Source organism: Kitasatospora brasiliensis (genome assembly GCF_032654805.1).
Classification (GTDB): Bacteria; Actinomycetota; Actinomycetes; order Streptomycetales; family Streptomycetaceae; genus Kitasatospora; species Kitasatospora brasiliensis.
This window is the reverse complement of record NZ_JAUOOW010000004.1, coordinates 619960-674276: the sequence shown is the minus strand read 5'-3', so window position 1 is coordinate 674276 and position 54317 is coordinate 619960. Positions and strand designations below refer to the sequence as shown.

Genomic DNA, 54317 nt, shown 5'->3' with positions numbered 1-54317 from the left:
TGCTGCGACTGGACGCCGAGGACGGCTCCGGCCGGCGCTACGTTCCGCTCACCGTCCGCTCCGCGAACACCGCCGGGAAGACCGTGGTGATGAGCGCCCCGGCGACCTGGCAGGCCTACAACGAGTGGGGCGGCTACAGCCTGTACAACGGCCCGACCGGCGGCCTGGCCACCCGCTCGCTGGAGGTCGTCTTCGACCGGCCGTACGACTACGACAACGGCGCCGGCCTGTTCCTGGTCTACGAGGCACCGCTGGTGGCGCTCGCCGAGCGGCTCGGCCTGCCGCTCGCCTACACCACCGGCATCGACGTGGCCCGCGAGCCCGGCCTGCTGGCCGGGGCGAGCGCCGTCCTGTCGCTCGGACACGACGAGTACTGGTCGCCCGAGCAGCGCGCCCACGTGGTGGCGGCCCGGGACGCCGGGACCAATCTGGCGTTCCTGGGCGCGAACTGCTGCTACCGCCGGGTCCGGTTCGAGCCCACCGACCTGGGGCCGGACCGCACGGTGGTCTGCTACAAGGACGCCTGGGCGCAGGACCCGGGCCACCGGGCGGGCGCCCCGGCGACCACCGACTTCCGGGCCGAGCCGGGCGCCGACCCGGAGAGCTGGATGCTCGGCGTCATCTACGACGGCTATCCGGTGGACGCCCCGTACGTGGTCACCTCGCCCGGCCACTGGGCCTTCGAGGGGACGGGCGTCGCGGCGGGAGCGTCCTTCCCGCACCTGGTCGGGGTGGAGTACGACCGGGTGAACACCGGCTTCCCCACCCCGCACCCGATCGAGGTGATCGCCCACTCCCCCGTGGTGTGCGACGGCCGGCACTCCCACTCCGACACCGCCTACCACACCGTGCCGAGCGGTGCCGGGGTGTTCGCCACCGGGACGATGCGCTGGGTCGAGGCGCTGGAGGCCCGCGGGCCCGGCGGCGGCAGGGCCGACCACGGCATCGACTCGCACGCCGGGGACCTGGTCCGCCAGGTCACCGAGAACGTCCTGCGCGCCTTCGCGGCCGGCCCGGCCGGCCGCGCCCACCCGGCCCAGGACAACCTGGCCACGGTCTACGGCACGGCGTAGCGAGCCGGCTGGAGGTCTCCGCCGGGCCGAAGCCGGATGGTGCGACGGGGCGTCACAAGCGTTTTCCGGGGCCGCCGTTCCGGGTGTCCGCGGCCGGTCGCCGTACCGCATCGTGGTCGAACGGACGTCCGTCTCCCGGCCGGGGGAGGAAGCCGTCCGAGCCCCGGATACACTCACACGGTCCAACCAGCGCAGGTCATCAGGAAATCCGACCGGTACGGCAGCGTGCCGCCGGCGAGGGCACGAGGGAAACAGAACATGGTCGAGGCCTCCCCCAAGGTCGTTGTGGTCGTCCCCACGTACAACGAGCGGGAGAACCTCCCGGTGCTCGCGGGCCTGCTCGCGGAGCTCGCGGTGCCCAACCTGCACCTGCTGGTGGTCGACGACAACTCCCCCGACGGCACCGGCGAGATCGCCGACAAGCTCGCCGCGGAGTCCGACGGCACCGTGAGCGTGCTGCACCGCACCGAGAAGGACGGCCTCGGCCGCGCCTACCTGGCCGGCATGGCCAAGGCCCTGGACGACGGCGCCGACATCGTGGTCCAGATGGACGCCGACCTCTCCCACCCGGCCTCGGCGATACCCGCGATGGTCGACACCCTGCTCACCGAAGGCACCGCCGTGGTGCTCGGCTCCCGCTACGTCCCCGGCGGCTCGACCGCCGCGGAGTGGCCCTGGCACCGCAAGGCGCTCTCCGCCTGGGCGAACTTCTACGTAAACACGATCCTCAGCCTCGGGGTGAGGGACGCCACCGCCGGGTTCAAGGCCTGGCGCGCGAGCACCCTGCGCGCCATCGACCTGCCGACCGTCCAGAGCAACGGCTACTCGTTCCAGGTCGAGATGAACTACCGGGTCGTCAAGCAGGGCATGACGATCCGCGAGGTGCCGATCCGCTTCGAGGAGCGGATCGAGGGCGCCTCCAAGATGAGCATGGGCGTCCAGGTCGAGTCCGCGCTGGCCCCCTGGAAGCTGCGCTTCAACCGCGACAACTGACGGACCCGCCCGGCCCCGGCCGGCCGGGCGCGATGCGGTCGTACGGGTGCCGCGCGGCCCCGGGACCGGTGTGAAGCACCGCTTCGGGGAAAGAAGGGCGTCATGGCCCTTCTCCCGGAGACACTCGCGGACCTGGTCCGACGCGGCGCCCGAGACCCCTTCGTGGTCCAGACCGTAAGGGCCACCGTCGCGGCCACCATCGCCTACGCGGTGGCGACCCGGCTCAGTAGCGAGCCCGCCCCGCTGACGGCGCCGCTGACCGCGCTGCTGGTCGTCCAGGTCACCGTCTACTCGACGCTCAAGACCAGCGTCCGCCGGGTCAACTCGGTGGTGGTCGGAGTGCTGATCGCGATCGGGTTCAGCGCCGTGGTCGGGCTGTCCTGGTGGAGCCTCGGGCTGATCATCCTGGCCTCGCTGGTCGTCGGCCGGTTCGTCCGGGTCGAGGAGTTCGTCCAGGAGGTCGCGATCAGCGCGATGCTGATCCTGGGCGTCACCAAGCTGGCCTCGCAGGCCTGGGACCGGGTGTTGGAGACGCTCATCGGAGCCGCCGTCGGCCTGCTGTTCAACCTGGTGTTCGCGGCGCCGGTCTGGGTGGACACCGCCGGGGAGTCCATCGAGGACCTCGCCCGGCGGGGCCGCCAGCTGCTGCTCGACCTCTCCGAGCAGCTGGGCCGCCCCACCCCGGTGGCCCGGGCCGCCGAGCGGCTGCACGAAGCCCGCCGGCTGGACCAGGCCATCGCCGACGTGGACGCGGCGCTGCGCCAGGCCGAGGACAGCCTGCGGTTCAACCCGCGGATCAGCGAGGGGCTGCTGTCCCGGCTGGTGCTGCGCACCGGGCTGGACACCCTGGAGATCTGCGTCGTGGTGATCCGGGTGCTGGCCCGCTCGCTGACCGACCTGGCCAAGCGGCGCGGGCCGGACGAGGAGCTCTTCCCACCGGACGTCGCGGTGGCGCTGGAGGAGCTGCTGGCGCACGTGGGCGGCGCGATGGTGAGCTACGCGGTGCTGGTGACCACCCAGGTGAGCCGCAACGCCGAGGAGGCGGAGGAACGGCTGACCGCCGAGCTGGCGGCGGCCTGGACCTGCCGGGAGAACGTCGCCCAGGTGCTGCTGCGCAGGGTCCAGGAGCACCCGGAAGCCTGGCAGCTGCACGGATCGATACTGGCCGAGGTGGACCGCATCCTGGACGAGATGGACCTGGAGCACCGCAGCCGGCGGCTGATGGAGGAGCTGGACCGGGCCTCGGTGGCGAACCGGGAGCGGTTCTCCCGCTACGCCTGGTTGCGCCGTCTGGTGCGCGGCGAGCGGGCCCGCGACGGCCGGGCGGCCGGTACGGCGGAGCGCCGCCCGGCGGCGTAGGCCGGGCGGCGATCCGCCGTACCGGGGCCGCGGTCAGGGCGCCGGCGCGTCACGACATCGGCGCATCAGGGCGTCGGGACGTCAGAGCGTCGGGACGTCAGGGCATCAGCCATGGCTGCTGGGGCAGCGGATGGCCGGTCTCCAGGTAGGTCTTGAGGTTGGCGAGCACCGCCGACCAGCCCTGTTCGGCGTCCGCCCGCGCGGCCTCGTCGCCGAGGTTCTCGTGGATGACGGTCAGCCGGGTGAGGTCCTGCCAGCCCTGGATCTCGAAGGTGACCCGGGAGGGCCAGCCGGAGCGCTGCTCCTGCGGCCCGGTCCAGGTGGTGACCAGCCGGTGCGGGCGGTCGGCCGCCTCGACGCTGCCGATGACGTCGGCGATGCCGGAGCCGTCGGCCCGCTGGTGCTCCCAGGGCGCGCCGGGCAGCCAGGTGGAGACGTTGCGGTGGCCCCAGTAGATGCCGGACTCGTCGGCGTTGGTGAGCGCGTGCCAGACCCGCTCGGGGGTGGCCCGCAGGTAGGTGATGCCGCGGTGGGTGAGGGCGGTCACGGCCTCACCCCGCGGCCGCGTCGAGCAGCGGCTGGATCTCGATCTTGTGCATCCGCAGCATGGCCGCGAAGACCCGCTCCGCCTTGGCCCGGTCCTCGCCGGAGACCAGGTCCAGCAGCACCTTCGGGGTGATCTGCCAGGAGAGGCCGAAGCGGTCCTTGAGCCAGCCGCACGGGGCTTCCTGCCCGCCGTCGGCGGTGAGCTTGGCCCAGAGCTCGTCGACCTCCCGCTGGTCGTCGCACTCCACCTGGAGCGAGACCGCCTCGGTGAAGTGGAACGCGGGGCCGCCGTTGAGGGCCACGTACTCCCGGCCCGCGAGCTCGAAGTCGACGGTCATCACCGAGCCGGCCGGGCCGGGGCCGGTGTCGCCGTAGCGGGTGATCCTGGTGATCCGGGAGTCCGGGAACAGCGTGGTGTAGAAGGCCGCGGCCTCTTCGGCCCGGTCGTCGAACCAGAGGAAGGTGCTGATTTTCTGCATGCGCCCGACGGTAACGGCGGGGTTCGGCACGGCGGCCGAGCCACGGCCGGGGGTCACCGGATCGGCGCCCCCGACCCCTTGACCACAAGCTCAGTGGCCCGCGTAGCGCTGGGTGAAGCGCCGGCCGGTGTGGGCGGTCACGATGACGTCGTAGCGGCCCTCCCGGTCCAGCGGCCAGGCCAGGTCGGCCTGTTTGCCGGGCCTGACCCAGACGGTCCGCGCGGTGCCCGCGAAGTCGTTGGGCGCGGCGGTGTCGGGCGCCCCACCGGCGCCCCGGCGGACGCGCGAGGAGGGCCGCGGCGGACGGACCACCGCGGCCCTCCTCGGACCTTGACCCCGAGGGGAGTTCCGCCGATCAGGCCAGGGCGAGGAAGAGCTTCTCCAGCTCGGCCTCGCTCATCGGCGCGGCACCCTCCTCGGCGCCGGCCATGCACTGGCGCATGCCGCTCGCGACGATCTTGAACCCCGCCCGGTCGAGGGCGCGCGAGACGGCCGCGAGCTGGGTGACCACGTCCTTGCAGTCCCGGCCCGCCTCGATCATCGCGATCACTCCGGCCAACTGGCCCTGAGCGCGACGCAGTCGGTTCAGGACCGCGCCGACCGCTTCCTCGTCCACCTGCATGTCGGGCCGCCTTTCACATCGACTGTCGATGGACAAGTGTACCCGGCGGGGTATTCATTCCCGGGTGGCGAAAGCCGTGCTCTTCGCCACCTGCCCGGTGCGGCTCAGCGGCGGGCCAGCCGGCGCTCCCCGCCCGCCCCGGTCGTGTACGGGAGTTCGTAGTACGCGAACACGGCGGGTTCGTCCTCGGCGGGCAGCACGTCGTCGGTGCCGATCGCCGGGGCCTGCTTCACCTGGCTGCGCGGGTACGCCACCCGGAGGTAGTCCGGCCCGGCCAGCGCTCCGTCCAGCGGGACGAACGCCAGGCGGCGCCGACCGGCGAAACCGACCGTGACGGTGGCGAAAAACGGCTCGTCGCTGGCCGTCTCCACGTAGACGGACTCCAGCGAGCCGATGCGGTGGCCCTTCTCGTCGACCACGGGGTGTCCGCGCCACTCGCGGATGTCTGCCATTGCGATTCCCACCGCCCGACCTCCCGTCCCCGGCTGTTCCGCTGCCCCGGTCTCCCATCCTGCGCCGCGGGCGGCGGGGCCGCGCGGCGAGCCTGCGGGGGCGTTCCTCGCCCGAGGACAGGGACGTCCCGGAGGGCCGGGACCGGACAGCTCGGACCGGGCCGCTCAGACTGGGCCGCTCAGACCGGGCGGCCGGGTGGGACCAGGCCGGTCTGGTAGGCGATGGCGACGAGTTGGGCGCGGTCGCGGGCGTCCAGCTTGGACATCGCCCGATGCACGTGGGTGCGGACGGTGAAGGGGCTGACGAACATCCGCTCGGCGATCTCCTCGTTGGTGAGGCCGGTCGCGGCCATCGACATCACCTCCCGCTCACGGGCGGTGAGGACCGACAGCCGTTCGTTCGTGGGGGCGGCGGACGCCGGCTCGGGATGGGCCAGCAGCTGGTCGATCACGGCGCGGGTGGCGGCGGGCGAGAGCAGCGGCTCGCCCGCCGCGACGGTGCGGACGGCGGCGAGCAGTTCGTTCGGGTCGGCGCCCTTGCCGAGGAAGCCGCCGGCGCCCGCGCGCAGCGCCTGGGCCACGTACTCGTCGATCTCGAAGGTGGTGAGGATGAGCACCCGGGTGCCGGAGAGCTCCTCGTCCCCGCAGATCTCGGCGGTGGCGCCGAGGCCGTCGGTGCCGGGCATCCGGATGTCCATCAGCACGACGTCGGGCTTGGTGGCCCGGGCGAGCTCGACGGCCTCCCGGCCGTCGGCGGCCTCGCCGACCACCTCCATGTCGTCCTCGGCCTCGATCAGCATGCGGAAGGCGCCGCGCAGCAGGGCCTGGTCGTCGGCGAGCAGTACCCGGATGGTCATGCGTGGTCCCTGTCTTCTCGAACGCCGCGGTCCGGTCGGGCGGCGCGGTCGTCCTGTCCTTCGGCTGGTGTCGGGTGGGCGGTGCGGGCGGTGCGGGCGGCCCGGGCCACTTCGGCGGCGGTGAGGGCCGCGGCGGCCGAGGGGCCGTCGTCGCGGGCGCCGGTGCGCAGCGGCAGTTCGGCGGTGACCAGGAAGCCGCCGCCGGGGCGCCGGTCGGCGTTGAGCCGGCCGCCGACCGCCCCGGCCCGCTCGCGCATGCCGATCAGGCCGAAGCCGCTCTCGCTCGGGGGGTGCGGGGGGCGGAGGACGGCGCGGGGGCGGCCGGGCACGGTCGGTCGGCCGTTGGCGACGCTGACGACGACCCGGCTGCCGGTGAAGGCGAGGGTGACGTCGGCGTCGGCGCCGTGGGCGTGCTTGGCCACGTTGGTCAGCGACTCCTGGACGATCCGGAAGGCGGTGAGGTCCACGCCGGGCGACAGCGGGCGGGCCTCGCCCTCGACGGTGAGCCGGATCGGCAGGCCTGCCCGCTCGAAGGTGTTGATCAGCTCGGGCAGCCGGTCGAGGCCGGGGGCGGGTTCGAGCGGGGCGGGCTCCTCGGCCCGGCGCAGCAGACCGACGGTGGCGCGCAGTTCCTGGAGGGCCGAGCCGGTGGCGTCGGTGATGTGGCTGAGCACCTCGCGGGCCTTGTCGGGGTGGCGGTCCATGAGGTGGACGGCGATGCCGGCCTGGGCGTTGGCGAGGGCTATGTGGTGGGCCACCACGTCGTGCAGGTCGCGGGCGATCCGGATCCGCTCGTCGGCGACCCGGCGGCGGGCCTCCTCCTCGCGGGTGCGCTCGGCGCGTTCGGCGCGTTCCTCGATGGACGCGAGGTGTGCGCGGCGGTTGCGGATGGAGTCGCCGAGGGCGCCGGGCAGCAGGGCCCAGGCCAGGACGCTGATCCGTTCGCCGAGCGGGCCGCTGGGGCCGAGCAGCAGGGAGATCCCGGTGAGCAGCATGGCGGTGGCGACCGAGGCGCGGAAGGCGGTGGCGCGGTCGGTGCGGACGGCGAGGAAGTAGAGCGAGAGCAGCAGCGGGGCGGCCAGCATCGGGGTGAGCCGGGGGCTGGTCCAGGCGAGCAGCATGGTGCAGAGCAGCGTGAAGGCGACCACGGCGCGCGGCCAGCGGCGGTGGAAGAACACGGCGAGGGCCGCGACGAGCGCGAGGACGCAGGTCGTCGGGTCGGCCTTGACGAACTTCCCGGCGGTCTGGTCGGTGGTGGCGCCGAGGGCGGTGATCGTGATCAGGGCCACGCCTCCGGCGGCGTCGAGCATCCGCGGATGGTCGCGGCGCAGGCGCTGCCAGGTGTCGCTCATGCTGGTGCTCTCCGGGTCGGGGGGCCTGGTCGCGCGCCCTCCTCGGGCGGCGCCGGTTCGTACCGGGCCGGCCTCGTGGGGGCGGTGGGGGTGTGCTCGGGGGCCGCCGCACGTGCGGCGGCCCCCGAAGCAACGGTAACGGTTGGGGCTCGAACCGGTGTCCGAGTCAGCCGGTGCCGTACCTGGCCCAGCGTGGTGCCGGGCCGGGCGGGGTGGGGTGGTACCGGCGGCCTAGACGGTGACCGACTCCTTGGCCGGGGCCGGCTCGGGGGCGGAAACCTCCAGCTTGCTGCCCTCGACGTCCACGTCCGGTATCAGCCGGTCGAGCCAGCCCGGCAGCCACCAGGCGCGGCGGCCCAGCAGGGCGAGGACGGCCGGGACGACGGTCATCCGGACGATGAAGGCGTCGAAGGCGACGGCGGCGGCGAGGCCCAGGCCCATCATCTTGATCATCGGCTCGCTCATCCCGATGAAGCCGGCGAAGACGGCGATCATGATGAAGGCCGCGGCGGTGACCACACGGGCGTTGTGCCGGAAGCCGGTGACGATCGCCTCGTCGGGGGACTCACCGTGGACGAAGCCCTCGCGGATCCGGGTGACCAGGAACACCTCGTAGTCCATGGCGAGGCCGAAGACCACACCGATCATGAAGATCGGCATCATGCTCATCACCGGGCCGGTCTGCTCCACACCGATCAGATCGGCCAGCCAGCCCCACTGGAAGACGGCGACCACGGCGCCGAGCGCGGCGACCACCGAGAGCAGGAAGCCGAGCGCCGCCTTCAGCGGGACGAGGACGGAGCGGAAGACCACCATCAGCAGGATGACGGCGAGGCCGACGACCACGGCGAGGTAGGGCAGCAGCGCGTCCGACATCTTCTGCGAGACGTCGATGTTCATCGCGGTGGTGCCGCTGACCAGGACCGTCGCCCCGGTGGCCGTCTTCAGGCCGGCCGCGTCGCCGCGGATGGCCTGCACGATCTTCTTGGTCTCGGCGTCGCTCGGACCGGAGGCCGGGACGGCGTTGAGGATGGCGGTGTCGCCCTCCTTGTTGAACATCGGCGGCGTCACCGCGACGACCCCGGGCACCCCGGAGACCTTCTTCTCGACCTCGGCGGCGGCGGCCTTCGGGTCGGCGACGCCCTTGACGTCGACCATGACCATCAGCGGGCCGTTGAAGCCCGGACCGAAGCCCTCGGAGAGCAGGTCGTAGGCGCGGCGCTGGGTGGTCGAGGTGGGCTTGGACTCGTCACCCGGCAGGCCGAGCCGCAGGTCGAGCGCCGGGGCGGCGAGCGCGCCGAGGGCGATCACGCCGCCGAGCAGCACCGCGAGCGGGCGGCGCAGGATGAAGCGGGCCCAGCGGGCGCCGCCGTTCTCCTTCTCGGCCGGGGCCGCCGTGCCGCGGGCCTTGCGGACCTTGCGCGGCAGCACCTTGCGGCCCAGGAAGCCGAGCAGCGCGGGGACCAGGGTGAGCGCGACCAGTACGGCGATGACGACCGTCCCGGCGGCGGCCATGCCCATCTTGGCCAGGATCGGGATGCCGACCACGGACAGGCCGGCGAGCGCGATCACCACGGTGAGGCCGGCGAAGACCACCGCGGACCCGGCGGTGCCGACCGCCCGGCCGGCCGCCTCCTGGGGCGTGCGGCCCTCGGCGAGCTCGGCGCGGTAGCGGGAGACGATGAACACCGCGTAGTCGATGCCGACCGCGAGGCCGAGCATCATCGCGAGCGTGCCGGTGGTGGCGGAGAGCCCGAGCGTGCTGCCGAGCGCCGTGATCAGCGCCATGCCGAGGCCGACGCCGACGACCGCGGTGAGCAGCGGCAGACCGGCCGCGAGCAGCGAGCCGAAGGTGATCACCAGGACGACGGCGGACAGCGCCATGCCGATCGCCTCGCTGCTGCCGCCCGCCTCGGGCTTGGCCATCAGCGCGGTGCCGCCGATCTCGACCTTGAGCCCGGCGTCCCGGCCGTGCTGGACGGCCTGCTCCAGGGCGTCGGTGGCGCCCTTGGAGACCTCGCCCGGCTTGGCGGAGTAGTTGACCGTCGCGTACGCGGTGGTGCCGTCCTGGGAGACGGCGCCCTGCATCTTGAACGGGTTCACCGCGCCGGTGACCTGCTCGGAGTGGGCGACCTCGTCGACCGTCCGCTCGACCGCCTGCTGGTTGGCCGTGGCGGTGATCTTCTGGCCGGAGGGGGCGACGAACACGATGCGCGCCGCGGCCCCGTCGGCGTGGCCGCCGGGGAAGCGCTCGTTCATCAGGTCGAAGGCCTTCTGCGCTTCCGTGCCGGGCATCGCGAAGCCGTCGTCGGGAGCGGCGGGCGCCTTGGCCGCGAGGGCCCCGACCGCGGCCAGCACGGCGACCCAGAGGAAGGTCACCAGCCGGCGCCGGACGAAGGCCCATCGGCCCAGACGGTAGAGGAACGTGGCCACGGGAGAGCGGACTCCTTCGGATGCGGTTCTCGGAACGGGACAGCGCCACGGCGGGCCGGACGTCCGGATGGACGCGGTCCGCCGCAGCATGGCCAATCCTTGATCGCCGACCCCTCATCCGTCGTCGTCTCTGCGCAGGCCGTTGGCGTACTACGGACGCAGTAGGGCCCTCCCCCGTACGGAGGAGCGCACGCCCCACACCGGCAGCAGCGCTCCGACCTGCGGCGGAAGCAGATTCGAGCACTCGTGCCCGCTTCGACGGCGGGCCGCGGCCCGGTGGGCGAAGTAGCGTGATCCTCCTGACCCGTCCGCTTACCGTGCGGTTCGGGAGGATCCGACCCGATCGGTGCTGTTTGCGCAGCCCGCCGCCGGAGGTGCCCCATGGGCGTTCCAGCCGCCCGCATCGTGTTCGACGAGAGCGACCGCGCGGAGGTCGCCGAAGCGGTGACCGAGATGCTCGCCACCGGCTCGCTCACCCTCGGTCCGTGGACCGAACGCTTCGAGCAGGCCTTCGCCGCCGAGCACGGCGCCTCGCACGCCGTCGCGGTGAGCAGCGGCACGGCGGCGCTGGAGGTGATCCTGCGGAGCATCGACGTCCGGGGCCGCGACGTGGTCGTCCCCGCCGTCACCTTCTACGCGACCGCCGGCGCGGTGCTGCACGCGGGCGGGCGCCCGGTGTTCGCCGATGTCGACCCGGCCACCCTCGCGCTCTCCCCCGAGACCGTGGCGGCCGCACTCACCCCGGACACCGCCGCCGTCGTCCTGGTGCACATCGGCGGGCTGGTCGGCCCGCAGGCCGGCGCCCTGCGCGACCTGTGCGACCGACGCGGCATCCCGCTGGTCGAGGACGCCGCGCACGCCCACGGCAGCAGCTTCGGCGGACGCGCCGCCGGGACCTTCGGCCTGGCCGGGGCCTTCTCCTTCTACCCGACCAAGGTCACCACCAGCGGCGAGGGCGGGATGATCCTCACCGAGTCGCCGGAGCTGCGCGACGAGGCCCGGGTCTACCGCGACCAGGGCAAGGGCTCCTTCACCACCAACCACCACGTCAAGCTCGGCTACTCCTGGCGGATGAGCGAGCCGCACGCCGCGATCGGTACGGTGCACCTGCGCCGGCTGAAGGAGTTCATCGAGACCCGCCGGGCCGTCGCCCGCCGCTACGACGCGGCGCTGTCCGGCCTGGACGGCCTCGACCCGGTGCCGGAGCCGCCCGGCTGCCGCGGCAACTACTACAAGTACGTGGCGCTGCTGCCCGCCGGGGTGGACCGCGCGGAGTTCAAGCGGGCGGTGGCCGAAGAGCACGGGGTGCGGCTGTCCGGCGAGGTGTACGACCTGCCGCTGCACCTCCAGCCGGTGCTCGCCCCCTACCGGCGCGGGCCGCTGCCGGTGGCCGAGGACGTCTGCGCGCGGCAGGTCTGCCTGCCGGTGCACTCCGACATGACCGAGGACGAGACGGAGCAGGTCGTCGACGCCGTCTGCGCGGTGCACCGGCGACTGGCCGGGTGACCGGAGCGAAGGGAGCAAGACCGTGCGGATAGCCGTCACCGGGGGCTGCGGGTTCATCGGCTCACACGTCGTGGACCACCTGATCGCGGCCGGCCACGACGTCCTCGCCGTGGACACCACCGACAAGTACCTCAACCCGGACGCCGAGCACGTGCGGCTCGACGTCCTCGACCTCAAGGCCCTGACCGCGGCGCTGGCCGGCAGCGAGGTGGTCTACCACCTCGCCGCGCTGGCCGATGTCGAGCAGGTGTCCGCCGACCCGGTCCGCGCGGTGCGGACCAACATCGACGGTACCGAGGCCGTCCTGGAGGCCGCCCGGCGCAGCGGCCTGAGCCGGACCGTGCTGGCGAGCACCGTCTGGGTCTACGGCGCCGCCCTCTCCGACGGGCAACTCGACGGCGGTGAGCAGGAGCTGGACGAGCACGTGCCGATCGAGCTGGAGCGCAGCGGCCATCTGTACGTGGCCACCAAGCTCGCCGCCGAGATGCTGGTGCACAGCTACCGCGAGCTCTACGGGCAGCACTTCACCATCCTGCGCTACGGCATCCCGTACGGCCCCCGGATGCGCGACGAGCTGGTCGTCGCCCGGTTCGTCCAGGCCGCGCTGGCCGGGCGGCCGATCACGATCGCCGGGGACGGCCGGCAGAGCCGCAACTTCGTCTACGTCGAGGACCTCGCCGACGCCCACGTCCGGGCCCTGTCCCCCGCCGCCGAGGACCAGACCTTCGCGCTGGAGGGCTCGACGGCCGTCACGGTGCGGGACATCGCCGACACCGTGGACGGGCTGCTGGGCCCCGTCACCATCGAGCACATCGACGGGCGCAAGGCCGACTACGCGGGGCGGCGGATCTCCTCGGCGCAGGCCAAGCGGCTGCTGGGCTGGTCACCGCGGACCAACTTCACGGACGGCGTGCGGCAGTACGCCGACTGGTACCGGGCCGCCGTCGGCTCGGCCGCGGGCACCTGACGGGGCCGCCCGATGCCGCACGCCCTGCTGGTCTCCGGCTCGCTCGGGCAGGGCCACGACGTGATGGCGCAGGCCTGCGCGGACACCCTGCGGGAGCGCGGCTGGAGCACCGACACCGTCGACGCCATGGCCCTGCTCGGGCAGCGCTCCGGCCCGGCCGGGGAGGCGGTGTTCCGCCGCCTGCTCGACCTGCCCGGGGTGTACGACGCCTTCCACTTCTCCGCGCTGCGCCCCGGCGCCCGGATCGCGCTGCTCGCCGACGCGGCGGCCCGCACCCGGCTGGTCCCGGCGTTGCGGGCGCTGGTCGAGGCGCAGCGGCCGCAGCTGGTCGTCTCGGTGTTCGCCACCGCGACCTCCGCGGTCAACCGGCTGCTGCGGCAGGCGCCGGAGCGGCGGTTCCGGCACTTCGTGTTCTGCACCGACGTGACGCCGCACCGGCTCTGGGTGCAGGAGGGGACGGGCCTGTTCCTGGTCACCTCGGAGGTGGCCGCGTGCGCGGTGCGGCGCTACCGGCCGGACGCCGACGTCGCCGTCGTGCCCGCGCCGCTGCGCCGGCCCTTCTACCGGCCGCCGACCCGGGCGGCGGCCCGCGCGGAGCTGGGCGTGCCGGCCGACGCCAGGTGCGTGCTGCTGATGTCGGGTTCCTGGGGGCTCGGCCCGCTCGCCCGCACCGCTGCCGCGCTGGCCGCCGCCGGGCCGCACGTGCTCGCGGTGGCCGGGCGCAACCGCGAACTCGAACGCCGGCTGCGGGCCGCCGCACGCCGGGAGCCCCGGCTGCACCCCTTCGGCTACACCGACCGCGTCCCCGCCCTGATGTCCGCCGCCGATCTGGTGGTCACCAGCTCGGGCGACACCTGTAGCGAGGCCCGGGCGCTGGGCCGGCGGCTGCTCCTGCTCGACGTGGTGCAGGGGCACGGGCGCGACAACCTCCAGCACGAGTTGGAGCTCGGCCACGCCGATGTCGCCACCGCCCACCCCGCCGAGGTGGTCCGCAACGCCCTGGCCGCGCTCGGCCGGCCCGAGCCCCCGCCGTCCGCCGGCGCGACACCGGCGGCCTGGCAGGAGGGGTTCGGGGCGGCGCTGCGGCGGATGGGGCTGGGGTAGCGGGCCCCGGGCCGGGTCAGCGCGGGCCGACGGGCGGGGGCACCCGGTGGTCGCGCAGCGGTCCGAGGGTGAGCCGGTGGGCCCGGCAGTGGGCGGCGATCAGCGGGAGGGCGGCGAGGGTGGCACGCCAGGAGTCGGGGGCGGAGGTGCAGTCGGAGTCGTGCAGGAGGAGGGTGGCGCCGCCGGTGAGGCCGGGACGGGCGGTCGCGTAGACGGACTCGCCGGTGGCCCGCGCCTCCCAGTCCCGGCCCCAGGCGGTCCACAGCACGCTGCGCAGGCCGAGGCGGCGGGCGGCCAGGGCCGGGCCCGCGGTCAGGATGCCGTACGGCGGGCGGTACCACTGCGGGCGGGCACCGCAGAGCTCCGTCACGGCCTCATCGGCGTGGCGCAGTTCGCGCAGGTCGCGGGCGGGGGCCGGGTACCACTGCGGCCGGTGGTGCCAACCGTGGACGGCCACCTCGTGGCCGCGCAGCACCAGTTCACGGCCGAGCCCTGGAGCGCGCTCCAGCATCGCGCCGAGCAGGAAGAAGGTGGCGCGGGCGCCGAGTTCGTCCAGCGCGTCGAGGACGTACGGGGTGCTGCGCGGATCGGGGCCGTCGTCGAAGGTCAGCGCGATGTGGCCCGGCGCGGTGCCGTGGCCGGCGGTGCGGCGGGCCAGGCTGCGGCGCAGCGGCGGCAGCCGGACGGCGGCCGGGGCGAGGTGCAGGAACTCGACGGCCGCGGCGGCGGCGAGCGCGGCGGCGGCGGCGGAACCCGCGTGGCGCACGACGGTGGCGCTCACCCGAAGCGCGAGGCCATCCGGCGGAACACGCCCGGCGCCACGCCGTGGATGCGGGCCGGGAAGCCGAGCCACTGGGGGACGTAGAGGCGGTCACGCTCGGTGGCGATGGTGGCGACCACGGTGTCCGCGACCCGCTCCGCCGAGACCGGGCGCGGCCGCTCGCGCTGGTACGGGGTGCCGCGCCGGTCGAAGAAGGGGGTGTCCACCGCCCCCGGGAGTACGAGCCGCACGCCCACCCCGGTGCCGCGCAGCTCGTACCAGAGGCTCTCCGCGAACATCGCCAGCCCGCCCTTGGTGGCCGCGTAGCCCGACTCGTCGCACACGCCGACCTGGCCGGCCATCGAGCCGATCAGCACGATCCGGCCGCGCCGGCGCTCCAGCATGCCGGGCAGCAGCAGGCGGACCAGGCGCAGCGGGGCGGCGAGGTTGACCTCGATCATCCGGTCCAGGGTGTCGGAGGGCGTCTGCGCGTACGGGCCGCGCCATCCCAGGCCGGCGCTGGCGATCAGGGCGTCCACCCGGCCGGCGTCGGCCAGGGCGGCCTCGGCGAGGCGGGCCGGGCCGTCCGGTTTGCTCAGGTCCTCGGGCAGGGCGCGGCCGCCGGTGCGGTCGGCGAGTTCGTCGAGGCGGGCGCGGTCGGTGCCGGAGAGCAGGGTGTGCCAGCCGGCGTCGGCCAGGCGGGTGGCGGTGGCGAGGCCGATCCCGGAGGAGGCGCCGGTGACCAGTGCGACGGGGCGGTCGGTTCGGCCCTTCGGGGCCTCGGAGTCCGTGGCGTGCTCGGGGTCCGACCGTCGGGGTCGGGGGTGGGGCTCCTCCGCCATCGGGCACCTGCCGCTCTGTGACCGTCGTCGCCGTCCGTTTTGTCCGGCAAGTCACCTTCGCATGGCGGAGCCGCCCGGGCTACCGGGGCGGCACGGCGGGCTCCGACTCGGCGTCCCGGTGCGGGGCCGACGGTTCGGCGGGCTCGCCCTCCAGCTCGCCGAAGCGGGAGAGGGCGAAGGTACCGCCCACGGCCACCGCGAAGCCCGTCAGCGCGCACCACTCGAAGCCGGGGCGGGCGGCGTCGCCGAGCACCGCCACCCCGACCAGCGCCGGGCCGAAGGTCTCGGTCACCGTTCCGGCGGCGGTCGCGGCCGTCACCGTGCCACGTTGCAGGGCCAGGGCGTAGGCGAGGTAGCCGCCGAGGCCGCCGACGGCGAGGGCGTAGGCCGCGGGGTCGGTGAGGACGGCGACCGGCCCGGAGACGTCCAGGACCCGCACGGCCAGGCTGGTCACGCCGAAGCCGGCCCCGGCCAGCAGGCCCAGGCCGGCCGCCGCCGCGTTGCCGGCCCGGCGCACCAGGACCAGGGTGGCGAGCAGGATGACGGCGGTGGTGGCGAGCAGCGCCCAGTGGAAGGCGGGCCCGGCGTGGTCGCGGCCGGGCCGCCCGGAGCCGAGCGCCAGCAGGGTCAGTCCGACGACCACGGCGAGGATGCCCGCGAGGTCGCCCCGGCGCAGCCGCGCGCCCAGCAGCCAGACGGCGGCCAGGGCGGTGACGGCCAGGCTGGAATTGGTGACGGCCTGCACCAGGAACAGCGGGAGGGTGCGCAGCGCGACGATGCTCAGCGCGAAGCCGACGATGTCCAGCAGCGTGCCGGCGATGAACTGCCAGGAGCGCACCAGCGCGGCCAGCAGGCCCGCCCGGACCCGGTCGGCGCGCGGGGCCGACCGGGCCCCGCGCGCCTGGAAGACCGCCCCGAAACCGAAGCAGACGGTCGCGACCAGCGCGGTGGTGAGTCCCAGCAGCATGCCTCTCCCAGCGTCGCGGGGCAGCATCGATCCACCACCAGTCTGTGCCCGGCGGGACAGGGGCGCACGGGTGGGGTGGCTGGGACGAGAGGCATCGCCGGGACGACCGCGCCGACCCGGGGCCGGGTGCTACCCGAGGGCTCCCGCGAGCAGCGTGGCCGTCCGGGAGACCAGGAGCTCGTCCATCGGCGCGGCCTGGTCGGCCGGCTTGGTGGTCAGCACGGCGAGCAGGACGGGGGCGCCGGCCGGGGTCCAGGCGATGCCGACGTCGTTGGTGCTGCCGTAGCTGCCGGTACCGGTCTTGTCGGCGAGCGCCCAGTCCGCCGGGAGGCCCTCGCGGAAGCGGTGGGCGCTGGTGGTGTTGGCCCGCAGCCAGCCGGCGATCAGGTCCCGCTTGGCGGGCGGCAGGGCGTTGCCGAGGGCGAGGTCGCCGTAGGTGTCGGCGATGGCGTGCGGGGTGGTGGTGTCGGTGCGCCGGTCGGGCTCGGCGGAGTTGAGCTCGGGCTCCCAGCGGTCCAGGCGGGTGACGCGGTCGCCGATCGAGCGGGCGAAGCGGGTGACGGCGGTCGGTCCGCCGAGTTCGCGGAGCAGCAGGTTGGCCGCGGTGTTGTCGCTGACCACGATGGCGGCGGAGCAGAGCTCGGCGACGGTCAGGCCGTTCGCCACGTTCTCGGCCTTGCTCGTGACGTCTCCGCCGCCGGACCGTACGACGTCGGCTTCGGTGTACCGGATGCGCTTCGCGAGGAACTCGCCGTCCCGGTCGAGGTCCCGCAGGACGGCGGCGACCGCGACGGTCTTGAAGACCGAGCAGATCGGGAAGAGCTCGTCCGCGCGGTACCGGACGGTCCGGCCGGTGACCAGGTTGCGGCCGTAGACGCCGAGGCGGGCGGAGTGCTCCTGTTCCAGGGCGGCGAGGGCCGGATGGATCCCGGTCTCGTCGGCGGGCCGGTCGGCCGTCGCCGCGCGTGCCGACGCGCCGGTCACGGCGGTGACTGCGGTGACGGCGGTGACGGCCACGGCCGCCCCGAGGCCGAGGACCGCGCGGCGGCTGCGGTGGCTGTCGCGGGCTTCCGAAGGCTGCGGGTACATGCTCCCCCTCTGGTCGAATGTCGCGGCGTGAGCCGCCTTCTCGATCACCAGGACGCGGAGCGGGCGCCGATGGTTCGTCAGCAGCCGGATTTTCCCGTGGAGTTCACGGCTTGACGGCCACCGCCGCGTACGCCGAGGCCTCCGCGGGGGCGACCGGCGTCTCGCCGGGTGACGGCCGCCACCGCGGGGTGGGGACGACGCCCGGGTCGAGCAGGGTCCAGCCGTCGAAGAAGCGGGCGATCTCCGGTCGGGTCCGAGCCCGGGCGGCGGCGTCGGCGCCCGGGCCGGCGGAGTGGACACGGGCCGGGCCGGGGGCGGACTCGGGCGCGAACTCGGCGGTGACGTGGGTCATCACCAGGGCGCTGCCGGGGGCGAGGGCCGACTTGAGGTGCTCGACCAGCCGGTGCGCGCCGAGCTCGTCGGGCACGACGTGCAGCAGGGCGTTGAGGGAGAGCGCGACGGGCCGGGCCAGGTCGATGGTCTCGCGCAGGCCGGGCGTGGCGAGCAGGTGGACCGGGTCGGTGACGTCGGCCTCGACGTAGGCGGTGCGGCCCCCGGGGGTGCCGGTGAGCAGGGCTTGGGCGTGCGAGAGCACGATCGGGTCGTTGTCGGCGTAGACCACCCGGGCCTCGGGCCGGATGCGCTGGGCGGTCTCGTGCAGGCTGGGCGAGGTGGGGATGCCGGTGCCGATGTCGAGGAACTGGTCGAAGCCGGCCTCGGCGAGCACCCGGGTCGAGCGGTGCATGAAGGAACGGTTGGCCCGAGCGCCGGTACGCAGCCAGGGCGCCACCGCGAGGGCGTGCCCGGCGGCCTCCCGGTCGGCGGCGAAGTTGGTGAAGCCGCCGAGGAAGTAGTCGTACATCCGGGCCGGGTGCGGCACGGTCAACCGGAGGTCCACCCCGTCGTAACGGCCCATCGTGATCCCCCTTGGCTCCGCCCCCGATCGGCTCCGATCCCGATCGGTCGGTTGCTGCCCAGGACGTACGGGAGCCAATCACGTTCCGAACACCTTCCGATTGTTCCTATGAATCGCTGAAGCCCATGAGATGACAATCTGTATTCGGATTGCAGCCTGGAGTGACAGGCCTGATGCAATGAGGATGGGCACAGACAGCCCGACCCTCGGGTGGCCCGGCGATCAGCCGACGGCCACGGAAAGCAGGCTCGATGACGATCGACAGGGGAGCCGCCGTGCGCGGCCACCGGGGTGGGACGACCGTGGCGTGCACCGGCCGGGCGGCGGCGACGAACCGGGCGGTCGACCCGGTGCCCGAGCCCCGCTCCGAGCACGGACCCCGCCTGGACCTCACCTATGCCGCCTTCTGCGAGACCCACGAACCCGCTTGGCACGCCCTCGCGTTGACCCGGATAGGCAACCGGTCCGACGCGGCGCTGGTGGTCGAGGCGGTGAAGGCCGATCTGTCCCGCTACTGGCCGCAGGTGCTGCGCTTCGAGGAACCGGCGGCCTACGCCTGGCGGTTGGCCAACCGGCACGTCGCGGACTGGGTCGCCGTCGAGGAACCGGTCGAGGTGGAGGCGGTGACCTTCGCGGCGGTGATCGGCGCCTTCAAGCAGGTGGCGAACGGGCTGCTGCACAGCGAGGCGGACGAGGTGCGGCTGTACGCGGCCATCCTCGAACTGCCGGACCGGCAGCGGGACGTGGTGATCCTGCGGTACCTGCTCGGCCTGCACGTCCAGGTGATCGCGGCGTACCTGGGACGGCCGGTGGCGACGGTGCACTCCAACCTCCGGCACGCCCGGGACCGGCTGGCGCGCGGCCTCGGGGTGCGCGAACTCCCGGACCGCGGAGGCGAACTGTGACGGACGGGGCGCGGGAGCCGGCGCCGGGCGGAACGGGCCGCGCCGACGGGAGGGCCGCGACGGTCCGCGTCCCCCGGCCGCGGCGCCACCACGAGGGGCGGATCGCCGCCGTGCGCCAGGCCCGGATCACGGCGGAGCCCGCCCACCTCCCGTCCGAGCACGAGCAGGCCGCCTTCGAACTCGGCCTGGTGGTGGCCCTGGTGCTGGGTGCGCCGGACGCCGCGCACGGGCTCGACCTATTGGTGAACGCGCGCCGGATAGAGCCGGAGGGAGCCGAGGTGTTCGGCGCGCTGCTGTACGCCACCGGGAAGGAGGAGGGCGCCGAGTTCTGGTGGCGCTTCGCGGCCGGATCGGGCAGCGGGACGGCCGCGTACTGCCTGCACCTGCACCACCTGATGCTCGGTGAGACCGAGGACGCCGACTACTGGCGGGCCTGGTCGGACCAGCTCGCCACGGCCGAACGGCCTTCCGGGCCACGGTCCTTGCGGATGGGCCGGCCGCTGCTGCCGGAGGACGTGCGGCGCCACCTCACCGCCCGGGTGCACCGGGGGCTGGCGCCGCGGCTGCCGCCGGCGCTGGTCGCGATGATCGACCGGCTGCCGGTGCAGGACGGCGACGAGGAACGGGTGCCGAACCCCTGGGGGCTCACCTCCGGGGAGACCTCCGCCTGCTCCTGGGAGGACCTCCCGCGGGGGCCGGCGGACGGCCGTGGCGGCCCGGCAGGGTGAGCGCCGCGCGGACCGCCGCGCTCACCCCTTCAGGTGAGCCCGGACAGCCGGGCGAGCACGTCCGGGTCCCGTCCGCTCCCGGTCTCGGTCCGCACCCCCGCCGCCGCGGCGTGCCGGACGACGTAGTGGTGCGGGGCCATCGCGGTGTCCCGGCCGGCCAAGGCGTCGAGCACCGCGCGATGGGCGTCGGCGGGTCCGAACCCGGGGTCGGCCGCCACGATCTCGGCCACCAACCGTCCCTCGCGGACCGAGAGCGCCGACAGCCGGTGCGCGCCGAGGGCGGTGTCCAGGAGCGCGCGGACGGCCGCGAGGTCGATCCGGGCGCCGTCGATCAGCCGCCACTCGCCACCGCGGCCGCCCTCCGGCGGGCCGGGCACGGCGGGCAGGTCGTCGAGCGGCACCGGCCCCTCGGCGGCGGCCGCGAGCAGCGCCGGCAGCGCCCGGGCGAAGCTCTCGGCCTCCTCGGGGTCGAACACCTGGGGGCAGGCGGCCAGCGCGAAGTCCAGGCTGCCGGTGATCCGCAGGACGGTGAACATCAGCCGGACCGACAGCGGCGGGGCGGGCAGCACGGTGAGTTCGGGGTCGGCCGTCGGGGGTTCCCGCGCCAGCTGGTCCAGACCAAAGGTCGCCGGACCGGAGACATCGTCAATTCACTCTCCATACACGAGAGTTGACATGCATCGGCGACTCTCCGAGGGTGGCGATGGCAGCCCGGAACGGCCCCGGCACGGGAACGTCGCAGAGCCGCGCGGGCCCGGCGCCGAGCCCGCCCGGGTCGACCACCGGCAACGGTGACGGACCGGCCACCGGCACGCCGAAGGACCGCCCGAGCCCCCCCGTACGCCTTGACGCAGGCCTCGCGGCGGCACCACAGCACGGTGAACCGCGCCGCCCGCTCGGCCGGTTCGGCGGGCTCCGCGACGAACCGCGCCTCCTCGGGCGGGAACCAGCGGGCGGCCATCCGCTCGGCGGTCCGGGCGACATGGAGCCGCTCGATGTCGACGCCGACCGGCCGCCCCTCGGCCAGGGCCAGCACCGCGAGAGCCTCCGAGGCCGACCAGTTGACCCGCAGCCCACCGGCGTCCGCCGGCTCGGGCTTGCCGTGCCGCCCGTACCGCCAGACCAGCCCGGCCGGATGGACGCCGAGCCGTTCGGCCACCAGTCGGCGCGGCAAGCGGCGCGGGCCTGCGGGTGCCGCTCGCGCGCGTGACGCCGGAGCGGCTGGCGGACGCGCTGCGGGCCGTACTCGATTCGACGCATTACCGGGAACGGGCGGTTCAGGTCGGCCGGGAACTACTGGCCGGAGGCGGTGCGGCGGCCGCGGCGGACCGGCTGGAGGCGCTCGGCTGAACCGGCTCGCGCCAAGGCCCTCTAGCAGACCGGGAGATCGCACGTCCATTGGTCTAGGCCATTGTTTCCGGGGGTGGGGTTCACCCCAGGGTGTCGCAGCAGCACCGCCCTCCGCAGGTGCCGAGCCCCGCCTCTCCAGGTGCCGTGGCAGCCCATCCCCGTACGGGAGTTCCGGTTGATCGAGACCACGGGACTGCGCAAGTCCTACCGCAAGAAGACCTCCCGCCGCGGCGGCGGGGAGCCCACCGTCGACGCCGTGCGCGGCATCGACCTGTCGGTCGCGGCCGGCGAGATCTACGGCTTCCTCGGCCCCAACGGCGCCGGGAAGACCACCACCCTGCGCATGCTGGCCACCCCGATCCGCCCGGACGGCGGGCAGGCCGTCATCGCCGGGGCCGACCTGTTCACCGACCCCGCCGGAGTCCGGCGACGGATCGGCTACGTCGCCCAGGGCGGCGGCACCACCGACACCGTCAGCGGCCGCGAGGAACTGGTCCTCCAGGCCCGGATGTACGGCGCCGTCAAGGCGCAGGCCGTCCGGGCCGCCGAGGACGCGCTCAAGGCCTTCGACCTGGGCGACTTCGGCGACCGGCCGTGCGCCACCTACTCCGGCGGCCAACGCCGCCGGGTGGACATCGCGCTCGGGGTGATCCACCAGCCCCGGGTGCTCTTCCTGGACGAGCCCACGGTCGGGCTGGACCCGGCCGGCCGGGCGCACGTCTGGGAGGAGATCCGCCGGCTGCTCACCGAGGGCATGACGGTGGTCGTCACCACCCACTACCTGGACGAGGCCGACGCGCTCTGCGACCGGGTCGCGATCGTCGACCACGGCCAGGTGGTCGCCGAAGGCACCCCCGAGGCGCTCAAGCGCGAGATCTCCGGCGACGTGGTGCTGATCGGCCTGGACGCCGTCGCCGGGGAAGCCGGGAGAACCGGGGAAGCCGGGAGGACCGGGGAAGCCGGGAGGACCGGGGAAGCCGGGAAGGTCGCCTTCGAGCGGGCGGCCAGGGTGCTGCGCCCGCAGCCGTACCTGCACCGGCTGGAGCCCAAACGGCGACGAGGGGCTGCGGCTGTACCTGGAGGACGGCGCCGCCGCCATCCCGCAGCTGCTGCGCGCCCTGGACGCGGCGGGCCTCACGCCCGGCACCGTGCAGCTCCAGCGGCCGAGCCTGGACGACGTGTTCCTGGCCCGCACCGGCCGCTCGCTGCACCAGTCCTGACCGCACTCAGCCCTGACCCCCTGGGGAGACCGTGAAGCTCGCCCGCGACACCTGGCTGATCTTCCAGCGCCAGCTGCTGCTCATGATCCGCACGCCGATCTGGATCGCCGTCGGCATCATCCAGCCCGTGTTCTACCTCCTGCTGTTCGCCCCGCTGCTGAAGAAGGTGCTCGCCCCGCAGGGCGCCAGCAGCTATGCCGACGCCTACCAGGTGTACGTGCCGGGCCTGTTGGCGGTGCTGTGCATCTTCGGCGGGCTGTTCACCGGCTTCAGCCTGCTCGGCAAGCTCAGGGCCGGCATCATCGAGCGCTCCCGGGTGACGCCGGTGAGCCGGCTGGCCCTGCTGCTCGGGCGGGCGCTGCGGGAGATGGTCGCGCTGCTGGTGCAGGCCGTCCTGATCACCCTGATCGCGCTGCCGTTCGGGCTGCGGGTGAGCCCGCTGAACCTGCTGCTCGCCTACCTCCTGCTGGGCCTGCTGGCGCTGATGACCTCGGCGATCTCCTTCGGCATCGCGCTGATGGTGCCGACCGACGCGGCGATGTCGCCGGTGGTCAACACCATCGCCCAGCCGATCGCGCTGCTGTCGGGGGTGCTGCTGCCGCTCACCCTGGCGCCGGGCTGGCTCCAGCAGGCGGCCAGGTGGAACCCCTTCTACTGGGCGGTGGAGGGCATGCGCGCGCTGTTCTCCGGGCACGCCGGGGACAGCGTGGTCTGGCAGGGGCTGCTGGTGGTCGTGGCGATGACCGTCCTGGCGGTGTACTGGTCGGCCCGGCTGTTCTCCACCCGGGTGCGCTGACCAAGGACCGACCGACGGCTGACCGACGACTGAGGGGCCCGGCTCACGAAACGAGGCGGGCCCCTTGGGCGCGTCCGTGGACTCAGGCCGCCAGGAAGGGCGCCAGCCTGGCCACCCCGTCGATGATCTGCTCCTGGGTCAGCGAGCTGACCGACAGCCGCAGCCGCTGTTCGCCGCCACCCGCCGGGTAGAACGTCGCCATCGGCGTCCAGAGCACCCCGTGGTCGCGGGCGCAGCGCTCCATGGCCTCCTCGTCGGCGGCGAACGGCACCGTCAGCACGGCGAAGAAGCCGCCCTCCGGCCGGTTCCAGGACACCCCCAGGCGGCGCCGTACGGAGGCCGGGAGGTGCCGGTCCAGCTCCCGCAGCAGGGTGTCCATCCCGGCCGCGTAGTGGGCCGTGGCGCGGGCGTTGGCGGCCCGCAGCCGGCAGTCGTAGGTCAGCAGCATGCCGCCGATGACGGCCTGGCTGAGCGCGGGCGTGTTGACGGTGGTCATGCTCTTCAGCTTGGCCAGCTCGTCCGCCAGCGGGCCGCGCCGCCCGCCGGGACCGGCCACCTCCTGGTCGGCGACCACGTAGCCGAGGCGGGCGCCGGGGAAGCAGGTCTTGGCGAAGGAACCCAGGTAGAGGACCTGGCGGCGGCGGTCCAGCGCCTTGAGGGTGGGCCGCCGGTCCGGGGTGCGGGAGAAGAAGCCGTACGGGTTGTCCTCGATGACCAGCAGGTCCTCCTCGGCGGCCACCTCCAGCAGCCCGGTGCGGGCCGCCAGCGGCATGCTGGTGCCGGAGGGGTTGGCGAAGTCCGGGACGACGTAGAGGGCGCGCGGGCGGCGCCCCTCGGCCCGCACCGCGCGTGCCGCGGCGCGGACCGTCTCCGGGTCGGGGCCGCCGTCCGGGCCCTCGGGGACGGGCCGGACGGTCAGGTCGAGCAGCCGGGCGGCGCCGGTGACGCCGACGTAGCAGGGCGAGCTGACCAGCAGGACGTCGTCCGGTCCCGCGCACAGCGCGCGCAGGGTCAGCAGCATGCCCTCCTGGGCGCCGACGGTGACCACCAGGGCCTCGGGGTCGACGGTCAGGCCCTCGTCGTTGGCCAGTGTGCGGGCGACCAGTTCGTTGATGATGCCCTTGGTCGGGCCGTACTGGAACAGCGTGGTGCGCACCGCGTCCCGGTCGAGGCCGCGGTCGGCCAGGTGGGCGAGGTAGGTGGCCAGGTGGGCCGGGACGTCCTCGGGCTCGAAGAAGCCCTCGTAGGGGCGGCCGGGGGCGAAGGAGACGGCGTCCGGGTAGCGGAAGGTGACCTCGTTGAGGAAGGTCATCGCGTCCAGCAGCGGATCGGCGAGGGAGGCGTGCAGGTCCTCCAGCGTCAGGTTCACCGCAGGGCCTCCCGGAGGCGCTCGGCCGCGAAGGCCTGGGCCTCGGCGGCGGCGTCCAGGGTGCCGGTCATGGCGAAGAAGCCGTGCGGCATGCCCTGGTAGCGGCGCTGCCGCACCGGGACCCCGGCGGAGCGCAGCGCCTCGGCGTACTGTTCGCCCTCGTCCCGCAGCGGGTCGTACTCGGCGGTGAGCACGGTCGCGGGCGGCAGGCCGGCCAGGGTGGCGGCGCGCAGCGGCGAGGCGTACGGGCTGGCGCCGTCGCCCTCGTCGGCCAGGTAGTGGCCCCAGTACCAGTCCACCGAACGGCGGTTGAACAGCGCCGGGTCGTCGTTCTCGCGCAGCGAGCGGGTGTCGGCGTGGTGGTCGGTGTTGGGGTAGACCAGCAGCTGGTGGCGCAGGGCCGGGCCGCCGTCGGCGCGCAGCAGGAGGGTGAGCGCGGCGGTGAGGTTGCCGCCGGCGCTGTCGCCGCCGACCGCGATCCGGTCCGGGTCGATGCCGAACTCCTCGGCGCGTTCGACGAGTTGCAGCAGTGCGGCGCGGCAGTCGTGCAGTGCCGCGGGGAAGGGGTGTTCGGGGGCGAGCCGGTAGCCGACCGAGGCGGTGACGCAGCCGGCGGCGTTGGTGAGCCGGCGGCAGATGGCGTCGCTGGTGTCGGGCGAGCCGAGCGTCCAGCCGCCGCCGAACAGATAGAGCAGGGCGGGCAGTCGGCGGCCGGTGGCCTCGGGGCGGTAGAGCCGCAGGGCGAGTTCGCCGCCGGGGCCGGGGATGCGGTGCTCCTCGACGGCGGCCACCGGCTCGGGGGCGCCCGCCGCGGCGCGGATGTCCGCGAGGTCGGCGGCGCGGGCCTCGGCGAGGGTCAGGGTGTAGAGCGGTGCGGTGCCGCTGCTCGCGCGCCGGGCGCGCAGGGCCTCGGCCTGGGGATGGAGGGGCATGGGCGGATCCGTTCGGTGCGCGGGGCCGGGCGGGGCACGGGCGACCGACGGCGACGCTGCGCGGTGCGTGCCCCAAGGAAGTTCGAGATGGCCGGTCGGGAGGGCCCTAACAGTCTGCCTCGACGTAGACGGTCTCGTCGGTGCGGAAGGCCGTGTCGAGGTCGGCGACGTCCGGACGGGCGCCCTGACGGTAGGAGCAGGGGCGGATCCGGTCGGGGTCGAAGCCGGCCCGGGTGAGGACGTGCCGCAGCTCGTCCAGGTCGTAGATCCACTGGTGGCCGTAGCACCGGAAGATCTGGTTGACCAGGAAGGCGGGGCGCGCGGGCATCGGCGGGCCGAAGCCGAGGGTGGTGAGCCGGCGCCGGTGCTTGGCGAGGAAGCCGTCGTCGGTGGCGTAGCCGGTCAGGTAGCGGGCGAGGTCGGGGGTGGTCAGCCGCAGCACGCCGCCGGGGCGCAGCACCCGCCGGGCCTCGCGCAGCCAGCCGATGGCGAGGGCGTGGTGACGTGCTCGATCAGGTGCTCGGCGTACACCCAGTCGACGCTGGCGTCGGCGAAGGGCAGCGGCTTCGAGATGTCGAGCTGGGTGAACCAGCGGTCGCCGTCGACCCGGTAGAGGGTGCCGGGTTCGGTGGCGGTGTCGGGGCCGCGCAGGGTGGCGAGGTCGGTGCCGAGGCCCTGCGGGTGGGTGGTCCTGAACGCGGCGAACTCGATTCCGGTGAGGCCGAGTTCACGGAAGCCCGCGTGGTCGCGCGGCGGTCCGCCGGGGTGTGCCTCCAGCTTGTCGCAGGTGGCGACCTGCTCGCTGAAGGCGTCCAGGCGGACGGCCAGGCCGTCCGGGTCGTCCCAGTCCCAGCCCGGGAATCGTTCGCTCTGCTCGGTCATGTGTCGGGCCTCCAGTCGGGATTACGTCGCTCGGGTGCCGAGGGGTTCAACCGCCGCACCCGGATCGGCCGCCGGCCGGGCAGGGCCAGGGCGCGAGTGCGGTGCGGTCCAGGTCCGCGAGCCGGGGTCGGCCCAACAGGGCCATGGTGTGCTCCAGTTCCTCGCGCAGCAGGTCGATCACCCGGTGCGGGCGGCCTCGCCGCCGGTGGCGAGACCCCAGAGCGCGGGGCGGCCGGCCAGGACGGCGCGGGCGCAGGGCATGGCGCCCGAAGATCTCCCGGTTGGCCGCCAGGGCGCGTTCCGCACCGCTGCCACCTTCGATGAAATCCCAGATTTCCGGTGGGAGTCGGGCGCGTGCGGCGCGCTCGGTCCCGGCCAGCGTGAGAACTCCCACGGGCATTCCTCGTTCCAGGACGGCCACGCTCGGGCCAGTCCCGGTTCGGCAGCGTAGGAGCAACAACCCCATTGGTATAGACCTTGATTGATTAAACGTCTGTGCCATGGTACGGCCACGGAATTGGCCGTTGGGGTTTTTAATGGCGCCCATGTCAAATCCCCTCACTTGTGTGGAGCCGCGTTGACCGGCTTTCCCCCTCCGTACTTCCGGCCGCCTTCCTGCCGCACTCCGACGCCCCGGACTCCTGGGTCGACCGGCTGCTGCTGGCCGGCCCCAGCGGCGAGGAGTGTCTGCGCCTCGGCGCACCGCTCGACCGGCACGCCCTGCGCGCCCTGGTCGACGAGCAGTCCATTCGGCTGGCGGCCGCCGGGCTCGGCCCCGGCGGGACGGTGGCCCTGCGGCTGCCGCCCTCGGTGGCGTTCGTCGCGGTGCTGCTGGCATGCTGGCGGATCGGCGCCCAAGTCGCCCTGCTCGACCACCGGTTGACCGGCCGCGAGATCGACGCGGCGGTGGTGCGGCCGGCTCCGCAGGTGCTGGTAGGCTCCGCTCACCGATCCGCGGCGGCCCTGCGCGGCTTCTCCGAAGTCGAGCCGGTGGCCGTGGCGTTGGCGGACGGGAGAGCGGCCCGGACCGGACACGCGCTGATCCAGCTCAGTTCCGGATCCACCGGCCCGGCCAAGGTCATCGCCCGCGCCGCGTCCGATCTGCTGCGTGAACTCGACTGCTACCGACGTCTGGTGGAGTTCCCCGGCGAGGGCGAGCGGGTCGTCCTGCTCTCCTCGGTGGTGCATGTGCTCGGCCTGGTCGGCGGACTGCTCAACAGTCTGTACGCCCGGGTCGCGCTCACCGTGCCGGAGCGGATGACGGCGGCGGGCATCCTCGCCGAGGTCGCCGCGAGCGACCGGCCGACCACCGTGCTCGGAGTGCCCTTCCACGCCGAACTGCTGGCGGGGGCGGTCACTCCTCCGCCGCTGCCCCGGCTGCGGCGGATGGTCGTGGCGGGCGAGCTCGTCCGTCCACGCCTGCCCGCGCTGTTCACCGGGCGCTACGGCGTCCCGCTGGGCACCATGTACGGCATGACCGAGACCGGGGTGATCGCCACCGACCTCTCCGGCACGCTCCACCCCGCCAAGCGGCCCGTGCACGGCATGGAACTTCGCCTGGTGAAGGGAGAGTTGCAGATCGGCGCGGCGTCCTCCCCGTACCCCGGGCTGGACGATCCGACCCGCTGGTCGGACGGCTGGCTGCACACCAGGGACGCCGCCGAACTGGGCGGCGACGGCCTGGTCACCGTGCTCGGACGGCTGGACTCCCAGGTCTCGATCGGCGGTCTGAAGGTCGACCTCACCGAGGTCGAGCAGACCCTCGCCGCGCTGCCCGGGGTCCGCGAGGTCGTGGTGGTCTTCGACGACGGCGCGATCGAGGCCTACCTGGCCACCGAAGCCGGAGCCGACCTCGACGCCGTCGAGAACGGGCTGGCCCGCCGGCTCGCCGCCTACAAGCGGCCGCGCCGGTTCGCCCGGCTGGACCGCCTCCCCCGCACCGCCACCGGAAAGCTGCTGCGCGACCCGGCCGCCCTGCGCGCGACCACCGCCACCGCCGGCTGACCGCGCCCCGACTCTCTTCGCACCACCACCCCGACAAGGAGCCCACCACCATGCAGGAGCGCATCCGCGCCTTCGTCCTGGCCTCACTCGCCGAGATGCAGGCCGACAGAGCCCCACCGCCCCCGACAGCCCCGCCTCCCCCGAATGGCGGCTCACCGAGGCCGAGCGCGCCCTGCTGCCCACCCCCGAGGAGGCATCGGCGCCGGACTGGCCGGGCCCACCCTGGGCCTGCTGGAGCGCTTCGGGCCGCGGCGGATCGTCGACACCCCGCTGTCCGAGCAGGCCTTCACCTCGATGGCGATCGGCGCCGCGCCGGCCGGCCGGCGCCCGGTGCTGGAGTTCCAGATCCCCGTCCCTGCTGTTCCTGGTCTTCGAGCAACTCGTCAACCAGGCCCACAAGTTCTCGCTGATGACCGGCGGACAGGCCACCGTGCCGCTGACCTGCCTGGTGCCCGGCTCGGGCTCCCGGGACGGCTGGGCGGGACAGCACTCCGACCATCCGTACAGCCTGTTCGCGCACGCCGGGGTGAAGACCGTGGTGCCCGCCACCCCGACCGACGCCTACGGGCTGCTGCGCTCGGCTTCCTGTACGGCCACCCGCGGGTGCGCCGCCTGCTCACCGGCAGCACCGCGGACGCCCCGCAGGTCCGGCTGTGGCGCGTCAACGTGGGTTTCTACAACCTTTTCCTGGCGCTCGGCCTGGTCGCCGGGCTGGTCCTGCTGCACAGCGGACACGCCGAGGCGGGCCGGTCGATCGTGCGCTACATCGCCGCGTTCATGGTCGCGGGCGGGATCACCCTGTTCGTCTCGGAGCCGAAGCTGTGGCGCGGCGCCCTCGGCCAGGCTGTCCCGGCGGCGGTCATCCTGTTGGCCGAGGCGTTCTGAACCCGGCCGCCCGGAGCCGGGGTCAGGGCCCGTCCTGCCGGACATTCGGGTGTTCCGCCCGGTCGGCCACCTCGCCCCGGTGGCGCACCCGGGTGGCGAGCAGGGCGCCGAGCGCGCCGGTGAGCAGGCCCCAGCCCGCCGCGAGCGGCACCGCCGTCCAGAGCACGGGGCGCAGGGTGAGGCCGCCGCCGCCCAGCCCGGCCAACGGGTTGTTGCCGCCGAGGACGGCGCCGAGCAGATCGCCCAGGCCGCCCCGGCCGAGGCCGACGCCGAGCACGGAGAGCCCGTAGTCGGCGTCCACCCTGGTCCACAGGCCGACCAGCAGCACGGTGACGGCGGTGGCGAGCGCGAACCGGACGGCGTGCTGCCAGAGCCGGACGGTGCGCGGCGCGCGGCGGGCCGCCAGGAAGGCCGCCGCGAGCAGGAGGACGGCGGCCGGGGGCAGCAGCCACCAGCTGCGCGCGTCCTGCTCCGCGAGGGTGCCGAGGCTGATCGTCGCCTGCCCGCCGTCGGAGGTGCGCAGCACGGCGCTGAGCGGCTCGGGGACGGGCAGGCCGAGCCCGCCGACCAGTCGGCCGTGCCACTCGGCGCCGAGCCCGAGGCCGAAGGCCAGCCAGACCAGGTCGGGCAGGGCGAGCAGCAGCAAGGCCAGGGTCTGCCGGGCGTTGCCGTGCACGATCGCGGTCAGCACCCCGGCCACCGCATCGATCGCCAGGTAGGCCAGCAGGACCAGCCAGAGCGCGAAGGCGGGCGGGCGGACGGCGAGTTGGTGGCGCACCAGGGCGCGCGGCAGCGGGGCGCGCCGGGACACCGCGAAGGTGACCGCGAACACCAGCAGCAGCCAGGCCAGCCCGATGCCGACGGTGGTCGGGCCGTCCGCGTGGAAGCCGACCTCCGGGGTGAGCCCGAGCGCGCCGCTGAGCGACTGCGCCAGGTCGTCGCCGAGCGCGACGACGAAGCTGTGCCGGGCACCGAGGGTGAGCAGCACCAGGGCGACCAGCCAGAGCAGCACCGTCCGGCCGATCCGCCCGAGCAGTTCGCCGCCGCCGGCCACGGCACGCAAGCGCAGCTGCCGCAGGAACACCTCGGCCATCGCGACCGCGCCGGCCACCGAGACGCTCAGCGGCATCGCGCTGATCCCGGCCCCCACCGCCGCGAAGTCGCCCGCGCCGCCGTCGAGTCGGACGGTGCCGCCGACGGCGAGCGCGAGCGTCGCGGCGAGCACGGCGGGGAAGCCGCCGTCCGGCAGGTCGTCGGCCCCGGCCAGCCAGAGGCCGAGTACGGCCACCACCGCCATCGCGACCAGCCCGGCCAGCACGACGGCGAGCGCGTCCAGCCAGCCGCGCACGGCGCCGGGCGGGCCCGCGGCCCGGGTGGTGGGCTGCTGCATGCCGCCTCCTCGTCGCTCGCGGGGTGTCCCGGGGAGAGCCCCGTCAGAGCCCTGGCGGGGTTTCCAGGGTGGCTGACGACCGGTCGGCACGCTCGGCGAGCGCCGAGCCACCCGCCGTTGCGACGAACGGGGGGCGGGTTACGCCCTGGGCCCGCCGCTGCCCGTACCGCTCCCCGCCACCGGCGCCTCCGCCGACGAGGCCGCGGCGTCCGGACCGCCGCAGAAGTCCGCCGCCGCGTCATTGTCGAAGTGCCCGGTGTCCCAAGTGCCCATGCCGCCCCTCACGCCGTTCCGGTCCGTGCACGACGGATGCTTGCACAGGGCACTGACAATAGGCCGGTCCGACGGAAATCCGCTGGTCAGCACGGTGAAGGTACGGCAGAGTACCGCCATGACCGCCACTCAGGGGCTTGATCGGGACGGGTACATCGCACGGGAGGGCTCGCTGGAGCGCGTGCCGCCGGCGTTCGCACCGGTCGTCGCGGCCGCCCGCGAGCGGATCGCCGCGGCCTTCGGGCCCGACCGGCTGCACGGCGCTTACCTCTACGGCAGTGTCCCGCGCGGCACCGCGATCCCCGGTGTCTCCGACCTCGATGTGCTGCTCGCCCTGCACCACGAGCCCACGGCCGCGGACCGGGCGGCGGCCGACGCCCTCGAAGCCGCGCTCGACGCCGAGTTCGCCGAGGTCAACGGCGTCGGTGTGCTGCTCTTCGGCACGGGCACGCTGCTCAGCGAACTGGAGCGCCATGACCTGGGCTGGTTCGTCGCCTGCCTCTGCACCCCGCTGTTCGGCGAGGACCTCGCCGACCGGCTCCCCCGTTACCGCCCCACCTCGCTGCTCGCCCGGGAGACCAATGGCGACGTCGCCCTGCTCCTTCCGAAGTGGCGCGAGCGCCTGGCCGCCGCGGGCACGGACGCCGAGCTGCGCACCCTGGCCCGGGGCGTCTCCCGCCGCCTCGTCCGCACCGCCTTCACCCTGGTGATGCCCCGCTGGGGCGGCTGGACCAGCGACCTGGCCGCCTCCGCCGAGGTCTTCGCCGGGTACTACCCCGAGCGCGCCGCCCAGGTGCGCCTGGCCGCCGGTCTCGCCCGCACCCCGGCCGCCGACCGGACCGCCCTTGCCCTGCTCGTCGACGACCTGGGCCCTTGGCTCGCCGCCGAGTACGCCGCCGTCCACGGGGTGAAGGCGCCCCGCCCGTGACGGCCCCGGAGCACCCCTTCGGCCCGGGCCACCGGTGCGTACCGCTGACACCGGCCACCGGCATGCTCGTCCTGGACGTCGTGGACGAGCGGATCGTGTACGTCGAGGTCCTCGACCGGGCACCCCTCCGCCGAGGCCCCCACCCGGACCTCAGTCCACGCACGGGATCCCGCCCGCCTTCACCGCCGGTCCCTGCATCGGCAGCCCCGCCGCCGGATCGGCCGACGGGTCCCCCGCCGCGGCGGCGGGCGGGGAGCCCGGTGCCGGGCTCGGGGTGCGCGAGACGGCGAGGGTGATCACGACGTGGCCCGCCGGGACCGCCGCCGAGTAGGCCGCGGCCACCCCGTAGCGGGCGGCGAGCTGCTGGGCGTCGGCCTTGGCCCCGGCCCCGTACGCCACCGTGGTCGCCCTGGTCCGCACCGGTGCGTCGCCGATCCGGCCCACCTGGTAGCCGAGTTCGCCCAGCGCCTTGGACTCGGTGGCCGCCGCGCCCGCCCCCGCGGCCGCGTTGACGTCGACCACCGCCTTGGCCGCCGCACTCGGACCGGCGGCAGGCCACGACGCCGGGGCCTGCTCGCCGGGCACGTCCCCGGGCGGGCCGGCCGGAGCCGCGGGCATCGGCTCGTGGTTGAAGAGCTGCCGGACGATCTTCTTGATCAGCTCCGGGTTGACGGTGTTGACCTCCTGCCCGCCGACCGTCTTGAAGCCGCTGATCGGCAGGGTGTTGAACTCCACGTTGCCGCCCGTCAGGTTGGGCGCCTGCTGGGCGAAGTCGAGGATGTTCCACTCGTTGTCGATGACGACGTCCTTCTTCACCACCGCGAACAGCTTCTGCATCTGCCCGAAGTCGTTCAGGATGCCCTGCTGCTTGAGCTTGTACTCGACGGAGGACAGGAACGCCTGCTGCCGGTGGGTCCGGTCGAGGTCGCCGTTGGTGAGGTGGTGGCGCTGGCGGACGAAGGAGAGCGCCTGGGCGGCGTCGAGCGAGCTGATCCCGGCCGGGAGCTTGAGGCCGGTGCCGCCGCCCTCGTGGCCGGCCGTCCGGGCGATGATCGGATCGTCCACCGGGTGGTTGAGGCAGACCTGGATCGGCTCGACCGACTTGGCGATGTCGTAGAAGCCGATCAGGTTCACCTCCGCGAAGTGGTCGATCGGCACGTCCAGGAAGCTCTGCACGGTCTGGATGGTGGCCGAGCGGCCGGCCTCGCGGCTCTGCCGCTCCAGCTCCGCCTTGGAGAGCCCCTTGCCGGCCAGCCTCTGCTCGGCGGCCTCCTTGGCGATGCCGTACGCCTCCTTGATCTTGTGCGGCTTGCCGTCCGCGCCGGTGGTCTGCACGTAGTCGTCGCGCGGGACGGACAGCGCCGTCACCCGGCCGCCGTTGGCCGGGATGTGCAGCACGATCAGGGCGTTGGTGTTGTAGCCGCCGATCCCGCTGGAGCCGGCGTGCAGCTCGTCCTCCACGAACTGCTTGGGCAGGTCGTTGCCGTCCATGTCCTTGCGGCTGTCCAGGCCGATCAGCAGCAGGTTGACGGACTTGTCGAGGTGGGGCGGGGCGTTCTTCTTGGCCTCGTTCAGCGCGTCGGACTTGATCATGCCGTCGTCCAGGCTGCGGTACTCGTACCAGGTGAAGCCGCTGGCACCGAGCACGGCGGCCGAGACGGTGCAGGCCAGGGTGCGCCCGGCGACGGTCAGCGGGGCGGCGGCGCGGTGCGGGGCGTGGCCCCTGCGGCCGCGGCCACGCCCGACGCCGGTCCGGATGCGGCGCTCAGCCACGGCGGCCCCTTCCGGCCGGGGCAGCCGCCCGGCCGACCCGTCGACGCTCCGCCACCGCCCGGCGCCGGGCCGCCGCCTCGCGGGCCACGACCACCGCGAGCGCCACCCCCACCGCCACCGCCATCACCGGGAACGCCCCGACCACCCAGCGCAGCGCACCGGTGCCGAGGTTCTTGCCCTGGTACTTCTCCGGGTGCGCCAGGTACTCCACGCCCGACGCGGTGAGCAGCACCACGACCGGAGCCGCCGTCAGCACCCACCACCGGCCCGCCCGGCCGCACAGGGCCACCGCGGCCGCCGTCCCGAGCACCGAGCCCACCGCGAACAGGAAGCCCACGCCCGGCCCGTCGAGCTCGTCCGCGACGGCCCCGAGCAGCGGCAGGCCGACCGCCGAGAGCGCCGCCGCCACCCCGCCGCGCCGTCGCGCCTGCTGCCGGCGCCGGGCCGCCCCCGGCCGCTGCGTCCGGGCCTGCCGGGGCGCCCCGGGTTCGGCGCCGGCCCCGGGGGTTCCCGCGCCGGCCGCCCGGGAGCGCTGGGCGGGCAGGGCGCGGTCCTCGGTGCGCGGTCCCGCGTCCTGGTACGGCGTTCTCGCCCGCTGCCCGGCCATGCGCACTTCCCTCGGTCGTGGCGGCCGCGGCGGTGCGCTGGGCGCACCGCCGCGCGTTCCGGGAGGTCGTCGGTCCTGGTGGCGTCCTGGCGACATCCCGGTGACGATCCCGACCTCTACATTTCTGTAGAAGACGGGCTGGAGCATACAAACCCATTTCAGCAAAGTCATCCGCTGTCACCCGGCAGCGGCAGACCGTCTGGTGGCCGTCGTTAGGATGGTCATGATCCCCGCCACGTCGGCACACCATCAGGAACGCATCAGAGGAGCAGAGCGTCACCATGTTTGAGAGTCTGAAGAACCTCGCGGACAAGGCCACCGACCTCGCCCGTGACCACGGCGACGTGATCGGGCAGGGGCTGGAGAAGGTCGGCGACGCGATCGACGACCGCACGGACGGCAAGTTCAGCGGCCAGATCGACACCGGCGTCGAGAAGGCGAAGGACTTCCTGCGCAACCTCGACGGCGACCAGAAGCCCGCCGAGTAACCTGCCGCAGGACACGAGCAGCCGCGCGGCGTTCGAACGGGCGCACGGGCGAACGGGGAGGGGGCGGCAGCGGTGAGCGAGGAGAAGAAGGGGTCCGGCCGGGGACGCTGGCTGGTGATCGGGGTCGTGGTGGTGGCCGGACTGGGCCTCATCCGCGGCAACGGCCACGACGACGCGGCCACCGCCGACCCCTCCCCGACCGCCGCCGCCTCCGGCGCCGCGCCGTCGGCGAGCCCGTCGACGAAGCCGTCGAAGCCCTCGAAGCCGTCCGGCGCCTACGACCCCGCCGACTACGCGGAACCGGTCCGCCGGTACGCCGCCGAGGCCGGGGTCAACCCGCAGCTGCTGATGGCGATCCTCTACAACGAGTCGTACAAGCCGCACGACCCGGAGCTCGAACGCGCCTGGCAGCGCGGCAAGCCGGACGCCTCCTTCGGCATCGCCAACATGCACCGGGCCGCCTTCGACGACACCAAGCCCGGCCGCCCCTTCGCCTCCCGCCAGTGGGAGGAGCTTCCCGACGACCGCGACCTGGCCGTCCAGGCCGCCGCCTGGCACCTGCACGACCTCGCCGCCCAACTCCCCGCCCGCCCGGGCGTGTCGCTCACCCGGGACGAACTCCTCGCGCTCGGCTACAACGCCGGCGCGGGCAACATGCTGGCCTTCGCCCGGGGCGTCAGGATCGGCTCCCAGGCGCAGTCCTACCTCGACCGGCTGCGCGACAACTGGCCGAAGTCCGGCGAGGCCGTCACGTAGCGCCCGGCGGCGGTCAGCTGACGCCGATCCGGGCGGACCAGACCCGCCGCCAGGCCAGCGCGTCGGAGACCCCCTCGGCGATGCCGCGCCGCGGCTGCCAGCCGAGCAGGTCCCGGGCGGTGTCCACGACGGCGTAGCAGCCGATCACGTCCCCGGGCCGCGGCCCCGCCTCCCGCACCTCCAGGCTGGTGCCGACGGCCTGTTCGAAGGCGGCGATCAGCTCCCGCACGGTGGTCCCGTCGCCGGTGCCGACGTTGATCACCCGGTAGCGGTCCGCCACGCCCGGGGCGATCACCTCGTCGAACCGCAGCAGCGCCGCGACGTGCGCCTCGGCGAGGTCCTGGACGTGGATGTAGTCGCGGATGCCGGAGCCGTCGCGGGTCGCCCAGTCGGTGCCGGTCACGGTGAACGGGGTGCCGGTGGTGTGCGCCTCGATGAGCTTGCCGAGGGCGTGGGTGGGGCGGAGGTCCTGAAGGCCGGTGCGCAGCCGGGGGTCGGCGCCGATCGGGTTGAAGTAGCGCAGGGCGATGACGCGTTGGCGCTCGGCGCCCTCGCCCCGGGTCCAGTCCTGGAGGACCTGCTCCATCATCTGCTTGGTGCGCGCGTACGGGCTGGCGGCGTCGACCGGGCTGCTCTCGTCCACCCGGGCGTCGGGGGTGGGGGCGTAGATCGAGGCGGAGCTGCTGAAGACGACCCGGGTGCAGCCGTGGCGCTGGAGGGAGTCCAGGAGGTCGACGGTCTTGGCGACGTTCTCCCGGTAGTAGTACAGCGGCCTGGCCACCGACTCCGGGACGACGATCTTCGCGGCGCAGTGCACGGTGGCGTCGATGTCGGGGTGCTCGGCGAAGATCCGGTCCAGCAGGGCCGCGTCGGCGATGTCGCCCCGATAGAAGACCCGGTCCTCGACGAACTCGACCCGCCCCCGGGAGAGGTCGTCCAGCACGACCGGGGTGATCCCCCGGTCGAGCAGGGCGGAGGCGACGGTGCTGCCGATGAATCCCGCGCCTCCGGTGATCAGGACCTTCTTCATGCGCGGACGCTCCCTTGCGATCGGCCGGACGCCCGGTGGCGTCCGCTGCCCGGAAGGGACGCCGGTTCGCATCCGACCGGTTCCCGACCCGGGGCCGACGGGCTGCTCAGCCGCGGTGGCGGCGCAGCCAGAGGCCGGTGGCGACCAGGACGACGGCCGTGCAGGCGGTGCCGACGGCGGCCCAGACGGTGGCCACCGAGGTGGTCGCGTGGACGGGGCCGGGCGCGGCCTGCCGGGCGGCGACCAGAGCGGCGGCGGTCTCCCGGAGCGGGCCCGGGGTCCCGGCGGACCACGGCGCGGGTTCGACGAGCGGCGAGGCTTCCGGGAGCGCCGGGTCGGCCACCACCACGGCGTCGACGTCGAGTTCGCGCTCGCCGTGCCCGGGGGCGGGGACGGCGCAGTCCACCGTCACCCGCCAGTGCCCGGCGGGCAGCGCCTCCCGGGTGGTGTACGTCCCCGGGTGGTCGGGGACGGTGACCAGGCGCCAGGGGCCGACGGTGCGGCCGTCGGAGGCCGTCGCGAAGAGCGTGCCGGCGAACTCCCCGGTCACCGGGTCGTGGTCGTCCTCCCAGGTGGCCACGGCGCTGACGCGGGCGTCGCGCCGACCGGTGACGTCCAGATGGACGCTGTCGCCGTGGGCGGCCGCGGGCGCGGCGGCGGCCAGCACGGCCAGGGCGGCGAGGGCGAGGGCGGCGAGGCGGGGGCGGGTTCGCATACGGGCTGGTCCTCGGGCGGTGTGGGGGCAGGAATACGGGAGCGGCCGGCGTACGCGCCGACCGGTTCCCGGGCTCACAGGAACAGCCTTACCCGGAACGGCTCATGAGGTCTTCACCGGCGAACAGTTCCGGTAAGGGCCACCGATCCCCGGCACCAGCAGAGGAGTTCGAATGTCGTGGGAGTACAGAAGGATCAAGTCGGCGGAATTCGGCGTGATCTGACCGATACTCACCACATCGGGCGCCACGCCCGGCAAGCGAGATGCCGGGCGGTAGGCACCACCCGGCATCTGATGATCCGTCAGGAATGGATCAGGCGGCGACCTTCACCGGCGCCATGCCGAAGGCCGCCGCGCCCGCCCCGGCACGCGCCGGCACCGTGCCGATGCCCGCGAGGCCGGCACCGCAGCCGCCGTGCAGCCGGGCCAGCCCGGCCGCCAGGGCGACCCGGTCCCCGGCGAGCCAGAGCCGCAGCGCGGCCGAGAGCGCGGCACTGGCCGGGCCGGCCGCCGGGCCGCCCGTCCGGGCCAGCCGCTCGCCGAGCAGCGGCAGCAGGTCCGCGATCGGGGCGGGCAGCCAGAGGGTGAGCGCGAAGGGCGCCGGCCGGGCCAGGACGCGCATCAGCGGCAGGACGCAGGCGTCGTCGTGCAGCGCCGGAATGACCTCCAGCAGCCCGTCCACCACCACCTCGGAGACGTCGCCGCCGTGCCCGCGCGCGAGTTCGCGCAGCAGCGCGCGCTCGGCGGCGGTGATCCGGACGGTCAGCATGACCTCGTCGCAGTCCATGGTCCCGGCCCCTTGTCGTGGAGAGTTCGTGGTGTGGTCGTCGCGCCGCGGTGTCAGTCCCGAGCCGACAGGGTTCCTGCCCCGATCCGGCCGTCCGATACCGGCACTATCAGGCCGTAGTGGCCGTCGAAGCGGCGGTAGAGCACCCGGGCCCGGCCGTCGCCGAGATCGGTGTAGCCGACGAACGGGCGGTTGATGAGCCAGAGCCGGCGGGCCGCCTCGGAAAGGTCCAGCGGGGGCACCGCGCCGCTGCCCGCGGCGCACAGTTCCATCGCGCCGCTCGGCGAGCAGCGGTGGACCAGCATGTCCCGCCCGGTCGCGGCGTCCGTGAACAGGTGGAACCGCCGGTCGAGGGCGAGCAGTTCGAGCGTGGCCTGCTCGGGGGTGCGGCGGGCGAGCACGACCGCCTTGTGCCGGGCGATCCGCCGCTGGGCGAGCGGACGGTCGGCGAACTGCGGGCGGTAGGCACTCTCGTACGAGGCGGCGAAGCCGATGTCGCCCTGTTCGCGCAGCCGGACGGCCCGCCCGGCGAGGGTGCCGAGCACCAGGTCGACGGACTCGCGCGCGGTGCCGGTGGCCAGCTGTACCCGGACCGGTCCGACGCCCGCCAGTTCGACGTCCGCCTGGGCCAGCGCGGGCCGGGACATCGAACGGTCGCGCGAGCGGGTCAGCCGCAGCCGCAACGCGTGGGCGTCGGGGCCGAGCTCCGTGGCGGTGTCCAGCGCCCGCGCCCGGGCATACTCGGCATCCTCGCGCGGCAGCTCGCCGCGGATCTCCACCCGGACATCGAGGGCGGGCCGGTGGCGCAGACGGGTCATCAGGGGCCTCCTTCTTCGCAACCATGCTGGCCCTCGCACGCCCGTACGGCGAGGGTCCAAAGACCCTGCCCTCCGGGATCGCCGCGGACCGTACGGGCACAGGCATCCGCGCAGGTCAACACCGGTCTTCGAGCACGCACGAAAGGGTCGATCCGATCGGCCGTTGGAGTGATCCCCGCACATTCGGCGCAACGCTCGGGAAACCGGCGCGTTTGCCAAACGTGCGCCCTCCGCCCGGGGGCGCGCGCGGGGCCCGCACTGGGCGGTCCCCCGTCCCGCGGCCGGCCCACCACTGCCACCCGGCATCGCCCGCGCCGGCCACTCTGGTGAGAGGAAGTGTCATGTCCCTGCTGACCGAGACGCGGAAGCTGATCGTCCCCCCGAGAACCGCACCCGGTCCCTCCCCCCTGGCCCGCGCCGCCGTCCCCCCGCTGGCGCCCGGCGCCCTGCCCGGCCTCGGGCACGCCGCCGCCCTGCTGCGCGACCCGCTCGGCTTCCTCGGCTCGCTCTCCGGCCACGGCGGGGTGGTCCGCATCCGGCTCGGTCCGCGCAGCGTCTGCGTGGTCACCGACGCCCGCCTGGTGCACACCCTGCTCGTCGCACTGGCCCACGACTGCCCGCGCGGCGCCGTCCAGGACACCCTCAAGACGGCCTTCGGCGACGGTCTGCTGATGTCCGAGGGCCAGGCCCACCGCGACCGGCGCCGGACCATCCAGCCCGCCTTCGGCGCGGACCGGATGGGCGAGTACCTGGCCGTGATGCAGCAGGTCACCGAGGAGCGGGCCGCTCGCTGGCGCCCCGGCCAGGTCCTCGACGTGGCCAAGGAGATGAACCACCTCGCGCTGGAGATCGTCACCCGCGCGCTGTTCGACGCCCGGCTCAGTGAGGACGCCACCCTCGCCTTCCACCGGGCCCTGCCGGACCTGGTCAAGGGCCAGATCGTCCAGTCCCTCTACCCGAACCCGGCGCTCGCCCGGCTGCCGCTGCCCGTCAACCGGCGGTTCGACGACGCCGTCCGGGTGCTCAACCGGGTCGTCGACCAGGCCGTCGACAGCCGCGCCGCGACCGCGTCCGGCGGGGAGCGCCGGCGCACCCTGCCCGCGCTGCTGCGCGCCGCGACCGACCCGGCCACCGGCTGCCCGCTCACCGAGGCGGACGTGCGGTCCGAGGCGATCACCATGTTCGGCGCGGGCACCGAGACCGTCTCCACCACGCTGACCTGGCTGCTGGACGAGCTGCTGCGCCACCCCGAGGCGGAGGAGCGCGTCCTCGCCGAGCTGGACGAACACCTGCCCGCGGGCACCGTCCCCACTCCCGAGGCCCTGAGCCGGCTCACCTACACCCGCAGCGTCACCCAGGAGGTGGTGCGGCTGCACGCGCCGAACGCCTTCCTGATGCGCACCGCCCGGGTGCCGGTCGAGCTCGGCCCGTACCGCGTCCCGGCCGGCACCGAGCTGCTGTACAGCCTCACCGCGCTGCACCGCGACCCGGTGCGCTACCCGGAGCCGCTGAGCTTCCGGCCCGAACGCTGGCAGGACGGCAGCGGCACCGGACGGCCGTCCTTCCTGCCGTTCGGGGCGGGCAAGCACAAGTGCATCGGCGAGGCCTTCGCCTGGGCGGAGCTGACCGTCGCGGCCGCGGCGATCCTGCGCCGCTGGCGGCCGGTGGCGGTGTCGGGCTCGCGCGCCCGCGAGGTGGTGTGGACCACGGTCCAGGCGCACGGCCTGCGGGTGCGGCTCGCGCCGCGCGGCGCGCGCTCCCCTCGCGGTGGCGCCTCGGCGGCCTCCCGCGAGGGCGATGCCGCCTCCTCACCGGGGGACACAGCCTCCCCAGCGCCCTCCTCGCACGGCGGGCCGCCACCGGGCCGGTGCCTGCTCACCGGCGCCGCAGCGGCGGTCGGCCCCCGCCCGCCGCGCGACCTGCGGCGCGCCGCCGACCGGCACGCCGACTGGGTGGTCCGCCACGGCCTGCTCACCCCGGCCGAGCTGCCCCGCTACCGGGCCTACGCGCTGCACGAGTTGATCGGCCGCGCCTTCCCCCGCGTCGGAGGCACCGAACTCGACCTGCTGGTGGACGTGTTGGGCTGGTTCACCATCCTGGACGACCGCTTCGACGAGTCGCCCGGCCGCCACCCCGCCGAGGCCCGAGCCCTGGTGGACCCGCTGGTCGCGGTCCTCGACGGGGCCCGCGGCGCGAGCCCGTCCGACGACCGACTGCTGGACTCCTGGCGCGAGTTGTGGAACCGGCAGACCGCCTCGATGTCCCCCGAGTGGCGCGCCCGGGCGGCCCGGGAGTGGCGGGCCTGCCTGGCCACCTTCCCCGCCGAGGCCGACCACCGCGCGCGGGGCGCCGTACCGGCCCGCGGCCTCGGTCTGACGGACACCATGCGGCTGCGCCGGCACGGCAGTTGCCTCTACCCGTTCATGAACATAATGGAACGGGTCCACGGCGCCGACGCCCCGGCCGCCCTGCACGCGGAGCCAGCGCTGCACCGGTTGCGCGCCAACACCGCCGACGCCGCCACGCTGATCAACGACCTGTACTCGCTGGAACGCGAGGAACGGCAGAGCGGCGCCGCGTTCAACACCGTGCTCACCGTCCAGCGGTCCCGCGGCTGCACCCGCGGCCGGGCCGTCCACGCGGTGCGCGCCCAGGTGGTGCGGCTGCGACAGGAGAGCGAGGAGCTGCGCCGCGAACTGCTGCGCCGCCACCCGGCCGGCCGCTGGTACCTGGACGGCACCCGGGAGCTGGTCGCCGGCGTGCACGCCTGGAGCAGCACCAGCGACCGCTACCTGGTGCCGGACGGCGGGCGGCGCCGGTGAAACGATCCCGCCCGGGGTGCTACTTGCGGCCGCCGAGCGCGAACAGCAGCAGCACGAAACCGGCGAACAGGTGCGTGGCGAAGATGTAGATGCCCGCGCGGATCAGCATCGCCTTGCGGCGGCGCTTCTCCTCACTGGTGCCGTCGTTCGTGCTCTTGCTCACGGTGGTGCTTCTCCTCGGGTGGGGCGGACGGGCCGGGCGCGGCTCAGCGCGACTGCCGACCGCCGGCGGCGCGCAGCTCGGTGAGCAGCGCGCCCTGGTCGGTGATCAGCTCGGTCAGGATCCGGCGGGCCGCGCTCAGCAGCTCGGCCACGTCCGGGGTGCTGAGCGCGTACACCACGGTGTTGCCCTCACGGGTCGCGGTGACCAGCTGGGTGCGACGCAGCACCGCGAGCTGCTGGGAGAGGTTGGAGGGTTCGACCTCGATCTCCGCCAGCAGCTCGCGCACCGGCCGGGGTCCGTCCTGGAGCAGTTCCAGGACCCGGATCCGTACGGGGTGGCCGAGGGTACGGAAGAACTCCGCCTTGGCCTGGTACAGCGGTACCGGCATCGTCCGCCCTCTCCCTCGTCCGGCTCGGTGGTCGTCCGGCCGGGCGGGGTGGACGCCGCGGCCGGTAGGCATCATCGCGACAGATGAAGATTTCTTCAAGTCGTCACCGTGCCCGGCCGCTCGCGAGGCTCCGGCCGGGCACGGCGCCGTCGGCTCAGTCCAGGGAGGTGCGCAGGGCGTCGACCCGGGCGACGGCGGCGGTGAAGGCGTGCCGGTCCAGCCGGCCGTCGTCCAGGGCGGCGGCCAGCGCCTCGGTGGCGTCCTCACCCTGCTGGGGGTCCCGGGCGGAGCAGAGCAGCAGGTCCATCCCGGCCCCGGCGGCGGCCAGCGCGCGGTCACCGGTGCCGCCGTACGGGGCGAGCGCCTCGGCTTCCATCGCGTCGGTGACGGTGACGCCGTCGAAGCCGAGCCGGCCGCGCAGCTCGCCCTGGATGATCCGGGGCGAGAACCCGGCCGGGTGGTCCGGGTCCAGCGCCGGGTAGACCGCCCAGGAGGCCATCACCAGCCGTACGCCCGCCGCGATGGCCGCCCGGTACGGGGCCTCACCGCGGGAGCGCAGCTGCGACAGCGGGACGTTCAGGGTGACCGGGCCCTCGTCGGTGTTCTCGCCCCGGGGCGCGGCGCCGAGGCCGGGGAAGTGCTTGGCGGTCGCGGCCACCCCGAGGCCCTGCTGGGCGGTGAGGAAGGCGGTGCCCAGTTCGGCCACCTTGGCCGGGTCCTGGCTGAAGGAGCGCTCGAAGTGGTCGATGAAGTTGTCCGGCTTGTCGTAGACGTCGAGCACCGGGGCGAGGTTGAGGTTCAGCCCGGCGTCGGCGAGGGTCCGGGCGGCGCCGGCCCCGGAGTCCGCCGCCGCGGCGACCGGGTTGGCGGCCGACCCGACGCCGCGGGCGGAGAGTTCGGGCGCGCCGGGCAGCCGGCGGACCTTGCCGCCCTCCTGGTCGGTCATCAGCAGCAGGGTGCGCGGGTGCGGGGCCTCGGCCGCGGCCTGCTTCAAGGCGGCGACGGCCTCGGCGAGTTGGGCCGGGCTGGTGACGTTCTCGCCGAACAGGATCACCCCGGCGGCCCGGCCTTCCCGGATCGTCTGGAGCACCCCGGCCGGCGGCGTCGGGCCGGAGTAGGACAGGACGATCCGCCGTCCGGCGAGCGTCCGGGAGTCCTCCTGCTCATGGCCGGCCATCGCGGCGGTCCTCTCGCTCGGGGCACCCGGGGCACCCGGGGCACCCGGGGCGCCTTGGGCGCCTGAGGCGCTCGGGGCTCCCTGCGTCCGGGCGGAGGAGCCGAGCTGCACCGGCCCGAGCGCCGCCCCCATGACGGCCAGGACCACTCCGAGCTGAGCGACACTGCGGAACGGGGTCATCACGCCTCCCGGGTCGGCTTTTGACTTCAGCATGTCAACGTACCCCGGGGTCCGGCCCGGCATTCACCCTCATCCAGCTTCATCCGATATTCCGACTTATAAGCCATGGGTGGTTCACAGGGGCCGCGCCCCTAGGCCGACCGAGTGTTTCGAGGTCCGGCCACGAGCCGATGCCGGGATCAGGACGCCCGGCGCACCAGCCGCCCCAGAACCGCCAGCCCCTCCTCGATCTCGACCACCGACCCCGCCGCGTAGCCGAGGACCAGACCGGGCGGGTACGGCAGCCGGGCATGCCAGGACAGCGGCTGCGCCTTGACCCCCTCGGCCAACGCGGCGGCGGCCAACTCCACGTCGGTGCAGCCGAGTTCCGCCGGGAGCGTCACCATCAGATGCAGGCCCGCCGCCGCGCCGTGCACGGTGGCGCCCGGCAGGTGGGTGCGGATGGCGGCGGTCATGGCGTCCCGGCGGCGACGGTGGCGGCGGCGCAGCAGCCGCAGATGGCGGTCGAGGTCACCGGACTCCATCAGCCGGGCGAGGACCAGCTGGGGCAGCACCGGGCTGCCGAGGTCGGCGAAGCGCTTGGCGTCCAGGACGGCGCCGCGCAACCGGGCCGGGACGAGCAGCCAGCCCGTGCGCAGCGCGGGAGCGAGCAGCTTGGAGATGCTGCCCGCGTAGCAGACCCGGTCCGGCAGGGCGGCCCGCAGGGCCGGGACGGGCGGGCGGTCGTAGCGGTGCTCGGCGTCGTAGTCGTCCTCGATGACCAGGCCGCCCTCCCCCGCCCAGCGCAGCAGTTCGCGCCGCCGGTCGCCGCCGAGGACGACACCGGTCGGGTACTGGTGGGCGGGGGTGAGCAGCACCGCCGGGGCGCCGGTGGCGCGCAGCGCGTCGACCCGGATGCCCTCGGCGTCGACCGGGACGGGCGGGGTGGCGCAGAGCCAGTGGGCGAGCTGCCGGCGGGCGCCGAGCGAGCCCGGGTCCTCGACCGCGACCTCGTCGATGCCGGTGCGGCCGAGGGCGCGGCCGAGCAGGGCGAGGGCCTGGGCCGTGCCGGCGACGATCAGCACCTCGTCCGGGTCGGCGCGGATGCCCCGGTTGCGGGCCAGCCAGTGGGCGACGGCCCGGCGCAGGGCCGGGGTGCCGCGCACGTCGCCGTAGCCGAGGTCGGAGGCGGCGAGGCCGTCGAGGACGGCGCGTTCGGCGCGCAGCCAGGCGCCGCGGGGGAAGGCCGCGAGGTCGGGCACGCCGGGGGTGAGGTCGATCCGGGCGGGGGTGGCGCGCAGCAGGTCGAAGCCCTCGGGGCCGGGGTCGTCGCGGAACAGCGCGGGGGCCGGACGGGGCGTGTCCGGCTCCGCCGGCACGGCAGGGGCCGCGACCACGACCGTCCCGCCGCGTCCGCGGCCGGCCACCTGCCCCTCCTCGGCGAGGCGCCGGTAGGCGTCGGTCACCACGCCGCGGGAGACGCCGAGTTCGGCGGCGAGCACCCGGCTGGCGGGCAGTCTGGTCCCGGCCGGGAGCCGTCCGTCGGCGACGGCCTCACGCAGTCGGCGGGCCAGCCAGTCGGTGAGGCCGCCGGGCGGGGCGTCGACCGGGTCGAGCTGGAGGAAGTCGGCGCCGGATTCCTCGGACCGGGCCTCTTCGGGCCGGGCCCCTTTGGACTGGTCGGATGGCTCGGCTTTGGACCTGTTCACCGGACCATAGTGGCGGCGAGGGTGGGGCCATGACCACAGAAACCGCAGACACGGCAGACATGGCAGACACGGCGGCGCCGGGCCACGGCCGCGACTACGTCCACGGCTACTCGGTCGCCGAGGCGCGGCGCCTCGGCGACCAGGCCGACACCCTCGCCGAGCTGCTGCACGCGGGCACCGGGTATCCGCCGGGCAGCCGGGTGCTGGAGGCGGGCTGCGGGGTGGGGGCGCAGACCGTGCACCTGCTGGCCGCCAGCCCCGGCATCCGGCTGACGGCGGCCGACCTCTCGGCCGAGTCGCTGGCCCAGGCCCGCGCCCGGGTGGCCGCGCAGGCGCCCGCCGCGCAGGTCGGCTGGCACCACGGAGACCTGCACCGGCTGCCGTTCCCGGACGGTTCCTTCGACCACGTCTTCCTCTGCTTCGTCCTGGAGCACCTGCCCGACCCGGCGGCCGGGCTGGCCGCGCTGCGCCGGGTGCTGCGGCCGGGCGGGACGATCACGGTGATCGAGGGCGACCACGGCTCGGCCTTCTTCCATCCGGAGAGCCCGGCGGCCCGGCGCACCGTCGACCATCTGGTCCGGCTGCAGGCCGGGGCGGGCGGCGACGGCCTGCTCGGCCGCCGCCTGCACCCCCTGCTGACGGCGGCCGGGTTCGCCGAGGTGGCGGTCCGGCCGCGGACGGTCTACGCGGACGGGTCCCGCCCGGCCCTGGTGGAGGGCTTCACGCTGCGGACCTTCGTCGCCATGGTCGAGGCCGTCCGGACGGACGCGCTGGCCGCCGGGCTGACCACCCCGGAGGACTTCGACCGGGGCGTCGCGGAGCTGCGCCGCGCGGCCGAGCCGGGCGGGACGTTCCACTACGCCTTCTTCAAGGCGGTGGCGGTCAGGCCGTAGCCCACGATCCGGCTACTCCGCCTCGCCCCCGAGGTCCGCCACCATGACGCGCATCGTCTCGATCAGCGCGGTCCGCTGCGCCTCGTCGAGGCCCGCCAGCATCCGGTGCTCGGTGGCGAGGTGGTCGGGCAGCGCCTGGTCGATCAGCGCGTGGCCGTCGGGGGTGAGGGCGACCTCGCGGCTGCGGCCGTCCTGGTCGCTGCGGGTCCGGGTGACCAGGCCGCGGGCCTCCAGCCGGTCCAGGCGCTGGGTGATGGCGCCGGAGGTGACCATCGCGGACTGCATCAGGCCCGTGGGGGTGAGGCGGTAGGGCGGGCCGCTGCGCTTGAGGGTGGCGAGGACGTCGAAGGAGGCGGCGTCCAGCCCGTGCTCCGCGAAGGTGCGGTTGAGCTCCGCGTCCACCAGCCGGTAGAGGCGTTTGAGCCGGCCGAACACCTCCATCGGGGAGACGTCCAGGTCGGGGCGTTCCGCGCCCCACTGCGCGACGATGCGGTCCACATGATCTGCCACGGGTTCAGGGTAGGCGACCACTCCCCGAATTCCTTAGCACTGAGGTAACTGTGAGCCACACCACTCATCCGAAGTGATGAAGAATGCCTTAGCGCTGAGATATATTTGCTTAGTGCTAAGAAATCGCCTCGCCCTCGTCCTGATGACGGCCCTCGCCCCGGCGGTCTGGGGCTCCACCTACCTGGTCACCACCGAGCTGCTGCCGCCCGGCCGGCCGCTGCTCGCCGCCGTCATCCGCTGCCTGCCCGCCGGGCTGCTCCTGATCGCCCTCACCCGCCGCCTGCCGCAGGGCAGTTGGTGGTGGCGCTCGCTGGTCCTCGGCGCGCTCAACATCGGGGTGTTCCAGGCGCTGCTGTTCATCGCCGCCTACCGCCTGCCCGGCGGCATCGCGGCCACCGTCGGCGCCGTCCAGCCGCTGATCACCGCCGGGCTCTCCGCCCTGGTCCTCGGCGACCGGCTCACCCTGCGCACCGTGCTGTCCGGCATCGCGGGCGTGGCCGGTGTCAGCCTGCTGGTGCTGCGCGCCAACGCCCGGCTCGACGCGCTCGGGGTGGCGGCCGCGCTCGGCGGAGCCGCGGTGATGGCCGCCGGCATCGTGCTCTCCAAGCGCTGGGTCTCCCCCGCGCCGATGCTCGCCACCACCGGCTGGCAGCTCACCACCGGCGGACTGCTCTTGGTGCCGGTCACGCTGCTCACCGAGGGCGCCCCGCCGTCCCACTACAGCCTCGCCAACGTGCTCGGCTACACCTACCTCTGCCTGATCGGCGCCGCCGTCACCTACGCGCTCTGGTTCCGCGGGCTGCGGGAGCTGTCACCGGTCTCGGTCTCCTTCCTCGGGCTGCTCAGCCCGGTGGTCGCCACCCTGCTCGGCTGGCTGGCGCTCGACCAGGACCTGAGCCCGCTCCAGGCGCTCGGCGCCCTGGTCGTGCTCGGCTCGCTGATCGCCGCCCAGACCGGGCGGCCGCGCACCACGGCGCGGCCGGCCTCCGGCGCCGAGCCGACGGCGAGCGCGCGGCCCGTCCGCGCGAACGTCTGACCCCGTCCCGCCTTCACTCCCAGGGAGCATCCCCATGCGCATCACCGTGTTCGGCGCCACCGGCAACGTCGGCGGCCGGATCGTGGCCGAGGCCCTCGCCCGGGGCCACCGGGTCACCGCCGTCCTACGGGACCGGGCGAAGCCGCACGCGCTGCCGTCCGCCGTCACCCTGGTCACGGGCGACGCCCGCGCCCCCGAGGACGTCGCCCGGATCGCGGCCGGACAGGACGTCATCATCACCGCCACCCGCCCGGTGCCCGGCAGTGAGCACGAGCTGGCCGTCGCCACCAAGGGCCTGCTGGCCGGGGTGGCCGGCACCGGCGCGCGGCTGCTGGCCGTCGGCGGCGCGGGCAGCCTGCTCGTCCCGGGCGCCGACGGGACGGTCCTCGTCGACAGCCCCGGCTTCCCCGACGCGATCCGGCCGATCGCCCTGGCCTGCGGCGAGCAGCTCGACCTCTACCGGGCCGCCGGCCCCGACATCGACTGGACGTACCTGAGCCCCGCCGCAGTGCTGGAGCCCGGCGTGCGCACCGGCCTGTTCCGGCTCGGCCGGGACGAACTGCTGGTGGACGCCGAGGGCAACTCGGCGATCTCCATGGAGGACCTCGCCGTCGCGCTCCTCGACGAGGCCGAACGGCCCGTCCACCGCCGGGCCCGCTTCACCGCCGCCTACTGAGGACGCGACTGGAGCCCCCGCTCCGGCGGGGGTGTATCCAGCACCACCCCGAAGACGGCAGTGGGGATGATCGATCATCAGACCGGGCCCCGACATGATCGTTCCCGTGACGAAGACCGCAGCCCAGCCCACCGGAACCACCGCACCCCGCACCCGACGCGCCGCGCTGGCCGTCGCCGCCGTCCTCCTGGCCGGCCTGGCCGCGCCCGCCACCGCGAGTGCCGCCACCGGCCGCGACCCGGGCGACGCCGACCCGGCGCCCGCCCGCTACACCCACCAGAACCTGAACTGGCAGCCCTGCGCCCGGCAGCCCGCCCTGGACTGCGCCACCATGACCGCCCCCCGCGACTGGCACCACCCCGGTGCCGGGGCCGATCTGACCATCGCCGTCTCCCGGCACCGCGCCACCGACCCGGCCAAGCGCAAGGGCGTCCTGCTCCAGGCGGCCGGCGGCCCCGGCGGCGCCGGTCTGCTGCGACCGGCCGGGCTGGCCGCCGACGCCCCGGCGATCGCCGCCGCGTACGACATCGTGGGCTTCGACCAGCGCGGGGTCGGCGAGAGCACCAAGGCGGTCTGCCAGACCCAGGAGGAGTTCCAGGAGTTCCTGGCCGGCGACTACCGCGACCAGTCCCCCGCCGCGATCGACCGGGTGATCGCCAACTCACGTAAGCTGGCCGCCAGTTGCCAGGAGCGCAGCGGTGACCTCATCCCATACCTGACCACCGAGCAGACCGCCCACGACATCGACCTGTTCCGCGGCCTGCTCGGCGAGCGCAAGCTCAGCTACTACGGCCCGTCCTACGCCTCGATGATCGGCGCCTACTACGGGACGCTCTTCCCGCACCGGGTCGAACGGATGGTGCTGGACAGCAACATCGGCTTCGACGGCACCTGGGAGAAGTTCGAACTGGGCCAGCCGATGAGCTTCCAGCGCCGCTTCGACGAGGACTTCGCGCCCTGGCTCGCGGCCCGGGACACCACCTACCACTGGGGCTCGACCCCGGAGCAGGTGCGGGCGCACTGGGAGCGGCGCCGGGCCGCGCTGCACGACTCCCCCATCGTCGAGGGCACGCTGACGATCGGCCCGAACCAGCTGGACAGCCTCGCGATGTCGGCGATCTACCGGGCCGCCAACTTCCCCCAGCTGGCCGGACTGCTGGCCACCGTCGACGACTGGCAGGGCGCCGACCCCACCACCCGGGCGGCGGCCGCGAAGGCCTTCAACAGCTACCTCAGCCCGGAGTTCCTCGCCGAGTACTTCTCGGTGACCTGCAACGACACCCCGTGGACCAAGGACATGGGCACCTGGGTGCAGCGCGGCGCCGAGTACACCGCCCGGTGGCCGCTGGCCGGTGCCCGGACGCTCGCCTTCAGCGCGGTCTGCGCCGCCTGGCCGGTCGCCCCGGCGCCCGAGGTCAAAGTGACCGGCGCCCACCTGCCGACCACGCTGATGCTCAACTCGTTGCACGACCCGGCGACTTACTACGAGGCGGCGCTCGGCGCCCACCGGGCGCTGCGCGGCTCGCGGCTGGTCACCGTCACCGGGAACGGCGACCACGGCCAGTTCCCCACCACCGACACCTGCGTCACCGGCGTGGTCGAGCGCTATCTGCTGGATGACGCCGCGCCCGCGCGCGACCTCACCTGCCCCTCGCCGCAGGCCGGTTGACCGGCCTGGCGGTCAACTCCCGGGCCGCGCCCGCAGCCTGGCCCGAAGCCAGGCGAACGCGACGGCCAGACCGGCGAAGCCGCCGACGGCGAGCTTGATCCCGGCCTTGGCGACGATCCAGCCGACCCACGGGACGGTCCACCCCAGCCAGTGGAACACGGCCAGCAGCACCGCTGCGCCGAACACCGCGGCGAGCACGGTGACCACGACGGCGGCGGACCGCGGAAGCTCCTGCGGGTCGGCCGCGCGCTCCCCGGCCTCCGGGCCGCTCGGGTCGGCGGTCGGGCCCTTCACCATACGTTCGTACCCCCCTCAACCATGGGGCCGATGATACGGCTTCAGCGGGGGGCGTGATGGGTGTCGCCGACGTACTCGCCGGTCTCCGCGTCGGGGAAGCTGACGGCCAGGGTGACACGGTACTCGTGGACGTCCTCCCGGTGCCCCGGCACCCGCGCCCAGGCCAGCGAGTGCACCTCCGCCTCGGGGGCCTGCCGACACCAGGCGGCGGCCTCCTCCAGGGCGCGGGCGGCCGACCGCCCGGTGCACACCACCGCGGTGTAGGCGGCGACCGCCACGTCCGTGTCCGAGCGGAAGTCGCGCGACACCGCCCGGACCGCCGCGGCGGCCTGGGTCAGGTCACGGGCCAGGTCGCCCACCATCCGAGGGGTGGCCGGCAGCACCACCGCTCCCTCGGCGAGGGTCTCCGGCAGGTTCGCGCTCACGGTCTGGACCTCCATCCGCATCATCACGCGGGACAGCATGCCGGACGGCGATTCCTGGCATGCCCACTTTCAGCAGAACGTCACCCGTCCAGGGCCGAGTCGGGGTCACCCCCTGGCGTCCCGGGGCCCGTCCTGGTAGGGGGCGCCGGGCCCGGTGTCCGATGTTCCGGCAGGTCAGCAGGGTTCGACGGCGGGCGGCGCCGGGAGCCCGGAGCACCGCGCACGCACCACCCCCGCGCCCCGAACCGCCCCTGCGGCGCCCGGGAGCGCCCGCCGCACCACGGTTGGGCGCCCGCCGACTCTCCGTAGCGGCAAGGGAGTTGCGCGCATCCGCGGTCGGAGAAGGCGGCCCGGCGCTCGGCCGCACCCCCGCTGAGATGCCGCGTTAACCCCTCGGAGGGCTGGGCTCCGCCTCCCGGCCATCCTGTCCCTGTCAGATCGCCGTGATACTAATCGTCCCGGCGGCGGGACCCGCCCTCCACAGGGGCGGGCACGATGACGACAGCTCAACCGTTCGGGAGGGACCGGACGGCGACGTGGAGGGGTAGCGGATGACGGTGCGAATCGGCAAAGCGGAGGGCGGGCGCAAGCTCCGGATCGGCAAACGGGTCACCGGCACGGCGGCGGCCTTCGCCGCACTGGCCGCACTGACCGGCTCTCAGGTGACGGGCATCGGGCTGGCCCCGGTCGCGGCCGCCGACGCCGGCCCGGGCAGCGGCGCCGCCGACCAGGGCGCGGGCCGCTTCCTGCCCGGCTCCTCGTCCGGCGACCCGGGCGCCTTCGGCACCGGCACGCCCGCCGACGGCGGCGGCACCGCCCAGCTCCCGCAGCCGCCCGGCGCGCTGCCCGGCCTGCCCATGGCCGGCCCGTTCGCGGCCACCGGGCCGGCGCTGCCCGCCACCGTGTTCGCCGCCTACCGCCAGGCCGAGGCCTCACTGGCGCAGCGCTCGCCGGGCTGCCACCTGCCCTGGCAGCTGCTGGCCGCGATCGGCCAGGTCGAGTCCGGCCAGGCCAACGGCGGCCAGGTGGACGCCAACGGCACCACCCTGACGCCGATCCTCGGCCCGGCGCTGGACGGCAACGGCTTCGCCGCGATCCCCGACTCCGACGGCGGCCGCTACGACGGCGACGCCCGCTGGGACCGCGCCGTCGGGCCGATGCAGTTCATCCCGTCCACCTGGGCCTCCTGGGGCGTGGACGCCAACGGCGACGGCAAGGCCGATCCGAACAACATCTTCGACGCCGCCGAGTCGGCCGGCCGCTACCTGTGCGCGGGCGGCCGCGACCTCTCCGATCCGGCGCAGCTCGACCGGGCGATCCTCAGCTACAACAACTCCGGCGAGTACCTGCGGACGGTGCGCAACTGGATGGCGCACTTCGGCAGCGGCACGGTGACCACCGTCCCGAACAGCCCCGGGTCCCCGGTGCCGCCCGCACCGCTGCCCACGCCGAACGTTCCGACCGGCGGGTCCGACCCGGGCCCCGGCGGCACGCCCGCCACGGAGCCGCAGCCGACCGTTCCGGTCACGCCGACCCCGGGCCAGTCGCCGAGCCCCCAGCCGACCACCACCCCGGGCGGCACCACCACGCCCACGCCCGGCGGTTCGACCTCGCCGTCCGCGACGCCGACCACCACCCCGAGCGGCAGCGCCTCCCCGACGGCGGCGCCGAGCGGCACGCCCACGGGCACCCCGACCGGCACGCCCACCGGCTGCCCGGACCCGACGGCCACGGCCACGCCCACCGGGACGCCGACGCCGACGGGCTCCCCGTCCCCGACCGCCACGCCCACCGGCACCCCGACGGCGACGCCCGCCCCGGGCTGCCCGACCCCGACGCCGACGCCCACCGCGACGGGCACCCCGAGCGGCGCTCCCAGCCCCACCCCCAGCGCCGCGCTCTCGCCGTCGGCCGCTCCGACGAAGTGACCCCCAGGGGCGCGGTTCCGCACCGGGAACCGCGCCCCTGATCACTCGACCACCCGGAAGCCCCTCGCTCCGGAAGTACGCCGCCCGCCCCCCGGCGGCGTCGCCCTTTCCACGGCCGAGGCCGCCGCAACCTGTCCGCGCTACCGTGCCTGGGCCGCCCGGTGCTCGCGCCAGCGGCCCAGCATGCCGTTCAGCTCCTCGGCCATGAACTCGAAGAACTCGGCGCTCTCCGCGAGCCGCTCCCCCGCCACCGTGCCGGCGCCGAGGGTCGCCTCGCCGTCCCGCAGCACCCGCACCCAGCGCAGCATGATCTCGTCGCGCCGGGCCAGCGACTCGAACCAGACGTCGTTGACCACCCGGTAGCGGTCCCGCCGGGAGCCGGGCTCGCGCTCCTTGGCGACCAGGCCGACCTGGATCAGGTAGCGCATCGCACCGGAGACGGCGGCCGGGCTGATCCGCAGGCGCTCGGAGAGCTCGGCGGAGGTGAGCACCCCGCTGTCGTCCGTGATCAGGCAGGCGAAGATCCGGGACGGCATCCGGGCCATGCCCGCGACCGTCAGCTCCGCGGCGAAGCGCTCGACGAAGTCCGACACCGCCGTGCCACTCTGCCCCTCCACAGGGTTTCCCGGCCCCTTCGTGTCCCGCACCACCCCGCACTCCTCTCCGGTGAGCACTCGCCCCCTGGCTCGAACTTTAACGCCTTCCCAATATTCACGTTTTTCTGAAACTACGGTAGCTTCAGAAGTATGACCAAGGCCATCACCCTGTCCGGCCTGCGCAAGGCCTTCGGCCGGACCACCGCACTGGACGGCCTCGACCTGACCGTCGAGACCGGCGAGGTCCACGGCTTCCTGGGGCCCAACGGATCCGGGAAGTCCACCACGATCCGGGTCCTGCTCGGCCTGCTGCGCGCCGACGGCGGCAGCGCCCGGATGCTCGGCAAGGACCCGTGGCGCGACGCCGTCGAACTGCACCGCCGCCTCGCCTACGTGCCCGGCGACGTCGAGCTCTGGCCCAACCTCACCGGCGGCGAGGCCATCGACCTGCTCTCCCGGCTACGCGGCCGGCTCGACCGGCGCCGCCGTGACGAGCTGGTCGAGCGCTTCGACCTCGACCCGACCAAGAAGGGCCGCAGCTACTCCAAGGGCAACCGGCAGAAGGTCGCCATCGTCGCCGCGCTCGCCTCCGACGCCGAACTGCTGCTGCTCGACGAGCCGACCTCCGGCCTCGATCCGCTGATGGAGGTGGTCTTCCAGGACGTCGTGCGGCAGGCCAAACACGAGGGCCGCACCGTCCTGCTCTCCAGCCACATCCTGGACGAGGTGGAGAAGCTGGGCGACCGGGTCAGCATCATCCGGCGCGGCCGGGTGGTGCAGAGCGGCAGTCTCGACGAGCTGCGCCACCTCACCCGCACCACCGTCCGGGCCGAGACCCTGCGCCCGGTCACCGGCCTCGACGCGATGCCCGGCGTGCACGGCCTGCACACCGAGGGCAACCAGGTCCACTTCACCG

59 protein-coding genes (2 of these 59 only partly in view) are annotated in these 54317 nt (G+C 74.6%); 23 read left to right on the top strand and 36 right to left on the bottom strand.

What is annotated here, in order from left to right; translation table 11 throughout:
* The 3 genes from QWJ13_RS19250 to QWJ13_RS19240 form a co-directional block, all read left to right on the top strand.
* Window positions 1-1073, top strand: partial view of a N,N-dimethylformamidase beta subunit family domain-containing protein gene (locus QWJ13_RS19250; RefSeq protein ID WP_432277551.1) — the 3' portion only. It extends 538 nt beyond the left edge of the window; the window shows 1073 of its 1611 coding nt (coding positions 539-1611); the start codon falls outside the window, past its left edge; its stop codon occupies window positions 1071-1073.
* 258 nt (window positions 1074-1331) lie between these two features.
* On the top strand, window positions 1332-2066 hold the full coding sequence (locus QWJ13_RS19245; RefSeq protein WP_316525897.1) for a polyprenol monophosphomannose synthase: 735 nt from the start codon (window positions 1332-1334) through the stop codon (window positions 2064-2066).
* Window positions 2067-2168: 102 nt separating this feature from the next.
* Window positions 2169-3425, top strand: a complete 1257-nt coding sequence (locus QWJ13_RS19240) for an FUSC family protein (RefSeq protein WP_316525896.1) — start codon at window positions 2169-2171, stop codon at window positions 3423-3425.
* A 97-nt stretch (window positions 3426-3522) separates the two neighbouring features.
* On the opposite strand, the gene QWJ13_RS19235 is transcribed toward QWJ13_RS19240, so the two are convergent.
* From QWJ13_RS19235 to QWJ13_RS19200, 8 genes are all read right to left on the bottom strand, one after another.
* Complete coding sequence (locus QWJ13_RS19235) at window positions 3523-3972, bottom strand: SRPBCC domain-containing protein (protein ID WP_316525895.1); 450 nt, start codon at window positions 3970-3972, stop codon at window positions 3523-3525.
* Between the two features lie 4 nt (window positions 3973-3976).
* Entirely contained in the window at window positions 3977-4450 is a 474-nt protein-coding gene (locus tag QWJ13_RS19230) for a VOC family protein (protein WP_316525893.1), read from the bottom strand.
* 90 nt (window positions 4451-4540) lie between these two features.
* Window positions 4541-4762, bottom strand: a complete 222-nt coding sequence (locus QWJ13_RS19225; protein ID WP_316525892.1) for a phospholipase domain-containing protein — start codon at window positions 4760-4762, stop codon at window positions 4541-4543.
* A 43-nt stretch (window positions 4763-4805) separates the two neighbouring features.
* A complete protein-coding gene (locus QWJ13_RS19220; RefSeq protein ID WP_316525891.1) occupies window positions 4806-5072 on the bottom strand; it encodes a metal-sensitive transcriptional regulator in 267 nt (88 codons plus the stop codon).
* 104 nt (window positions 5073-5176) lie between these two features.
* Window positions 5177-5524, bottom strand: a complete 348-nt coding sequence (locus QWJ13_RS19215) for a PRC-barrel domain-containing protein (protein ID WP_316525889.1) — start codon at window positions 5522-5524, stop codon at window positions 5177-5179.
* A 179-nt stretch (window positions 5525-5703) separates the two neighbouring features.
* Window positions 5704-6381, bottom strand: a complete 678-nt coding sequence (locus tag QWJ13_RS19210) for a response regulator transcription factor (RefSeq protein ID WP_316525888.1) — start codon at window positions 6379-6381, stop codon at window positions 5704-5706.
* Window positions 6378-7733: a sensor histidine kinase gene (locus QWJ13_RS19205; protein WP_316525886.1), complete on the bottom strand. Its 1356-nt coding sequence runs from the start codon at window positions 7731-7733 to the stop codon at window positions 6378-6380. The genes QWJ13_RS19210 and QWJ13_RS19205 overlap by 4 nt, the downstream gene beginning before the upstream one ends.
* Window positions 7734-7964: 231 nt before the next feature.
* On the bottom strand, window positions 7965-10166 hold the full coding sequence (locus tag QWJ13_RS19200) for an MMPL family transporter (protein WP_316525884.1): 2202 nt from the start codon (window positions 10164-10166) through the stop codon (window positions 7965-7967).
* Window positions 10167-10547: 381 nt separating this feature from the next.
* Here QWJ13_RS19200 and QWJ13_RS19195 point away from each other — a divergent pair, with 381 nt between their 5' ends.
* Genes QWJ13_RS19195 through QWJ13_RS19185 form a run of 3 tightly spaced genes read left to right on the top strand, consistent with a single transcriptional unit; the run spans window position 10548 to window position 13743 of the window.
* Window positions 10548-11672: a DegT/DnrJ/EryC1/StrS family aminotransferase gene (locus tag QWJ13_RS19195; protein ID WP_316525883.1), complete on the top strand. Its 1125-nt coding sequence runs from the start codon at window positions 10548-10550 to the stop codon at window positions 11670-11672.
* Between the two features lie 22 nt (window positions 11673-11694).
* Entirely contained in the window at window positions 11695-12639 is a 945-nt protein-coding gene (locus QWJ13_RS19190) for an NAD-dependent epimerase/dehydratase family protein (RefSeq protein ID WP_316525882.1), read from the top strand.
* 12 nt (window positions 12640-12651) lie between these two features.
* Window positions 12652-13743, top strand: coding sequence for a glycosyltransferase family protein (locus QWJ13_RS19185; RefSeq protein WP_316525881.1), 1092 nt, complete (start codon window positions 12652-12654; stop codon window positions 13741-13743).
* A 16-nt stretch (window positions 13744-13759) separates the two neighbouring features.
* Here the strand turns inward: QWJ13_RS19185 and QWJ13_RS19180 are convergent, their stop codons facing one another.
* The 5 genes from QWJ13_RS19180 to QWJ13_RS19160 form a co-directional block, all read right to left on the bottom strand.
* Window positions 13760-14524 (bottom strand): polysaccharide deacetylase family protein, encoded by a 765-nt coding sequence (locus QWJ13_RS19180; protein ID WP_316525880.1) that lies wholly within the window; start codon window positions 14522-14524, stop codon window positions 13760-13762.
* Window positions 14521-15345, bottom strand: a complete 825-nt coding sequence (locus QWJ13_RS19175) for an SDR family NAD(P)-dependent oxidoreductase (RefSeq protein WP_316525879.1) — start codon at window positions 15343-15345, stop codon at window positions 14521-14523. The genes QWJ13_RS19180 and QWJ13_RS19175 overlap by 4 nt, the downstream gene beginning before the upstream one ends.
* A 79-nt stretch (window positions 15346-15424) precedes the next feature.
* Window positions 15425-16312, bottom strand: a complete 888-nt coding sequence (locus tag QWJ13_RS19170) for a DMT family transporter (protein WP_316525878.1) — start codon at window positions 16310-16312, stop codon at window positions 15425-15427.
* Window positions 16313-16441: 129 nt separating this feature from the next.
* A complete protein-coding gene (gene bla / locus QWJ13_RS19165; RefSeq protein WP_316525877.1) occupies window positions 16442-17401 on the bottom strand; it encodes a class A beta-lactamase in 960 nt (319 codons plus the stop codon).
* A gap of 103 nt (window positions 17402-17504) precedes the next feature.
* On the bottom strand, window positions 17505-18317 hold the full coding sequence (locus QWJ13_RS19160; RefSeq protein WP_316525876.1) for an SAM-dependent methyltransferase: 813 nt from the start codon (window positions 18315-18317) through the stop codon (window positions 17505-17507).
* 251 nt (window positions 18318-18568) lie between these two features.
* On the opposite strand from QWJ13_RS19160, the gene QWJ13_RS19155 reads away from it, so the two are divergent.
* Together QWJ13_RS19155 and QWJ13_RS19150 are read left to right on the top strand one after the other, a co-directional pair.
* Window positions 18569-19222 (top strand): RNA polymerase sigma factor, encoded by a 654-nt coding sequence (locus tag QWJ13_RS19155; protein WP_316525875.1) that lies wholly within the window; start codon window positions 18569-18571, stop codon window positions 19220-19222.
* Window positions 19219-19950: a hypothetical protein gene (locus tag QWJ13_RS19150; protein WP_316525874.1), complete on the top strand. Its 732-nt coding sequence runs from the start codon at window positions 19219-19221 to the stop codon at window positions 19948-19950. Before QWJ13_RS19155 ends, QWJ13_RS19150 begins: the two co-directional genes overlap by 4 nt.
* A gap of 29 nt (window positions 19951-19979) precedes the next feature.
* On the opposite strand, the gene QWJ13_RS19145 is transcribed toward QWJ13_RS19150, so the two are convergent.
* Both QWJ13_RS19145 and QWJ13_RS34380 read right to left on the bottom strand, forming a co-directional pair.
* A complete protein-coding gene (locus tag QWJ13_RS19145; RefSeq protein ID WP_316525873.1) occupies window positions 19980-20519 on the bottom strand; it encodes a hypothetical protein in 540 nt (179 codons plus the stop codon).
* On the bottom strand, window positions 20486-20986 hold the full coding sequence (locus QWJ13_RS34380; protein ID WP_432277559.1) for a 4'-phosphopantetheinyl transferase family protein: 501 nt from the start codon (window positions 20984-20986) through the stop codon (window positions 20486-20488). The genes QWJ13_RS19145 and QWJ13_RS34380 overlap by 34 nt, the downstream gene beginning before the upstream one ends.
* A 170-nt stretch (window positions 20987-21156) precedes the next feature.
* Between QWJ13_RS34380 and QWJ13_RS19140 the strand changes: the two genes are divergently transcribed.
* The 3 genes from QWJ13_RS19140 to QWJ13_RS19125 all read left to right on the top strand — a co-directional run bounded on the left by QWJ13_RS19140 (window position 21157) and on the right by QWJ13_RS19125 (window position 23316).
* Window positions 21157-21300, top strand: a complete 144-nt coding sequence (locus tag QWJ13_RS19140) for a hypothetical protein (protein ID WP_316525872.1) — start codon at window positions 21157-21159, stop codon at window positions 21298-21300.
* Window positions 21301-21475: 175 nt separating this feature from the next.
* Complete coding sequence (locus tag QWJ13_RS34375) at window positions 21476-22555, top strand: ABC transporter ATP-binding protein (protein WP_432277550.1); 1080 nt, start codon at window positions 21476-21478, stop codon at window positions 22553-22555.
* On the top strand, window positions 22552-23316 hold the full coding sequence (locus QWJ13_RS19125) for an ABC transporter permease (RefSeq protein ID WP_316525871.1): 765 nt from the start codon (window positions 22552-22554) through the stop codon (window positions 23314-23316). The genes QWJ13_RS34375 and QWJ13_RS19125 overlap by 4 nt, the downstream gene beginning before the upstream one ends.
* Before the next feature lie 82 nt (window positions 23317-23398).
* On the opposite strand, the gene QWJ13_RS19120 is transcribed toward QWJ13_RS19125, so the two are convergent.
* From QWJ13_RS19120 to QWJ13_RS19100, 5 genes are all read right to left on the bottom strand, one after another.
* Window positions 23399-24685 (bottom strand): aminotransferase-like domain-containing protein, encoded by a 1287-nt coding sequence (locus QWJ13_RS19120; RefSeq protein ID WP_316525870.1) that lies wholly within the window; start codon window positions 24683-24685, stop codon window positions 23399-23401.
* Window positions 24682-25617: an alpha/beta hydrolase gene (locus QWJ13_RS19115; protein WP_316525869.1), complete on the bottom strand. Its 936-nt coding sequence runs from the start codon at window positions 25615-25617 to the stop codon at window positions 24682-24684. The genes QWJ13_RS19120 and QWJ13_RS19115 overlap by 4 nt, the downstream gene beginning before the upstream one ends.
* A gap of 106 nt (window positions 25618-25723) precedes the next feature.
* A complete protein-coding gene (locus tag QWJ13_RS19110) occupies window positions 25724-26077 on the bottom strand; it encodes a class I SAM-dependent methyltransferase (protein WP_316525867.1) in 354 nt (117 codons plus the stop codon).
* On the bottom strand, window positions 26047-26499 hold the full coding sequence (locus QWJ13_RS19105) for a hypothetical protein (protein WP_316525865.1): 453 nt from the start codon (window positions 26497-26499) through the stop codon (window positions 26047-26049). Before QWJ13_RS19105 ends, QWJ13_RS19110 begins: the two co-directional genes overlap by 31 nt.
* Window positions 26500-26545: 46 nt before the next feature.
* A complete protein-coding gene (locus QWJ13_RS19100; RefSeq protein ID WP_316525863.1) occupies window positions 26546-26893 on the bottom strand; it encodes an alpha-hydroxy-acid oxidizing protein in 348 nt (115 codons plus the stop codon).
* 170 nt (window positions 26894-27063) lie between these two features.
* On the opposite strand from QWJ13_RS19100, the gene QWJ13_RS19095 reads away from it, so the two are divergent.
* Together QWJ13_RS19095 and QWJ13_RS19085 are read left to right on the top strand one after the other, a co-directional pair.
* Window positions 27064-28503 (top strand): class I adenylate-forming enzyme family protein, encoded by a 1440-nt coding sequence (locus QWJ13_RS19095; RefSeq protein ID WP_316525862.1) that lies wholly within the window; start codon window positions 27064-27066, stop codon window positions 28501-28503.
* A gap of 603 nt (window positions 28504-29106) precedes the next feature.
* Window positions 29107-29388, top strand: a complete 282-nt coding sequence (locus QWJ13_RS19085) for a DUF1304 family protein (protein ID WP_316525861.1) — start codon at window positions 29107-29109, stop codon at window positions 29386-29388.
* Window positions 29389-29410: 22 nt separating this feature from the next.
* Here the strand turns inward: QWJ13_RS19085 and QWJ13_RS19080 are convergent, their stop codons facing one another.
* Window positions 29411-30778, bottom strand: a complete 1368-nt coding sequence (locus tag QWJ13_RS19080) for a streptophobe family protein (protein WP_316525859.1) — start codon at window positions 30776-30778, stop codon at window positions 29411-29413.
* 138 nt (window positions 30779-30916) lie between these two features.
* Window positions 30917-31051 carry a DUF4259 domain-containing protein gene (locus QWJ13_RS19075; RefSeq protein ID WP_316525857.1) on the bottom strand — a complete coding sequence of 45 codons (135 nt, stop codon included), beginning with the start codon at window positions 31049-31051 and terminating at the stop codon, window positions 30917-30919.
* Window positions 31052-31169: 118 nt separating this feature from the next.
* Here QWJ13_RS19075 and QWJ13_RS19070 point away from each other — a divergent pair, with 118 nt between their 5' ends.
* Window positions 31170-31979, top strand: a complete 810-nt coding sequence (locus QWJ13_RS19070) for a nucleotidyltransferase domain-containing protein (protein ID WP_316525855.1) — start codon at window positions 31170-31172, stop codon at window positions 31977-31979.
* Window positions 31980-32129: 150 nt separating this feature from the next.
* Here QWJ13_RS19070 and QWJ13_RS19065 read toward each other — a convergent pair whose 3' ends face one another.
* Complete coding sequence (locus QWJ13_RS19065; protein ID WP_316525854.1) at window positions 32130-33752, bottom strand: LCP family protein; 1623 nt, start codon at window positions 33750-33752, stop codon at window positions 32130-32132.
* Window positions 33745-34359, bottom strand: coding sequence for a DUF6542 domain-containing protein (locus QWJ13_RS19060; RefSeq protein ID WP_316525852.1), 615 nt, complete (start codon window positions 34357-34359; stop codon window positions 33745-33747). The genes QWJ13_RS19065 and QWJ13_RS19060 overlap by 8 nt, the downstream gene beginning before the upstream one ends.
* Window positions 34360-34640: 281 nt before the next feature.
* Here QWJ13_RS19060 and QWJ13_RS19055 point away from each other — a divergent pair, with 281 nt between their 5' ends.
* Both QWJ13_RS19055 and QWJ13_RS19050 read left to right on the top strand, forming a co-directional pair.
* On the top strand, window positions 34641-34847 hold the full coding sequence (locus tag QWJ13_RS19055) for an antitoxin (protein ID WP_316525851.1): 207 nt from the start codon (window positions 34641-34643) through the stop codon (window positions 34845-34847).
* Between the two features lie 72 nt (window positions 34848-34919).
* Entirely contained in the window at window positions 34920-35603 is a 684-nt protein-coding gene (locus QWJ13_RS19050) for a lysozyme family protein (protein ID WP_432277549.1), read from the top strand.
* Window positions 35604-35616: 13 nt separating this feature from the next.
* Here QWJ13_RS19050 and galE read toward each other — a convergent pair whose 3' ends face one another.
* The 4 genes from galE to QWJ13_RS19030 all read right to left on the bottom strand — a co-directional run bounded on the left by galE (window position 35617) and on the right by QWJ13_RS19030 (window position 38953).
* Window positions 35617-36633, bottom strand: coding sequence for a UDP-glucose 4-epimerase GalE (gene galE / locus QWJ13_RS19045; RefSeq protein WP_316525850.1), 1017 nt, complete (start codon window positions 36631-36633; stop codon window positions 35617-35619).
* Between the two features lie 106 nt (window positions 36634-36739).
* Window positions 36740-37348, bottom strand: a complete 609-nt coding sequence (locus tag QWJ13_RS19040; RefSeq protein ID WP_316525849.1) for a hypothetical protein — start codon at window positions 37346-37348, stop codon at window positions 36740-36742.
* Window positions 37349-37661: 313 nt separating this feature from the next.
* Window positions 37662-38135 carry a hypothetical protein gene (locus QWJ13_RS19035; protein WP_316525848.1) on the bottom strand — a complete coding sequence of 158 codons (474 nt, stop codon included), beginning with the start codon at window positions 38133-38135 and terminating at the stop codon, window positions 37662-37664.
* A gap of 53 nt (window positions 38136-38188) precedes the next feature.
* Entirely contained in the window at window positions 38189-38953 is a 765-nt protein-coding gene (locus tag QWJ13_RS19030; RefSeq protein WP_316525847.1) for a sigma 54 modulation/S30EA ribosomal C-terminal domain-containing protein, read from the bottom strand.
* 341 nt (window positions 38954-39294) lie between these two features.
* On the opposite strand from QWJ13_RS19030, the gene QWJ13_RS19025 reads away from it, so the two are divergent.
* Window positions 39295-41775, top strand: a complete 2481-nt coding sequence (locus QWJ13_RS19025) for a cytochrome P450 (RefSeq protein WP_316525846.1) — start codon at window positions 39295-39297, stop codon at window positions 41773-41775.
* A gap of 19 nt (window positions 41776-41794) precedes the next feature.
* Here the strand turns inward: QWJ13_RS19025 and QWJ13_RS19020 are convergent, their stop codons facing one another.
* The 4 genes from QWJ13_RS19020 to pdxR all read right to left on the bottom strand — a co-directional run bounded on the left by QWJ13_RS19020 (window position 41795) and on the right by pdxR (window position 45371).
* Entirely contained in the window at window positions 41795-41938 is a 144-nt protein-coding gene (locus QWJ13_RS19020; protein ID WP_316525845.1) for a DUF6126 family protein, read from the bottom strand.
* Between the two features lie 43 nt (window positions 41939-41981).
* Entirely contained in the window at window positions 41982-42326 is a 345-nt protein-coding gene (locus QWJ13_RS19015; protein WP_316525843.1) for an ArsR/SmtB family transcription factor, read from the bottom strand.
* Window positions 42327-42480: 154 nt separating this feature from the next.
* Complete coding sequence (locus QWJ13_RS19010; RefSeq protein ID WP_316525842.1) at window positions 42481-43503, bottom strand: glycoside hydrolase family 3 N-terminal domain-containing protein; 1023 nt, start codon at window positions 43501-43503, stop codon at window positions 42481-42483.
* A gap of 359 nt (window positions 43504-43862) precedes the next feature.
* Window positions 43863-45371, bottom strand: coding sequence for a MocR-like pyridoxine biosynthesis transcription factor PdxR (pdxR, locus tag QWJ13_RS19005; RefSeq protein ID WP_316525841.1), 1509 nt, complete (start codon window positions 45369-45371; stop codon window positions 43863-43865).
* Between the two features lie 59 nt (window positions 45372-45430).
* Here pdxR and QWJ13_RS19000 point away from each other — a divergent pair, with 59 nt between their 5' ends.
* Window positions 45431-46264 carry a methyltransferase domain-containing protein gene (locus QWJ13_RS19000; protein ID WP_316525840.1) on the top strand — a complete coding sequence of 278 codons (834 nt, stop codon included), beginning with the start codon at window positions 45431-45433 and terminating at the stop codon, window positions 46262-46264.
* Window positions 46265-46276: 12 nt separating this feature from the next.
* On the opposite strand, the gene QWJ13_RS18995 is transcribed toward QWJ13_RS19000, so the two are convergent.
* Complete coding sequence (locus tag QWJ13_RS18995) at window positions 46277-46774, bottom strand: MarR family winged helix-turn-helix transcriptional regulator (protein WP_316525839.1); 498 nt, start codon at window positions 46772-46774, stop codon at window positions 46277-46279.
* A gap of 76 nt (window positions 46775-46850) precedes the next feature.
* Here QWJ13_RS18995 and QWJ13_RS18990 point away from each other — a divergent pair, with 76 nt between their 5' ends.
* The 3 genes from QWJ13_RS18990 to QWJ13_RS18980 all read left to right on the top strand — a co-directional run bounded on the left by QWJ13_RS18990 (window position 46851) and on the right by QWJ13_RS18980 (window position 50155).
* The gene (locus tag QWJ13_RS18990) at window positions 46851-47810 is read left to right on the top strand and encodes an EamA family transporter (protein WP_316525838.1); all 960 of its coding nucleotides are present in this window, start codon (window positions 46851-46853) and stop codon (window positions 47808-47810) included.
* Window positions 47811-47844: 34 nt separating this feature from the next.
* Window positions 47845-48486, top strand: a complete 642-nt coding sequence (locus QWJ13_RS18985) for an NAD(P)-dependent oxidoreductase (protein ID WP_316525837.1) — start codon at window positions 47845-47847, stop codon at window positions 48484-48486.
* Between the two features lie 106 nt (window positions 48487-48592).
* Window positions 48593-50155 (top strand): alpha/beta hydrolase, encoded by a 1563-nt coding sequence (locus QWJ13_RS18980; protein ID WP_316525835.1) that lies wholly within the window; start codon window positions 48593-48595, stop codon window positions 50153-50155.
* 12 nt (window positions 50156-50167) lie between these two features.
* On the opposite strand, the gene QWJ13_RS18975 is transcribed toward QWJ13_RS18980, so the two are convergent.
* Together QWJ13_RS18975 and QWJ13_RS18970 are read right to left on the bottom strand one after the other, a co-directional pair.
* Window positions 50168-50452, bottom strand: coding sequence for a hypothetical protein (locus QWJ13_RS18975; protein ID WP_316525834.1), 285 nt, complete (start codon window positions 50450-50452; stop codon window positions 50168-50170).
* A 41-nt stretch (window positions 50453-50493) separates the two neighbouring features.
* Window positions 50494-50916 (bottom strand): hypothetical protein, encoded by a 423-nt coding sequence (locus QWJ13_RS18970; RefSeq protein ID WP_316525833.1) that lies wholly within the window; start codon window positions 50914-50916, stop codon window positions 50494-50496.
* Between the two features lie 512 nt (window positions 50917-51428).
* Here QWJ13_RS18970 and QWJ13_RS18965 point away from each other — a divergent pair.
* Complete coding sequence (locus QWJ13_RS18965) at window positions 51429-52805, top strand: lytic transglycosylase domain-containing protein (protein WP_316525832.1); 1377 nt, start codon at window positions 51429-51431, stop codon at window positions 52803-52805.
* 140 nt (window positions 52806-52945) lie between these two features.
* On the opposite strand, the gene QWJ13_RS18960 is transcribed toward QWJ13_RS18965, so the two are convergent.
* Window positions 52946-53422, bottom strand: coding sequence for a GbsR/MarR family transcriptional regulator (locus QWJ13_RS18960; RefSeq protein WP_316525830.1), 477 nt, complete (start codon window positions 53420-53422; stop codon window positions 52946-52948).
* 129 nt (window positions 53423-53551) lie between these two features.
* On the opposite strand from QWJ13_RS18960, the gene QWJ13_RS18955 reads away from it, so the two are divergent.
* Window positions 53552-54317, top strand: partial view of an ABC transporter ATP-binding protein gene (locus QWJ13_RS18955; protein ID WP_316525829.1) — the 5' portion only. It continues 161 nt past the right edge of the window; the window shows 766 of its 927 coding nt (coding positions 1-766); the start codon lies at window positions 53552-53554; its stop codon lies off the right edge, out of view.

Coding starts and splice junctions, on each gene's coding strand:
- QWJ13_RS19245 (WP_316525897.1), top strand. CDS start 1,332: ATGGTCGAGGCCTCCCCCAAGGTCGTTGTGGTCGTCCCCACGTACAAC.
- QWJ13_RS19240 (WP_316525896.1), top strand. CDS start 2,169: ATGGCCCTTCTCCCGGAGACACTCGCGGACCTGGTCCGACGCGGCGCC.
- QWJ13_RS19230 (WP_316525893.1), bottom strand. CDS start 4,450: ATGCAGAAAATCAGCACCTTCCTCTGGTTCGACGACCGGGCCGAAGAG.
- QWJ13_RS19220 (WP_316525891.1), bottom strand. CDS start 5,072: ATGCAGGTGGACGAGGAAGCGGTCGGCGCGGTCCTGAACCGACTGCGT.
- QWJ13_RS19215 (WP_316525889.1), bottom strand. CDS start 5,524: ATGGCAGACATCCGCGAGTGGCGCGGACACCCCGTGGTCGACGAGAAG.
- QWJ13_RS19210 (WP_316525888.1), bottom strand. CDS start 6,381: ATGACCATCCGGGTACTGCTCGCCGACGACCAGGCCCTGCTGCGCGGC.
- QWJ13_RS19205 (WP_316525886.1), bottom strand. CDS start 7,733: ATGAGCGACACCTGGCAGCGCCTGCGCCGCGACCATCCGCGGATGCTC.
- QWJ13_RS19195 (WP_316525883.1), top strand. CDS start 10,548: ATGGGCGTTCCAGCCGCCCGCATCGTGTTCGACGAGAGCGACCGCGCG.
- QWJ13_RS19185 (WP_316525881.1), top strand. CDS start 12,652: ATGCCGCACGCCCTGCTGGTCTCCGGCTCGCTCGGGCAGGGCCACGAC.
- QWJ13_RS19175 (WP_316525879.1), bottom strand. CDS start 15,345: ATGGCGGAGGAGCCCCACCCCCGACCCCGACGGTCGGACCCCGAGCAC.
- QWJ13_RS19170 (WP_316525878.1), bottom strand. CDS start 16,312: ATGCTGCTGGGACTCACCACCGCGCTGGTCGCGACCGTCTGCTTCGGT.
- bla (WP_316525877.1), bottom strand. CDS start 17,401: ATGTACCCGCAGCCTTCGGAAGCCCGCGACAGCCACCGCAGCCGCCGC.
- QWJ13_RS19160 (WP_316525876.1), bottom strand. CDS start 18,317: ATGGGCCGTTACGACGGGGTGGACCTCCGGTTGACCGTGCCGCACCCG.
- QWJ13_RS19155 (WP_316525875.1), top strand. CDS start 18,569: ATGACGATCGACAGGGGAGCCGCCGTGCGCGGCCACCGGGGTGGGACG.
- QWJ13_RS19115 (WP_316525869.1), bottom strand. CDS start 25,617: ATGCCCCTCCATCCCCAGGCCGAGGCCCTGCGCGCCCGGCGCGCGAGC.
- QWJ13_RS19105 (WP_316525865.1), bottom strand. CDS start 26,499: ATGACCGAGCAGAGCGAACGATTCCCGGGCTGGGACTGGGACGACCCG.
- QWJ13_RS19080 (WP_316525859.1), bottom strand. CDS start 30,778: ATGCAGCAGCCCACCACCCGGGCCGCGGGCCCGCCCGGCGCCGTGCGC.
- QWJ13_RS19075 (WP_316525857.1), bottom strand. CDS start 31,051: ATGGGCACTTGGGACACCGGGCACTTCGACAATGACGCGGCGGCGGAC.
- QWJ13_RS19070 (WP_316525855.1), top strand. CDS start 31,170: ATGACCGCCACTCAGGGGCTTGATCGGGACGGGTACATCGCACGGGAG.
- QWJ13_RS19060 (WP_316525852.1), bottom strand. CDS start 34,359: ATGGCCGGGCAGCGGGCGAGAACGCCGTACCAGGACGCGGGACCGCGC.
- QWJ13_RS19055 (WP_316525851.1), top strand. CDS start 34,641: ATGTTTGAGAGTCTGAAGAACCTCGCGGACAAGGCCACCGACCTCGCC.
- galE (WP_316525850.1), bottom strand. CDS start 36,633: ATGAAGAAGGTCCTGATCACCGGAGGCGCGGGATTCATCGGCAGCACC.
- QWJ13_RS19040 (WP_316525849.1), bottom strand. CDS start 37,348: ATGCGAACCCGCCCCCGCCTCGCCGCCCTCGCCCTCGCCGCCCTGGCC.
- QWJ13_RS19035 (WP_316525848.1), bottom strand. CDS start 38,135: ATGGACTGCGACGAGGTCATGCTGACCGTCCGGATCACCGCCGCCGAG.
- QWJ13_RS19030 (WP_316525847.1), bottom strand. CDS start 38,953: ATGACCCGTCTGCGCCACCGGCCCGCCCTCGATGTCCGGGTGGAGATC.
- QWJ13_RS19025 (WP_316525846.1), top strand. CDS start 39,295: ATGTCCCTGCTGACCGAGACGCGGAAGCTGATCGTCCCCCCGAGAACC.
- QWJ13_RS19015 (WP_316525843.1), bottom strand. CDS start 42,326: ATGCCGGTACCGCTGTACCAGGCCAAGGCGGAGTTCTTCCGTACCCTC.
- QWJ13_RS19010 (WP_316525842.1), bottom strand. CDS start 43,503: ATGGCCGGCCATGAGCAGGAGGACTCCCGGACGCTCGCCGGACGGCGG.
- QWJ13_RS19000 (WP_316525840.1), top strand. CDS start 45,431: ATGGCAGACACGGCGGCGCCGGGCCACGGCCGCGACTACGTCCACGGC.
- QWJ13_RS18990 (WP_316525838.1), top strand. CDS start 46,851: ATGAAGAATGCCTTAGCGCTGAGATATATTTGCTTAGTGCTAAGAAAT.
- QWJ13_RS18985 (WP_316525837.1), top strand. CDS start 47,845: ATGCGCATCACCGTGTTCGGCGCCACCGGCAACGTCGGCGGCCGGATC.
- QWJ13_RS18975 (WP_316525834.1), bottom strand. CDS start 50,452: ATGGTGAAGGGCCCGACCGCCGACCCGAGCGGCCCGGAGGCCGGGGAG.
- QWJ13_RS18970 (WP_316525833.1), bottom strand. CDS start 50,916: ATGCTGTCCCGCGTGATGATGCGGATGGAGGTCCAGACCGTGAGCGCG.
- QWJ13_RS18965 (WP_316525832.1), top strand. CDS start 51,429: ATGACGGTGCGAATCGGCAAAGCGGAGGGCGGGCGCAAGCTCCGGATC.